Below are 45,625 nucleotides of genomic sequence, written 5' to 3'. Positions count from 1 at the left end.
GGCTGAAAATGAGCAACGCTCAACAAGGGCGGCTCATACAGAGCTTTTGTTCAGGGTATGGCCTTCCCGCAGGAAGCGCATTCACAGTAAGGGTAAAGCTATGGTGCTGCTGGGGAGGATTGAACTCCCGACCTCGTCATTACCAATGACGCGCTCTACCACTGAGCTACAGCAGCAATACCGAAGGTGCGGCCCTATGCGAAGGCTGCGGCTTAATGTCAAGCGGCTTGCGTCGTTGCCGGCTATTTGGCATCTGCCTCCGCAGGGGTGCCGCATGCATCGGGAGAGCAGCTTTGGCAAAAGACGCAAACGACAAGGAGCGGATCAAAGCAGAGCGGCTGCGCGAGGCGCTGCGCGCGAATTTGCGGCGGCGTAAGTCACAACCTCAAGCAAGGGACAACGGCAAGTCTTTAGGTACGCCAGTCGAAGACGAATTACCTGCCGACAGTTAAGCCGTAAGGGCTGTTATGGAAGCGGCGTCAGGACAAAAAAAGACCCGCCATCGAGGCGGGTCTTTAAAGGAAAAGAACTTTTGTCTTTCGACAGCAAAGTCCTCGGGTCGCGAGAGTCATATGTAAACAATTGCCCATATAGGATTGCACAGAATCGTCATTGGCCCCCTATTGTTTTGACAATTTCGGCCAAAGTACCATCAAGCGACTGTGGCAGCGCATGAACAGAGCGTTGCGCACGGGTCGGGATTCGTGAATAGGTCCTGAATGCTTTACCATGTTGCCCGTCCGTTTTTGTTTAAGGCCGACGCCGAAACCGCGCATAATCTATCGCTTGCAGCGCTAAAGCTTGCGCCAATTCCTTCACTAGGGTGGCAGAGCGAGCTTCTTGCGCAGACATTTGCCGGGCTGCGGTTTCCTAACCCAGTTGGGCTTGCACCGGGCTACGACAAAAATGCTGACGTTCCCTTTGAGATCCTGCAGCTTGGTTTTGGTTTTACAGAGGTGGGGACACTGACGCCACGCGCGCAAGAGGGCAATCCAAAGCCACGTCTTTTCCGGTTGGTCGAAGATGAAGCGGTGATCAACCGGATGGGATTCAACAATGCGGGGCAAGCTGCAGCAATTGAACGACTGCGCAATATTCCGGCAGGCGCGTTGAAGGGGCCACTTGGTATCAACATCGGCGCAAATAAAGACAGCGCGGACCGCGTTGCGGATTATGTCACTGGCGTGCAAAATATGGAGCCGCTGGCCGATTATCTGACGGTCAATATCAGCTCGCCCAATACGCCTGGGCTTCGCGCGCTGCAGGATAAAGCTGCGCTTGATGATCTGTTGTTACAAGTCATGGCGGCGCGGAAACGGGACACGCCTGTGTTCCTGAAAGTCGCACCTGACCTTCAGCCTAGTGACATCGACGACATTGTGGCGGTCGCCATGTCGCGCGGGGTAGCGGCGCTCATTGTATCCAACACGACCGTTTCGCGCCCGGCCCTCCAATCGCGCTATGCGCGCGAACAGGGCGGCCTTTCGGGTGCGCCCTTGCGCGCATTGGCGCAACAACGGCTATCAGATTTCCGCAAGGCTAGCGACGGGAAACTGGCATTGATCGGCGTCGGCGGCATTGCGTCGGCGCAAGACGCTTACGCCCGGATTCGCGCAGGGGCATCGCTGGTGCAAATTTACAGCGCGCTTGTATATCATGGGCCAGGGCTCGCACGCAGGATTAACAAGGATCTTCAGCGCCTTTTGAAATCCGATGGTTTTTCCAATATTTCTGACGCGGTCGGCACCGACGGCTAAATCCGCGCTTGGCTTTGCCCTGCATTGGCGGCTAGGTTGTGGCATGATTAAAACTTTGCTCGCCATCACGGCATCAGCCACCATTTTTGTTCAACCTGTTTCAGCCGAAAATGTCGGCGTGACATCATCTGCCGACCCGCGCGTGACGGCGGCAGGGATGGAAATGTTGCGTCAAGGTGGCTCGGCGGCAGATGCTGCGATGGCAATGATGCTCGCGCTGACCGTTGTCGAACCGCAGTCAAGCGGCATCGGGGGCGGTGGGTTCCTTTTGTATCAGGACACTGCGAAGGGTATTTTGTCGACAATTAACGGTCGGGAGACGGCTCCAGCGGCAGCGAGCGCCGACAGGTTCGTGGGGCCTGATGGCAAGCCGCTGGGCTTTCTTCAGGCATTTCAGGGTGGCCGGTCTGTTGGCGTTCCAGGTAATATCCAGCTAATGGCGCAAACCCATCGCAAATGGGGTAAGCTCCCATGGGCAACGATCTTCAAACCCGCCATCCGTCTATCGGGACAAGGCTTTGTTGTTAACAAAACGCTCGAATCCCGGTTGCAGACAATTCAGCGGCTATGGCCCAACTTTGAAGAGGCACGGGCTATTTACTGGAGAAATGGCAAGCCAGTTCAGGCAGGGATGAAGGTAAAAAATCCTCAGCTGGCGACAACATTAAAACTGTTGGCGAAAAAGGGTCCCGATGCATTTTACACCGGCAACATTGCAGCGCAGATTGTTAAGGCGGTCACCACCAGCAAGCTTAGTCCCGGTGACATCACAATGACCGATTTGGCGCAATATCGGGCCAAGGAACAACAGGCGGTCTGTGCGCCTTATCGTATCTATGTCGTTTGCGGCATGGCCCCGCCGTCATCGGGCGCGACTACTGTACTTCAGATTTTGGGCACGCTGCAACGCTTTGACTTGAGCGCGACAGGTAAGGACAATCCCAAAAGCTGGTATCTGATTGGGCAGGCAATGCAGCTTGCCTATGCGGACCGCGAAAAATATCTCGCCGATGACGCTTTTGTGAATGTGCCCGTTGCCGGACTATTGAACACGGAATATATCAAGGAACGCTCTGCGCTTATAGACCCGGAAAAGGCGCGCGTTGATTACCCCGCCGGAAACCCGCCCGGCGCGGCGTCGCGTACGGCCGCAATATCAAGTGAAGTTGCAGGCACAACGCATTTTACGGCGGTCGACCGAAACGGAAATGTTGCCAATATGACCTCCACCATTGAAGGTCCCTTCGGTAGCCAGCTGGTGGCTGGGGGTTTCTTTTTGAACAATGAGTTGACTGATTTCACTTTCGCCCCAGAAAAGAATGGAGCGCCTGTTGCCAACCGGGTCGTAGGCGGAAAGCGGCCGTTGTCATCAATGGCCCCCACCATAGTGTTTGACCGCGACGGACGTGCGGTGCTGGCTTTAGGCTCGGCAGGTGGCAAACGGATTATCATGCATGTGACCAAAACGCTGATAGGTGTCATTGACTTCGGCTTGCCGCTGGATCAGGCGATTGCATTGCCTAATATCTATTTTGACGATGGCCAGTTGGAAGTAGAACAGGACACCCCGCTTGCAGCATTGGCGCCACAACTTTCTGCCTTTGGGCAGAAGGTCGAAATATCTGATCTGGGGTCGAAGGTAAATGGAGCGCAATATCTGAACGGCGCATGGACCGGTGCGGCAGACCCACGCAGTGAAGGGACATCGGCTACGATTGACGCCAAAGGCAAAGTCGTCACCAACCGGCCCGCCAAGTCAGCTGAAGTGCCATTACCGAGCGTCGGTTAAAAGCGCCGGGTTATTTGATAATATCCATAGCGTTGACGTAAAAAGAATAATAAAAACAGGTATTAACCTGATCGAAAAATCGTAGGAGAGCAGAATGGCTGCCGAACAATTTGACGACTTTGACAGCTTCCCCAATCTTGTGACGATGTTTTTTGCGCGTGCGCGGTATCGGGGCGATGACCCATTTTTATGGGCAAAGGATGAAGGCGCATGGCAATCAATAAGCTGGTCAGATGTTGCCAAGCAAGTCGCCGGTTTCGCTAAAGCACTCCGTCAACTTGGTCTTGAACAGGGCGACCGTGTGATGCTGGTGTCGGAAAACCGGCCTGAATGGTGCATTGCGGATCTTGGAATTATGGCTGCGGGATGTGTGACTGTTCCCACCTATGTGACCAATACCGAACGCGACCACCAGCATATTTTGGACAACAGTGAAGCGCGTGCCGTGGTGGTGTCGACGGCCAAGCTTGCCAAGACATTGATGCCTGCCGCTCTTCGTTCGTCGCAGGCAGAGTTTATCATTACCATGGAGTCGCAGCCCGCGATGCAACATGGACAGCTTTCGTTGCACCAGTGGGCTGATATGGCCAAAGGTACCGAAGCAGATGTCCGCGCCAGCGAAGCCGCCATGGCCTCGGTTACACGCGATGATCTGGCGTGTATTATCTATACGAGCGGGACTGGTGGCGCACCGCGCGGCGTGATGCAGCAGCATGGCGCTATATTGCACAATGCCGATGGCGCAGCCGCAGTTTTACGCGAAGATTTCGGACTCGACGAAGAAGAGGTGTTTCTGTCGTTCCTGCCCCTGTCGCATGCCTATGAGCATAGTGGTGGGCAATTCCTGCCCATCGGTGTCGGCGCGCAAATCTATTACGCTGAAGGTCTGGAAAAGCTTGCGGCCAATATAGAAGAGACGAGGCCGACTCTCATGGTGGTTGTACCGCGTTTGTTTGAAGTTCTGCGCCAACGCATGATAAAGGCAGTGGAAAAACAAGGTAAGCTTCCAAACTATTTGCTGGATAAGGCGCTTATTATTGGCGAGCGGGACTATTCCGGCCGCAAGCGCCTGATCGATGCACCGATGCGGTTGATTTTATCCCGGACGATCAAACCCAAAATTCAGGCACGCTTTGGCGGCAGGATGAAGGCCATGGTATCAGGCGGTGCGCCGTTGAACCCGGATATCGGTGTGTTTTTCCAATCCTTGGGTATCACTTTGTTGCAAGGCTACGGCCAGACCGAGTCTGGCCCGGTCATCAGTTGCAACCGGCCAAAGGCGGGCATCAAAATGGATACTGTTGGACCGCCATTGAAAAACACTGAGGTCAAAATCGCTGAAGACGGCGAAATATTGGTTCGCGGTCCGTTGGTGATGAAGGGATATTGGCGCAACAAAGCCGAAACCGATCGCGTCCTAAAAAATGGCTGGCTCCACACCGGTGATATCGGACATATTGATGACCGGGGGCGTATTGCGATTACCGACCGCAAGAAAGACCTTATAGTCAATGACAAAGGCGACAATATTGCGCCGCAGAAAATTGAAGGGATGCTCACGCTTCAACCGGAAATTTTGCAGGCGATGGTCTCAGGCGACAAACGCCCGTATATCGTTGGTCTGATCGTTCCCGACCCTGAATGGGCGCTGGAATGGGCGCGCACGCAAGATATGAAATATGATTTTGCTGCGCTTCAGGCTAACCCACAATTCCGCTCTGCGGTGCGCGCCGGCGTTGACCGCGTGAATGCGGATGTGTCAGTGACTGAAAAAGTGCGACAGTTCGAATTTGCCGACGAACCATTCTCGATTGAAAATGGCGAAATGACCCCGAGCATGAAAATTCGTCGTCACATAATACGCGAACGTTACGCGGCGCGCGTAAACGGGATGTATAAGGATTGACGCTTGGCCGCCGTTGCCTAATCAGAGTTTTCGGCTTTTTGCGCCCATATTAGAAACTCGACATTGCCTTGGGGCCCCGTAATCGGGCTGGTGGTCAGACCATGCACCGTCCATTTTTTCGCGAGCAGCCATGATCTGATTTCGTCGCAAACGCGTGCATGCACGTCCGGGTCCCGCACGACTCCGCCTTTGCCTACCTCTTCACGTCCAGCTTCAAACTGCGGTTTGATGAGCGCAATTAACTGCGCACCCTTTTTGGCGAAGGACATGGGCCGCTCGAGCACTTTGGCAAGGCCAATGAAGCTGGCGTCGCATACAATGAGATCGACGGCTTCGGGAATATGCGCCTCTGTCAAAATACGCGCGCTTGTCTGTTCATGGACGACAACACGCGAGTCTTGCCGCAACTTCCACGCAAGCTGGTTTGTGCCGCTATCGACTGCATAGACGCGCGCGGCATGGTTGGAGAGCAGAACATCGGTGAAGCCACCGGTCGACGAACCAACATCGATCGCGACATAATCGGTCAAGTCAATCGAAAATACTTCCAGCGCATGCGCAAGCTTGACGCCGCCGCGTGACACCCATGGGTGATCGCTGCCGCGCAGGCTGATCTCTGTGTCCTCCGCGATTTGCTGCCCGGGCTTTTGCGCTTTCGCTTCGCCGATATAGACATGGCCTGCCATCACGAGCGCCTGTGCGCGGGTCTTGCTTTCGGCAAGGCCCCGATCAACGATCATCTGATCTAGTCGTGTTTTTTTGGTCGCCATGTCGCATCGCGCTAGCCGAGCGAAGCGGATTTGGCCATAAGACAAAACTATGCAGACCCGTCATTTAACTCTCATTGCTTTGCTGGCGCTCGCCGCGTGCGTTGCGCCACCCCCGCCGCCTGCGCCAAAGACGGTGTCCGCGCCGCCGCCCGTAGCGGCGCCCGCGCCAAAGCTGGTAGGCGACTGGAACGACTGGCCCTTTACGCAGGGGGATTGGAGCTATCGTCGCGATAATCAGGGTTCGGTCGGGTCATTTGGCACCCCCGGCCAAAATGCAAAGGTCAGCTTGCGTTGCGACGCGCAAAACCGGCGTGTTTATTTAGCGCGAGAGGCATCTGCCGGGCAGCGGATGGTTATTCGCACCTCGTCATCCTCAAAGGAGTTTGCGACACGACCAAGGGGTGCAAACCCCATGTATGTCGCGGCTGAAATTCTACCTAATGATGCAATCCTGGACGCTATGGCTTTTAGCCGCGGTCGAATACTGGTTGACGCCGAGGGCCAGCAGCCTGTCATTCTACCGACATGGGCCGAAATAACGCGTATTGTGGAAGATTGCCGCGGTTAAACAAAAGTCGCTGCGTCGCGGCGCAGAACGACAATGTTTGACGGAAAAAAAATTAATTACAAGACTTGTTTACAAACGCAGATTGATTCACCTTCAGTATTGCGGAGGGCAGATAAATGTTTGAAGCAAGCAATTTCCATTCAACGAAAGGAGGTGATCCGATGTCTCATGGTTCAGTTAAGAGGTCGGACAATTCCGTTCGGGAGATCGGCCGCTGATGTAATCGGCGATGCCGGTCACGGCATGAAAGCAACTTCCGGCAGCGGGCGTCCGACCGCTGACCCATGTTTAAGGGCCGCTGGATAACTCTAGCGGCCCTTTTTCACCATAACGACACGCTTTTACTTAATTAGCTTGGCGTGCTTGTTGGAGAAGTTGTTCCGCCATTGGTGCCAGGGGTGCCCGATCCTGTCGTACCAGATCCGTTCGATCCGGTATCGGTTGGTCCAGTTCCAGTTGCGGGCATTCCGGTTCCGGCTTCATTGTATTGGCTCCGAATGGGGCACTGAGCACATTAGCGCCTATTTAATGTTCCAGTTTGATGACGCAATTGCGTTCGATCGGGGTTTTGATCGTTCCAGTGTGAATGCTTTTTATCGAACAACGGTGGCAAATATTATTGGAATGCCTACATTGGAACCTTCGCCTTGTGGGATATCCAAGAAATGAAGTTTGTGCGCGTCAGTTGGAAACTATTGGTTGGTTTAAAAGATCTGCTAGTTCTCGTGTTCATGCTGCTATTTTTTGCCGCAGTTTTTTTGCTACTGAATTCAGGCCCAAATCCCGCTTTAGTGCGTGACGGCGCATTGCTGCTGAAGCTGAACGGTGTGGTGTCCGAGCAGCCGGCAGATATGGACCCGCTAACAGCTTTGACCTCATCCGCCACACCTGTTGGTGAGATTCGCCAACGGGACATTATTCGTGCGTTGCAACTCGCAGAAAAAGACAATCGGATAAAAGCAGTCGTTGTCGATATGGACAGGTTCATGGGCGGCGGGCAAGCCAGCCTTGCAGCAATCGGCAGAAGCCTCGACGCTGTGAAGAAGGCGGGCAAGCCCGTCTACGCGTTTGCCACAGCCTATACGGACGACAGCTATCAACTTGCTGCGCATGCGAACGAAATCTGGATGGATCCCCTTGGCGGCGCGATGTTAGCCGGCCCGGGCGGATCACAACTTTATTTTAAAGGCTTGCTCGACCAATTGGGCGTGAAGGCCAATATATACCGTGTCGGCACATATAAGAGCGCGGTTGAGCCATTTTTGCGGACAGACCAGTCTGCTGAATCCAAAACTGCGATTAAAGGTGTCTACGACGAGGTCTGGAGCCAGTGGAAAGCTGATGTCGCCAAAGCCCGTCCACAAGCGCAATTGGAGCAGATGCTGAATGATCCTGCTGGTGCTGTTGAGGGTGCTAGAGGCAATCTCGGGCAGTTGGCATTGTCGACCAAACTTGTCGATAAGTTGGGCGACCGAGTCGCCTTTGGTAAATTTGTTGCCAGCAAATATGGTGCCGACGAAAAAAAGACCACTGGCGGATTTGCTTCAGTGCCGATGGAAGCGCTGATTGCGCATTATGGTCCCGAGTCGGCAGGCAAGCAGATTGGCGTTGTGACCGTTGCCGGCACCATAGTTGACGGTGAGGGTGGTCCCGGATCTGCAGCTGGTGACACCGTTAGCGCGCTGATTTATGATGCGCTCGACAACAAGGATTTGAAGGCGCTGGTCGTTCGGGTGGATTCTCCCGGCGGATCGGTGATGGCATCGGAAAAAATCCGCCTCGCCATTGCGGCTGCCAAAGAAAAGAAAATACCAGTCATTGTCTCGATGGCGAATTTGGCCGCAAGCGGCGGTTACTGGATATCGCTTCCCGCCGATGTGATTTTTGCGGACCCCGCTACAATTACAGGTTCCATCGGCATATTCGGCGTGATCCCGAGCGTCGAATCCGGTCTCGCAAAAATCGGCGTAAATGCCGACGGTGTCAAAACAACACCCTTGTCCGGCGAACCGGATTTCCTGAGCGGGTTTAGTCCACAGTTTGACCGCGTCGCGCAAAGTGCAATTGAAAATGGCTATCGCCAGTTTTTGACTCGTGTTGCAACTGCGCGACAGAAAACGCCAGAGCAGGTTGATGCCGTGGCTCAGGGCCGCGTGTGGGCCGGTGGCACCGCGCGCCAGCTAGGATTGGTGGACCGCACCGGGGGCATGGATGCAGCGCTTGCAGAAGCGGCGAAACGTGCTGGCCTTAAATCAGATGACTGGCACCCTGTGTATATCGAACCTCCCGTTAGCTTTGCTGCAAGTCTGTTAAGCGGACTAATGCCGAAACGGGCACAGGCAAGCGCGCCTATGGACATATTCGGTCATGCTGCATGGCAGCAGACCTTGTTTGTTCAACGCATGGCTACTGATCTTGAGATGCTGACCGGAGTTAAAGGCGTTCAGGCCAAATGTCTGGAATGCGGTGATTTCGCGTCGCCCGCTCCTGCGGTACCGGACAAAGGCTGGCTCGCGATTTTGGCGAAGGCGATCAGCTGAAGGACCGCTGTGCGGTGAAGCCTAGGCCTTGACCGCACAAATTAGCCCAGACGAAGTCGCAACACCCAATATTTCAGGGTCTTGCAACGAACGTGTGCGCCGCAAAAATTCTTCAACGGTCACCTTGCGCATATCCTGTCCGCGCAGCTTTTTCAGACCATTTAACTTATTAAGCTGAACGAGCGAAAGCCGGTCGACCATCCGGTCCGCCATGCACGCTGCGATCGGTTGTGATAGCCCTGCGTCCATCAACGCGGTGCGGATGCGGGTTTCAGGGGTGGCACAAGCCGAAAGCGCCAATGCCGTTAAGCTGACCAGCGCAATCCGTTTCATATGCCGTGTTCCTTCGCTCGTTCGACGCATTCCAGAATAATGCGCTTGGCGTCTTTTTCATCACCCCAGCCATTCAGCTTGGCCCATTTTCCGGGCTCCAGGTCTTTATAATGGGTGAAGAAGTGTTCAATCTGTTGGAGAACGATCTCCGGCATGTCCTTATAGGTCACAACGTCGGAGTAATACGGAAACGTGGCATTGACTGGAACGCACAGCAGCTTTTCATCGCCGCCCTTGTCGTCTTCCATCATCAGAACGCCAACCGGGCGGCATTTGACCACAGCACCAGCGATAATAGGTGAGCGCGCCACGACAAGCGCGTCCAGCGGGTCGCCATCTTCGCCTAACGTATGCGGAACAAATCCATAATTGGCGGGATAGCGCATTGGCGTGTGCAGGAAGCGGTCAACGAACAGGGCGCCAGACGCCTTGTCGAATTCATATTTTACCGGCTCACCGCCAATGGGTACTTCAATCAGGACGTTGAGGCTGTCGGGCACATCGTCGCCCGCCGGAATCAAATCAATACGCATGGGAGAATGCTTTCACTTTGTTATTGCGTGGGTCGCCGCGGGCTAAACAGACGGTCGATGGCCGTCTCGCCTTGACCCACGGGTTCGAGGTGCGGATAGCGCAAACCGCCTGAATAGGCGATGTCTATTTGTTCATAACGCTTATTGCGCTCGATAAGCAGCCTGACGGGCGTCTTCTTATCCTTGGCGGTCTTGATGGCGCTGGTCAGGCCGTCCTTGGAGTATGCATAGCCATCTACAGCAATGATCTTTGCGCCATTCACGATATTTGCCTTGAATGCGGGGCTATTCCACATGACCGATGTCATGCGGGGCTATTCCACATGACCGATGTGACTTTCGCTTCCTTGTCGAGAGTCAGCCCAAGCGAATGCGTCAGGTTGAAGCTGCCGCCTTCTTTCATGAGCTCCTTGTCGAATATATTGGGCTCTTCCTTCCAGACCAGCCTGTACCCGCCTTTTTCCAAGCCCGCTAACGGCGCTGGTTGGCCCGGCTGACGCAATTTGCTGTCAAGGAACTTCGCCCAGTCATAGGGCTGTAAGGCATTCAGCGTGCGGACCACTTCGTCGAAATGATAGGTCAGCACGCCCCAATCCTTGTCACGGACGCCGAAAAACGCCTTGGCAAAATCATCCAGTGATTTGGCGCCCTTGGACAAAGCGCGAATGGTCATGTCGGCGTCAAGCCATATCAGCGAGCTTTCATTGTAATAATCCTCGCCACGCGCCTGGCTTGCGAACGGTTTCGCTTTGCGTGCCCCAAAGATTGGGTCATGCGTGGTGTCCTCGACCGAGCGCCAGGCACGGCCGGGCTGTTCTGCATAAAATCCGGCATATTTCGCCCATTCGGCAAGAACCATTTCCTTGGACTGCAGACCGGATCGTGCTCCGAGTACCAGGTCCCAATAGCTGGTCTGACCTTCATACACCCACAACAGATTGTCGCGCATCGGTGTCGAATAATCGGGTGTCCACATCGTGGCTGGCCGGCGGAATTTGCCGTTCCAGCTATGGGTAAATTCATGCGGCAACAACCCGCGTTCCGACATATTGTCATCCCATTCGATGAAATAATCGGTTTCGCGGGTATTTTCCGAACTGCGGTGATGTTCAAGACCAATCCCGCCAAGTTCTTCGGTCAGGCCAAGCAGAAATTCGTAACGGTCAAAATGCTTCGAACCAAAAAGCAGTAGCGATTCGTCCACTAACGCTTTGTGTGCAGCGATCTGCTCCGGCTTAGCCGCAAGATATTTGGCGTCATCGGCCCAGACATTCAGCGTGACATTGTTGCCCAGATCCCATTTCTTATAATGCGGTCCAGCGAACATCGGGCTGTCGACCAAGGTTTCAAAGCTGGTGACGCCGTAATCGATACGGTTGCCCGTAATCTTTGCGCCATCAAGTGCGGCAACGCCGGTCCAGCCTTCTGGCAAGGTGATGGACGGCTTTATCTGGATAGCACGGGTAAAATGTCCTGCAGGATATAGCGCGACCTGTTCCCACTGCACATTCATCATATTTGTGGTGACATTGATTCGCCCTTCACTCTCGCGCACGGGGGCAGTGAACTGGAATTCGACATCGACGGACCTTGTGCCTTCGGGCACGTCAACATGAAAGGCATAAACCTCGACCGGATCGCGGGTCCAACGCAGCGTCTTGCCGCCAGCGCGAATGATGAGGCCAGTCATCTCGGCCAATGCGCCGCGCGGCCCATGCTTGCCCGGAAGCCATTGCGGATAAAGCAAAATGAGCGGCTTGCCTTGCTCGACAGGGATGACTTGCTGCACCTGAAAAATGGCGCGATCAATGTCGGTCGCATCCACCTGCAATATCATTGGCGCCGACAGCGGCCGGTCCTCCGGCTCCGGAATTGTGGACATAATGGGCACCGGTTGCGGTGTACTGTTCTGGGCGGATGCTGCTGAGATGAGGCTGGCGGAAAGGGCGAGGGCGGCAATGAGCCGCGACAATGTAACAGAAGTCATGGTTGGGGTTTCTGCCGAAAGTGCCGTGCGGCGTCCAGCCCTATTCCACTTCCAACAATTAGCCGCTAGGGCGCTTGTCGATGGTAAAGATACAAACACCCCAAGCCGTGCGCGGCACACAGGACATGTTCGGCGAGACCGAGGAGCGCTTTGCGCATGTCGTGGCGACCTTCGAGCGTGTGCGCCGCTTATATGGTTTCAAGGGCCTTCAATTGCCGGTCATTGAGCCGACATCAGTATTTGCGCGCAGCCTTGGCGAGGCAACCGATGTTGTCTCAAAGGAGATGTACACGTTTGACGACCGCGGCGGAGATTCCATCACGCTGCGGCCCGAATTTACCGCGGGAATAGCGCGCGCCTATCTAACCAACGGCTGGCAGCAATTTTCACCAATGAAGCTGTCGGTGCACGGTCCATTATTCCGCTATGAACGCCCGCAAAAGGGCCGCTATCGCCAGTTCCACCAGATTGACGCAGAAATTATCGGCGTGGCTGAGCCAGCGGCAGATGTTGAATTGCTGGTAATGGCAGATCAATTGCTGAAAGAATTAGGCATCAATGACGGTGTGACGTTGCAGCTTAACACGCTTGGTGACACACAAAGCCGTGATGCATGGCGCGCGGCGTTGATAGGGTATTTTAATGATCATAAGGCCGCGTTGTCCGAAGACAGCCTCGCACGGTTGGAAAAAAACCCGCTGCGTATCTTGGACAGTAAAGACCCCAAGGACCGTCCAGTAGCCGATGCTGCGCCTGTCATCGACGCTTATCTGTCGGACGAAGCACAGGACTTTTTCGGCGCCGTGACGGCTGGCCTTGATGCCGCAGGGGTCGCCTGGACACGCAACGCCGCTCTTGTGCGCGGTCTCGATTATTACCGCCACACGGCATTTGAATTTGTAACCGACCGGTTGGGCGCACAAGGCACCGTGCTTGGCGGTGGGCGCTATGACGGCTTAATCGAGAATTTGGGCGGACCCGCAACGCCCGCGGTCGGCTGGGCTGCGGGGATTGAGCGCCTGGCGATGTTGATTGAAGGCAAACCCGAAAACGTATCGGTTTTAGTCATTTCGGACGATGTTGAATTTGAGGAGGATGCAAAGAGGGTTGCGAATGCTCTTCGCCGGAGTGGTATCTCCGTATACGATCCTCTGAAAGGTAATTCCAAGCGTAGGTTCGAAATTGCCAAGAAGCTAAACGCGCGGGTGGTTGTTCGCTTTCAAGCGGAGCGCCCAGAAAGTGCTAAAGGTCGGACCGGATTTCTGCTGAGAATAAATGCTCAGGACTCGAGCGATCCTGTCAGTTTCGCGATTACAGAGTCTATTTTGACTGCGCTGCAATCTTCATTCGACGTAACGCGTCATGAGCGGACGGAATTCGGCTTTTCCGTTGATGGGGTGTTGGCTCCGTTAGCATCATAATGACTAAAATCTCCCCGCACCGTATCGCGCAAATTGAATCGCGTTTTTCCGAACTTGAGGCTCGGATGGCTTCGGGACAGTTGGAAGGTGACAGCTTTGTTGCTGCGTCCAAGGAATATTCCGAGCTGGAGCCTGTGGCGAAAGCTGCTGCGCAAGTGCGCCGCCTCCGCAAGGAAATCGAGACGCTTGAGCATATGGCGAACGATTCTTCCGATCCGGATTTGCACGACATGGCGGTCGAGGAGTTGGACGATGTCACACACCAGCTTTCGGACGCGGAAACCTCGCTTGCCATTTCGCTACTCCCACGGGATTCCGCCGATGATCGTCCAGCGATGCTGGAAATCAGGGCTGGCACGGGCGGCGATGAAGCGGCGTTGTTCGCCGGCGACTTGTACCGAATGTACGAACGCTATGCCGCAGGGCAGGGGTGGAAGATCGAGCCAATTTCGGTCAGCGCCTCGGACGTTGGTGGATTCAAGGAAGTCGTGGTTGCGATCAAGGGCACTGGTGTGTTTGCGAAGCTGAAATATGAAAGCGGCGTGCACCGCGTGCAGCGCGTGCCGGTGACCGAAAGTGGTGGACGCATTCATACCAGCGCAGCGACCGTCGCGGTGCTACCTGAACCAACTGAAGTGGATATCCAGATCGAGGCCCGCGATCTGAAAATCGACGTCTATCGCGCATCGGGCGCTGGCGGGCAGCACGTGAACACGACGGATTCTGCTGTGCGCATCACCCATTTGCCGACGGGCATCGTTGTCACCTGTCAGGACGGCCGTAGCCAGCATAAGAACAAGGAACAGGCGATGCAGGTCCTGCGCGCCAGAATGTATGAAAAAGAACGTGAGGAAGCTCAGGGCGCCGAAGCAGAGGCCCGTAAAGCAATGGTTGGCTCGGGCGACCGGTCCGAGCGTATTCGCACTTATAACTTCCCGCAAGGCCGCGTCACCGACCACCGGATTAATCTGACGCTGCACAAGCTGCCCGAGATATTGGAAGGCAGCGGACTGGGCGAGCTGGTTGCCGCCCTGATTGCCGAAGATCAGGCCGAGCGTATGGCCGGGCTAGGGGATTGATTCCATGATTAAATGTTTGTTATCCTGAACTTGTTTGAGGATAACGCCTAGGCGTCGCCTGTTGTCCTGAAACAACTTCAGGATGACGATATGTTTTGAATGGCTTTACCTTTCCAGCTGGCCCTGCTCTGCGCGTTGCGTTTACCCCATTCGTCACTCTGAACTTGTTTCAGGGTCCATTTGGTCTCTTCAACCCTGATTTTTGCTGCGTGATGGATGCTGAAACGAGTTCGGCATGACGGTACTATTTAAGCGGTTTCACACTTCCAGCCGGCCATGCTCCAATTTGGGCAGCACATAGCGCGCGAACATGTCGCATTCGTTGATATGCGGATAGCCTGACAGAATGAACGCATCGATACCTACCGCGCGATAAGCGTTGATTTTGGCGAGCACTTGGTCAGGATCACCAACGATAGCTGCGCCGCAGCCTGATCGGGCACGGCCGATGCCCGTCCACAAATTGTCCTCGAGATAGCCGTCATTTGCTGCCGCCTGTTCGCGCAGCTCAGCCTGATGCGCGACACCAAAGGTTTGCGTGTCGAGCGATTTGTTGCGGATTGCCTCGCCCTGCTCAGCATCGAGTTTTGATAGCAACCGGTTGGCGTAAGCGCGCGCCTCTTCCTCGGTCTCGCGCACAATGACATGCGCGCGGAAACCATATTTCAGCGTCCGTCCAAACTTCGCCGCGCGGGCTGTCATGTCGTCGACCAAGTCCTTCGCGCCTTGCACGGTTTCCGGCCACATCAGATAGACATCGCAGCCTTCTGCCGCGGCATCTTTGGCGGCGGGTGACAGGCCACCAAAATAAAGCGGCGGGCATTTGCCGCTCACGGTTTTCATGCGCGGCGGGTCAAGGTCAATCTTGTAATGCTCGCCATCGATGGAAAGATGCTCGCCATTAAGCAGCGTATTCAGGATATGCATCGCCTCAACCGTGCGGCGGTAGCGCGGCTCGGAATCTATCTTGTCGCCGGGCAGATCAGAGGAGATGATGTTGATGTTCAACCGACCCCCCGAAATCTGGTCAAGCGTAGCTATCTGGCGCGCGAGCTGTGGCGGCCAGCTTTCGCCGATGCGCACCGCCATGAGCAATTTGATCCGCGTGGTGAGCGCTGCAATCGCACTGGCAAAGGCGGTGGTATCAAGCCCAAGCGCATAGCCCGAGGGGAGTAATATATTGTCGAAGCCGCCTTTTTCGGCGGCAAGCACGATATTGCGGCAATGCTCCCAGCTGGATGCCAACATTGGATCCGGAACACCCAGAAATTCATAATCGTCATCGCAAAGGGCGGAAAACCAGCTGACTTCGACAGGCTTGCTCATGGCAGGGGCACTCCTCTGGCAGCGACCAGCACATTATACCAATCCGCACGGGTCCATTGGATTTTGAAGGCATCGGCGGCCTCAATTATGCGCACCGGATTTTGCGATCCGACTATCGGGATTGGCCGGGCAGGGTGCGCCATGATCCAGCTATAGGCAGCGGCCGTGCGTGATACGCCATGCGCCTCGGCGACGCCCGAAAGCGCCGCAGCGACCTTTTGTTCACGCGCATTGCTTGGCACGCCGATACGACCGCCCCCAAGCGGTGACCAAGCCAGCACCGCAAGGTCCATCGATATAGCTTGATCCAGCTCACCATTTTCGATGGTGTCGATGCGTAATGGTGACAGTTCCGGCTGTGTGGACACGATGGGCACTGCGCTAAACTGAGCCAGTGCCGTGATCTGCGCTTGCGTGAAATTGGATACCCCAAACGCGCGGATTTTGCCGGCCTTGTGCGCGTGTTCAACCGCCCGCGCAATTTCCTGCGGATGCGTGAGTATGTCGGGCCGGTGGATTTGCCAAAGATCAATGCAGTCTGTGCCCAAGCGGCTCAGGCTGTCGTCGATGGCTTTGGTCAAATATTCGGCGCTGCTGTTGTAAGGGGTCGGCGGTGTAATGCCGCCCTTGGTCGCGAGAACCATGCGGTCGCGATAATCGGGGGCGTCAGCAAATACCTGGCCCAAAAGCTCTTCGGCCTTGCCAAAGCCCTGTTCGCCGAAGCCGTAAATGTCTGCGGTGTCGAACAAGGTAATGCCTGCCTCAAACGCTGCATCGATGGCAGCGCGCGCGGCGGACAGTTCAAGCCCGGCAAAGCGCCACATGCCCCAGGCAAGCGACGAAATTTCTATGCCGCTTTTGCCTAAAGGGCGCGTGCGGGGCGGAGTGGGAAGCGTCATGGGTTTTTGCTCTTCTTTAGTGAGGGGAAATAAGGCGGGGCCACGGACTCGCGGCTGATAAGTTCATGCGGCAGGCGGCGATGTTCAATGCCGCCCTCCCCGAACAACAGGTCGGCTGCGGTCGAAGCGAGATCGCGAACCGGCTGGCGCACGGTGGTTAATGGCGGCCACACAACGCGGGCAAGTGTGGTGTCGTCGAATCCAGCGACTGATAGTTGCTCAGGAACTTGGATACCGCGCCGGTGCGCTACCGCAAGCACGCCAGAGGCCATGTCGTCATTGGATGCAAAAATGGCCGTTGGCGGGTGCTTGAGCGACAGGAACTGCTCGGTTGCCGCAACGCCGCTTTCGAAATCGAACAGCCCTTCAGCAATCAGGTCTGGATCAACCGAAATACCTACGCGTCCTAATGCGCGTTCGTAGCCAGCCTGACGTTCTGTGCTTGCCATATGATTGGGATGGCCCTTGATAAAGCCAATACGCCGGTGTCCGATGTTAATCAGCTTTGTCGTCATATCATCGGCGGCTTGCATATCGTCCATGAACACTGAACTGGTCAGGGCGTGGTTGGTGCCGGGCGAAATGCGGACAAAGGGAATGTTCAGCGCCTCAAGCGCGTTCAACACGGCTACACAATCGGTAACAGGGGAGGACAATATGGCACCATCGACATGCGTCTGGCGCACCATACCGCGCACTTGTTCACCGACATCGGGGTCAGCAACGTCAACCGGCTGAGCGATCAGGCGCATGCCTTCTTCATGGCACCTGTCCCAGCAGCCTTGCATGATCTGGTGCATATAATACGGGCTATGATTATCGTAGATCAGCGCGACTTGGCCTGACTTTGTGCCGGCGAGAATCCGTGCTGCGATGCTTGGGCTGAACCCTAGCTCCGCCATCGCCGCATCCACCTTCGCCTTAGTTGCCGCGCTTACATAGGGATGGTCATTCAGCACGCGGCTCACGGTTTTCACCGCAACACCGGCAAGCTTTGCGACGTCGCGGATGTTGGCGCGGGGGTTCATGAGCCGAATGCCTTTCCGATCGACGCAAACAGGTTGGCGTGTGGGCTGTCCTTGCGGGTGAAGACGGGTGGCTTGCCATGCGGCGCGGCAATCGCATGCGTGCCTTTGGTGTAAGCAGCGCCAGTCCACAGGTGCAACCATTCCCCTTCTGGTAAAATCACAGCGCGGCTCTCCTGGCCCTGCACAACTACCGGCGCTACAAGCATATCCGCACCATAAAGATATTGGTCCTGAATGTCATAATAAGCGGGATCATCATAATGCAGGAACAAGGGGCGCTGTAACGGTAAGCCAGTGGCGACTGCTTCCTCTGACAGCGCGCGGACATAAGGTGCAAATTGCGCATGCACTTGGCTCATTCGCGCGAAATGGGTAAGGATTTCCGGACTGCTGTCGAGTTGCAAATTATCCGCTGGGCGGTTGCCCTCATGGCTACGCATGACCGGCGCAAATGCGGCAAGGTCAATCCACCGGTGCATCAACTCTGCAGTGCGTACGACGCCATGCAGGCTCGTGTAACCGCCAAGGTCACTGTGGTGGTAAGCGTTGCCGAGCAAGCCAGATGATAAGGCTGCGGTGATCACCGTGTTGATCCCGTCGTGCCGGGTAAAATCAACGCATTGGTCACCTGCCCACAGCAACGGACAATGCGCCTGCACGCCTGAGAACCCCGCGCGCATGAAGAAAGTGGCGTCGTCGGTTTTCCCACGCGAAGCAATGGCGTCGGCGTTGACCTTTGCCCACAACACCGGCCAGCGATTATGCGCTTCCATCGGATCAGAGCCATCGAACAGGCGCACATCGGTTGGCAGATATTCGCCAAAGTCGGCCATCCACCCCGAAAGGCCAAAATCGAGCATCTCCTGCCCTATGATGCGTTCTGAAAACCAATGGGCCGCGTCAGGATTGGTGAAGTCGACCACCCCTGCGTCAAATTCGCCGAAGTCGACCGCATAAGCTACGTCGCAGTCCTGCCGAAACGCCAGATATTTGTTTGCCAGTGCCTCTTGATACAAAGCGCCATCGACCGCCAAATAAGGATTCACATAACCGAGGAAACGAATGCCCCGCTCGGCGAGGGAAGCGATTGTTGCAGGCAAGTCCGGGTAACGGGCAGCATTCCATTGCCAGTCCCAGAACAAGCGCTTTCCGAAGCTTGTTTGCCTGATCCCTACCCAATCCTCACACCACAGACCCGTAATCGCGGCACCCGACGCGGCTATTTTTTCGAATCGCGCGAACGTGTCTTCGCCATCCTTAAGGCCGACAATTGCGCCCGATATAGCCCAGTCGGGCAAAGGCGGCTGCCGTCCGAAACGATCGGACAGCCGCGTCACCAGTTCAGATATAGAGGGTGCGTCGAACAGTTCCAGATCCACATTGGCCGACCAGCACTCGATGCCAACCCGACCTTCTCCACTTAAATCGAGCACCGCATATGCCGATGTTTCGAGATGGACAGCATATCGTTCGGAACTCAGCCAAGTCGGCTGCGGATAATTGGTTGTCCAATAATCACCGCCCGCCAAGCCCTCGGCATCCATGGTCTGTGTAAGCTTCGTCGTTTTATCGCGGCCGACACCCGGTTCGGACGTCCAGAATGGAAAGCGACGCCCATTCAGCTTGAGATAGGACATTTGCTCCCCGCCGCCCCAAAAGGCTTCCGACGGTGCACACTGCAACTTTAACCAAAGCCGGTTTGCGGTTGGATTGTTGCAGCGAAGCTTCAGGACGGATCCTTGCGCGCTCTGCGCAAGTTCAAGGGTGACCACAAGTTCCGGCCGGGCCATGTTCCAAAGACGGATTACACCATTGATCTCGCTAATGCAGTCGAGCGGCAAGCGGCTCTCCACGACGTCGCCGATGCGGAAATTACCGCGCACCATTTCCAAATCCGGTGTGCCAGAGCCAACCTCAATCGCTGGCTTGTCGGATCGATGCGACAGTATGCAGACGTCATCGCGCAGCAGGTCAAAACCGCCAATTTGCATGATGATCGAAAATGGCAAAGCTGTCCCTTTCGCCCGTTTGAGACGGCAACTATGGCATCATTGCAACAGTTCCGGCCTAAATAATGTCGCTATATGACACCGCTAGACATATCAAGACAGTTTGGTTACATCAACCCTGTTATCAACGAAGTAAGGCCGACCTGCAAAGTTCAACGGGATGTTCATTCCTGTCGAAACTGCCAAATACGGGCGGCGATTTAGGGAGGCACAACATGCAGATTTCCACACACGCAAAATCGAAACTACTCCGCGCGGCATATCTCGGCAGCAGCGCGATCGCGCTCGGCATCTCGGCCCCTGCGTTGGCGCAGGTCGAAGAAATCGTCGTTACCGCGCAAAAGGTAGAAGAAAATGTTCAGGATGTGCCGATCGCCATCACAGCCGTTTCCGGCGACACGCTTGCAGCATCGGGCACAAATAGTCTTGAAAATCTGAGCCAGCTTGTTCCGTCGGTGACATTCCGCAAGGGCACGACCAACGCCAACTCGGCAGTCGTTTTGCGCGGCGTTGGCACCATTTCATTTTCGATTGCAGCTGAACCAAGCGTGTCGACCGTCGTTGACGGTGTTGTCCTTAGCCGGTCGGGTCAGGCATTCGCCGACCTTGTGGAAATCGAGCGCCTCGAAGTTTTGCGTGGGCCACAAGGTACCTTGTTCGGAAAGAACGCGTCGGCTGGCCTTATCAATGTCGTATCCAAAGGTGGCACCGACACGCTTGAAGGCGAATTCACGGCAGAATATTATGAAGGCAACGAAGTCCGCACCCGCGCGACGATATCTGGTCCAATCGCTCAGGACCTGACATTTCGTACAAATGCCTTTTACGGCAAATATAAGGGTAACATCACCAATGTGGTTCCATTCGGTACCCGCGATGAAAAGATCAATGGCTACGAGCATATTGGTTTCCGCGGGTTGCTCGATTTCGATAACGGCCCGGCCCGTATCAAGTTGATTGCGGATTATTATGAAGCTGATGATGATTGCTGCGGCGAAGTTACCGGCGTCTCGCGCGGTTCTGTTCTTAATGCCGAGCTCAATCTGCCACTTGGCGTTGCCCAAGGTGAAAACCAGCGCTTCGTTAATCACAACCTCGTGACGCAATCGCTCGATCGCCAATATGGTATCACCGTGAACGCCGATTTCGACGTGTTTACGTCGCATACTTTCAGCGCCATCTACGGCTATCGCAACTGGAACAACGAAGAACTGCGCGAAGGCGACTTTCTGCCACGCGCAATTGTTGGGACACCGCAACTGCATGACCGCGGTTTCGTTGAAACCGATCAAAGCTCGCTCGAGCTTCGCTTGGCTTCTGATCAAAGCAAGGCTTTCAAATATCAGGTTGGAACATTCTACTGGAAATCGGAAAACTCGCAGGACTTCACACGGAATGTAATCACGTGCACGACGTCAACACTGCCCGTTGATCCGCGCACCGGTGCTCGTCCCTGCAACCTTGCCGACAATGTAAACACTCTGTTCCCAACCGCGACATCACGCAGCGTAGTCGATATCGAAAATTATGCAGTGTTTGGTCAGGCGACTTATGACTTCACTGATCGGATCGGCCTGACTGTGGGGATGCGCTGGACTCACGACTCCATTGATTACGCACACCGTCGCGCGCCTGGCGTAAACCGCACAACAGGCCTTCCTGCAACGGGTGCCGGTATTTCCGGCTCGCCTGCAGGAGGCACGATTACAAGCGGCGGCAATGGCACGGTGTTGTCCACCGGATCTTCAAGCAACAGCAACTTTTCAGGCAAGGCCGTGCTGACCGTTAAGCCAACGGACGATATCATGCTCTACGGCAGCTACACGCGCGGGTATAAGGGACCGGCGTTCAACGTCTTCTTCAACCATACTGCGCCGGTTAACGCGGTGCCGATTGACGAAGAAACCTCGGATTCGTTCGAAGTGGGCTTCAAGAGCCAGTTTGCCGACAACCGTATTCAGGTGAATGCGTCGGCGTTCCAAGTGACATATGACGGGTTTCAGGCGAATAACTTCGTTCTGTTGAATGGCGCTGTCGTCACCAACCTGACCAATGCAGGTCAAGTCCGCAGCACTGGTTTTGAACTCGACGTTCTGGCCAACCCTGTCGAAGGCCTCGATTTGTTCGGCAGCGTTGCCTATGCCGACGCCAAGGTGCGACGGTTCAACCCAAATCCGTTGACCAATGCCCCCGATGCCCGTGATGGCACCAAATTGCCTTTGGCTCCAGAGTGGAGCTGGAACATCGGTGCAGCTTATGAAACACCGTTCAGTTTCTTCGGCGGAGATGCCAAGGTTTATCTGCGGACAAGCTTCAACCATGTTGGAAAGCAATTTTCCGATCTGGGCCAAAGCGGCCCCATCGACAGCTATGGTCTTTGGAACGCGAGCGTTGGCTATTCCGACGCCGAAGATAACTGGCGCCTGACTTTCATCATGCGCAACATCACAGACGACAGCTATGTCTTGCTGAACACCAGCGCTGGTCAGCGTTTACACATACCGCGTGATGCGGACCGCTACATGGGGGCAAGCTTGCGCTTCCGCCTCTGATTGCGTTTATCTCGTCACGTGAAAATAGGCTGGATCCCACACCGGGCTCCAGCCTTTTTTGTTAAAGATTACTGAGGAGAAAGCGAGGACGGGTTATGCGAGACCAATAGCAATTGACCCGTCCTGGCTGAGTGGGTGTTGAACGAGATAAACAATGCACCGTTCGTGCCAGTCTGTAAAAAGTACATATTATGAGATACATAATTATCTACGCAATTTCCGATCGACTACTGACTGTAAAATTGTTCGACGAAAAACCGACACGCAAAGACGAGTGACGTTTACAACTGTAATCGAATCGATTACATCTGTAGTCGGAGAAAATAAAAATGTCCTCAGAACGTATCAGCGACGCCGAATTTGCGATTATGGAAATCTTGTGGGAGCGGGCCCCGCTAACAGCGACAGAGGTTGCTGCAAACCTGCCCGACAACCGCGAATGGTCACTGCCTACCGTGAAGACCTTATTATCTCGATTGCTGGCAAAAGCTGCGGTCGAGAACCGCGCCGATGGACGCCGGTTTCTCTATTCGCCGCTTATCGAACGCGAGGATTATGTCACGCATGAATCAAAGCGGCTCGTGGATCGCCTTTTTGGTGGCAAATTCATGCCGCTGGTGGCGCATCTGGCTGAGCAGGAAAAGCTGAGTGACGCCGACATATCCGAAATCGAGAGACTGTTGCAGGAGATGAAATCATGAGCATTGATTTTATGGGTGCGTGGTTGCTGGATACCATATTGATAACCACGTTGCTGATGGTCGCCGTCCTGCTTGTGCGGCGTCAGGTGGCGAAGAATTTCGGGCCCGGCGTCGCTTATGCGCTCTGGCTCATTCCGGCCGCCCGGCTATTCATGCCCACGCTTGAGGGTCCTGCAACTGCCACAGCCACTGGCGGTCTTAGTGTTCAAGACACGGTCCGCGAATCAATTCTTGCGGGCATGTCTGCTCCGGAGAGTAATGCTGCGGTTGTCAGTCATGTGGCCGCTATTCCCACCATAGATTATGCCGTGCTCGGGCTGACGTTGTGGCTTGGCGGCGCAGTGCTGTTGTTCATCACGCAAATGATCCGCTATGCCGCGATGCGTGACGATCTGTTGGCTGAAGCAGCCGACATCGCCACCATTGACGGGATTAGGATAATATCGTCAGACCAGGTGGTAGGACCGCTTGCTTTCGGTCTATTCAGGCGGGTCATTGCGGTGCCGGATAATTTCACGAAAACTTTTTCGGTTGCCGAGCGTGAACTCGCGCTTGCCCATGAAATGGCGCACCATAAATCGGGTGATCTGTTTGCGAACCTCGCGGCTTACACGGTGCTGTGTCTGCTGTGGTTTAACCCTGTTGCATGGATGAGCTGGAGTGCGTTTCGTTTTGACCAAGAAGCCGCATGTGACGCCCGTGTCCTCGACGGCAAGGATTCTACCCAGCGTGAAATCTATGGGCGTGCGCTTGCCAGGACCGCTTTTGATGGCGTGCCGACATTTGCAACAGCGCTCAATTCCCCCAAAACCGTTATCGAAAGATTGAGGAGACTGACAATGAATGACACCAGCAAACGACGCCGGTCCGTCGGCAAATTCGGCATAGTGGCCGCGGCTGCTATCATCCTGCCACTCACTGCCACGATTGTGCCGGCGATTAATGCCCAAGACGCGGGCGTCCCAAACATTGCGGCACCTCTTGCACCCGCCGAGCCTGAACGCCCTGCCGAGCCCGCAGCACCAGCCCCCCCGGCAGTGCCTCCTAAGCCCGTCAAGATTATAAACATCTCGCTTGGCACCACGACCGATGGCAAGCCCGACGGTAAAGTTGTTCAAAAGATTATGCGCGACGGCACGACCTATATATTCAGAAGCGAGAAACCGCTTTCCGACGCGGAGGTCGACAAGGTGATCGCGGACTCGAACGAATCGCGTGCTGAAGCAGGCATTGCGATGATCGAAGCGGAAAAGGCAGGCCGTGAAGCTGCGAAGGCATTGGCTGAAGCAAATGGCGCGCAGGCGGAAGCCAATACGGCACGGGCGTCAGCTGAAATCGCCCGTGGCATGGCTGAAGCGCAGCGCGTTTATGCCATACGCATGGCATCGGCTTATGTGCCCGAGATTGATATCAAGGAAATCACCAAGAATTGCGCCGCTGGACAACCAGTCACCACGAACGTCGAAGGATTTGACGGTACGAACAAATCGCGCGTCAAAATCGTGATGTGCGGTAAAGGCCAGGCGCGCATCGCGCAGGTTGAAGCCATTAAAGGCCTGCGCGAAGCCCGGCGCGAAATTGGGAATGATAAGGACATGCCCAATGACATCCGCAAGGATGTGGTGAAGCAGCTCGACGTGCAAATCCGCAAACTTGAGGCACAAAGCGCTCAAGTAGATTAACAGGGAAACTGGCACTCGGGCGAAGCATGCTCCCCTTTTGACTGCTTGGTCGGGGCGGTTTCCGAGAGCCGCCCCTTTTTCTTTTGTAAGATATGCGCCATATCAGGCCAATGAACTGGCCAGACACAATAATAGCAGGTGAAACCGAACAGCATGAGCCGTTGGTGCGCAGAGTGCTTGCGCCCAATGCGTCGCCTTATACCTACACGGGCACGCAAACATGGATTGTCGGCAATGGCAGCGATGTCGCCGTCATTGACCCCGGCCCGGTTGGCAGCGGCCAAAGCATCGGTGATCCTGCTGACATCAATGGGCAAGGGCATGTTGAGGCCATATTGCGCGCCGTGGGCGATGCCAAAGTCACCGCGATCATGTGCACCCATACCCACCGCGACCATTCCCCAGCCGCTGCACCGTTGAAGGCGGCAACGGGCGCGCCAATCATCGGCTGTGCCCCGCTGATGCTGCGGGATGACGGCCCTCGTGCCGATAGTGCATTCGACCCTGATTATGCCCCAGACCGCATTCTGGGCGACGGTGAAGCTGTTTCAGGCGATGGATGGACCATAGAGACTGTTGCTACACCAGGGCACACCAGCAACCATCTGTGCTTCGCCCTGCGCGAAAGCGGCGCGCTTTTTACCGGTGATCATGTGATGAAATGGTCAACCAGTGTCGTCAGCCCCCCCGATGGAGACATGAGTGCCTATATGGCGAGCTTGCAAAAGCTTTATGACCGTAAGGACCGCATATATTATCCAGCGCATGGCCCGGCAGTGGAAAACCCAAGACAGCTTGTACGTGGAATGATTGGCCATCGCCGACAACGCGAGCGGCAGATTTTGACCTTGCTTGAGGGCGGCGAGGGTCATGTGCCCAATATGGTTGCGGCCATGTATAAAGGTTTGGACCCACGCCTAATCGGCGCGGCAGGCCGTTCAGTCCTTGCGCATTTGATTGATTTGCAAAATCAGGGCCGCGTGAGCGCGCAGGGCGAAGGTTGGCATTACATCGCCTAAGCTTGATGCCCAACTGAAGTCGTGATATTCCTGACGGCGGTCGCGATGTCTCAACAGGGGGGAACGGCGCATGGCTTCATTGGCTCCGGCACGATCGCAAACAGGCGAGGCCGACAATTTTTTCCGCACATTGGCCATTTTGATGGCGTTGATCATCGTTGCGGGCTTCTCATTTCAATATCTCGCCGGACGCTCCAGCTTTGCTGCGCGGCCGCTTGTCCATATGCACGGAATTGCATTCATGGCATGGGTTGGCCTGTTTGTGGCGCAGGCGTGGCTTGCCACACATGGGCCAATTGCGTTGCATCGAAGGTTAGGCTGGATTGGTGCGGGCTGGATCGCGGTACTTCTTATTATGGGCAGCCTGATCAGTATCGATGTGACTCAGCGCGGCACGGCTCCGTTCTTTTTTAAGCCGCAACACTTCCTGATTGCCAATCCGTTGTCGGCCATTGTCTTTGCCGCGCTGGCATGGACAGCTATCCGACTTCGGCGACAAACCGACTGGCATATGCGATTGCACATTTGCGCGATGACGGCGATTATCGGCCCGGGCTTTGGCCGTTTGCTGCCGATGCCCTTGCTCATGCCGTACGCGTTTGAACTTGCCGGGATCGCAGGACTGGTGTTCCCGGTCGCTGGCATCATCTATGACCGCAGGAAATATGGCAAAGCACACCCAGCATGGTTTTGGGGGATTGCTGCAATCCTTTCTGTAATTCCGGTATCGCATCTCATCGCCAATTCTGCCGTGGGTGACGCAATCTATGCGGCGGTGACGGCAGGGCACCCTGGCGCGAAAGTGCCCGGACTTGAATTTGCACCTGCACCAATGCCGAAATAATACCTGACGCATTGGCCGCAGGCTGTTTTGCACTTATGTAGGCGGCATGATAGCTCAGCCTCAGCAAGTTTGGACGAAGCGCTTATTCGCGCTTGGTCTTTTGATATTCATCGCTGTTCTCATCTGGTGGGCCATGGCCAGCGTGCGTTCTTGGCGCGAGGGGCCAACGCCTGAAACAATTGCCAGTGCCAGCCTCACCGGAATTCGGGAGCAAAACAGGCTGTCTGCCTTTGCCGCCAATTATGCAGCGGTCGTGACGAGCGAACAGAAGCGTTTTGGGCTGAGCGCGAAGAAAACTTTAATCATGCAAGGTCTTGTGCGTTACGAGGTTGACCTTGCAAAGCTGACAGAGGATGATGTGCGCTGGGATGCGGCCTCGCAAACGCTTCGCGTGAAAATCCCTCCGATCGAAGTCGCTCCACCCCAAATCGACCTGAACTCCATTCAGGAATATGGCGAGAATGGTATATTGCGGGCCTTTACCGATGTGGACGACACATTAGACGATGCAAACAGGTCAAAGGGGCAGGCTGAGCTCGTGCGACAGGCCAAGGGGCCCGTGCCGATGAAATTGGCGAGAGACGCCTTCAAGCGCGCGGTTGCCCAGAATTTTCAGGCGCCGTTGCGCGCAGCAGGGCTGAACGCGAAGGTCGAGACCTATTTCGCAGATGAAATCGGCGGTGATGTCTCGACCCGCTGGGATGAGTCGACGCCGCTGGAGGAAATCGTAAAAGGCCGACAAAAAACCCGATAAAGGTGTTGCGCTGGCCTTGTCTCATGGCAGTATTTCGCCCACATAGTCATTCAATGAACGCTGCCGGCGCGCGTCCGGCACTGCAAAGGTGACATGTAATGAATGCCCCGACCCCCCGTGAAAACCTGCAAGGGCTTGATTTGCTCGCAGAGATCAATCGGCTAAAAAAAGAGCGCAATGCCGTCATCCTCGCGCATTATTATCAAAAGCCGGAGATTCAGGACCTTGCCGATTTTGTCGGTGATAGTCTGGAGCTCAGCAAGCGCGCCGCCGAAACCGACGCTGATGTAATCGCCTTTTGCGGTGTCAGGTTCATGGCCGAAACCGCTAAAATCCTGAGTCCCGAAAAAACCGTCATTTTGCCGGATATGGCGGCGGGATGTTCGCTGGAAGATGCGTGTCCTCCAGGCAAATTCAAGGCGTTTCGCGAAGCCCACCCTGACCATATCGCACTGACGTACATTAATTGCTCTGCTGAAGTGAAGGCATTGTCCGATATCATTGTCACGAGCAGCAGCGCAGAGACGATCCTTAGCCAAATACCGCTGGATCAAAAAATCATCTTTGGTCCTGACCGGCATTTGGGCGGCTATCTCAGCCGTAAATTTAACCGCGAGATGCTGCTTTGGCCAGGCGTATGTATTGTGCATGAGGCGTTTTCTGAAACCGAGCTCTTGAAACTAAAGGCCCAATATCCCGGTGTGCCGGTTGCTGCTCATCCAGAATGCCCTCCGCATATCATTGATCATTCGGACTATGTCGGCAGCACAAGCGGCATATTGCAATTTGCGCAAACGATGGAAGGCGACACGCTGATCGTCGCAACCGAGCCGCACATCATTCATCAGATGGAAAAAGCTGAGCCCGGCAAGACTTTCATTGGCGCGCCCGGCGCAGACGGCAACTGCGCATGCAACATCTGTCCCTATATGGCGCTCAACACGATGGAGAAATTATATCTCGCATTGCGCGATCTTACACCGCAGATTCATCTGGACGAAAATGTAAGGCTCGCCGCCAAGAAAAGCCTCGACCGGATGTTGGAGATGGCAAGTGGAACCGTGGGCAAGGGTGATCTGGGCCGAGCTTAAGTCCTTTTCGCCTTCCTCAGGCTAGTGCTTGTTGTCAATTTGTACACGTCGTTCGCGAAATTCGAAGCTCAGGCATGACTTGGTGGTCTAAGCCTGCTCGTCCATGCGACAGCGCCGACGCGGCAACATCTGCTAAACATTAAATAGAGCATGACCGATCGTAATCTTGCAAAATCTTCCACGAACGGCACGCAAATTTGGCCTATCCGGAAACCATTTGATGTGACGACCGTTACTGTATGATGTTTCAATCAGTCTCAGTCATTAACCACCCGCTCATTGCGGCATTCCAGGAATTTGTGCGTGATCCGTTGTTCCCCTGCGTGGGTGCTAAGGCTGCGTTGTCAAAAGAACAGATGACGTTCGTGGTGGCCCGCGACGTAAAATCCGCGTGGGATGACCTTGAAATCCACGCGCAACTTCGTGGCTTAGTCGATTTGTATCGACAGAACCGTGCGCCTTTCCGTTCGCTTGCCGTTATATTCGAGCACAATTCTGACCTCGACGAACTGCAATTCGAACAGTTTTTGTGGGAAAGGCTTCAGTCCTTAAGTGACAAGGATGATTGGTTAGGTCAGGAAAAAGATGCCCGCGTCGCGCACGATCCTAATCACCCGGAATTTTCACTGAGTTTTGGCGGAGAAGCGTTTTTCATTGTCGGCCTTCATCCGCATGCAAGCCGGCCAGCGCGCAGATTCTTGCGGCCGACCATGATATTCAACCTGCATGACCAATTCGAAATGTTGCGGGAAGCCAACCAATACGAAAAACTGCGCGCTTCCATTCTTGACCGCGACGTCAAAATTGCCGGCAGCATCAACCCCATGCTAGCAAAACATGGGGAAGTCTCTGCGGCACGCCAATATAGCGGTCGGGCGGTTGAAAGTGGCTGGAAATGTCCATATCAGCGTTCCGGTGCCCATCCCGATCTGGAGTTGTTAGATGCCATCACGGATTGAACCCCGGACAGGTGTGGCTTTCACGCTAAACCGCGGCGATATTTTGACTGTCACTGATCCAAATGGCGAGCAGGTGGCTGATTTGCTTGCCTTTCATCAAGGCGATATCAGTGAGGTGATTTCGTCGGGTCGAACGCTCGATTATGCAAGTCGGTTATTTCTGACAACAGGCGACCTTTTATATTCCAATCGAAGCAACGTCATGCTGGAGATCATAGCGGACGATGTCGGGCGCCATGACTTTTTGCTGACGCCATGCAGCAAGGATACGTTCCGAATTATCTACGGCGATTCTGACCCGCATCAAGGTTGTTTCGGTAATCTGGCTGGCGCGCTATCGCCATTTGGGATTAAAGAGGACATGATCCCGGTGGCCTTCAACTGTTTCATGAATGTTGCGGTTGATGGCATTTCCGGGGAGCTACGGGTTGACCCGCCGTTGAGCAAGGCTGGGGACAGTATCCGTTTTCTTGCGCATGCCGATCTGATTATCGGCTTAACGGCGTGTTCGGCGCTTCAGTCTAATAATGGATCATTCAAGCCCATAACCTATGATATTGAGCCTGTGGCTTGATTGGTGCCAAGTTAGCGTCAGGCAATATTGGCCTGCGGCTTGGCTGGCGCGCTGCAGCAATGGCTCGGTTAAGGGTGAGACTGTGTTATTTGTTCAGGCACCAAAAACACGTTAATCTGGATTCACCCACGTTATTTAACGAACTTGTTCAAAGGCGGAAGTTGCAAAACAGGGACGGGCGCATGGTAACGCTGGCCGACAAGGTCGCCGTTAAGGCGCATGTTGCCGACGCACTCGGGAGCGACTGGGTCATTCCAACGATCTGGCACGGCACAAAATTGCCTGAACAGCCGGACTGGCCGGGGCCCTTCGTCATAAAATCCCGGCACGGCAGTAACCAAAATATCTACGTACGCGACCATGATCCCGACTGGCGCCTATTGCACAAACGCATAACAAAATGGGGCCGCCAACCATATGGTAAATGGCTGGATGAGTGGCTCTATGCGCATATTCCCCGCGGAATATTGGTCGAGCCCTTTATTGGGCAGGAAGGACTGTTGCCCGTTGACTATAAAATCTTCGTGTTTGGCGGATCTGCCAAGTACGTCCAGGTGCATCTTGAACGGGAGAACGCGCATCGCTGGATCGTGTTTGATCGCGACTGGAACAGGGTATCTGCACCAACGTCCGACATAGACCCAGAGCCACCCAAAGCACTGGCCCGTATATTGGATGCCGCCGAGACGCTGGGACGCGGGTTTGATTTTGTCCGCGCCGATTTTTATGAAGTGATGGGCAAGCCACTTTTTGGAGAATTGACGTTCTATCCCGGATCAGGGCTGGACAAGTTCAACCCGATCTCATTGGACGCCGAATTTGGACGGCACTGGCTTGATGCGGGCGGGTTGTAAGCATTTTTCGACGAGTTCTTCTGGCGCTTCATCTGCCGTTCACGCAAATTTCCAAATATACGCTCGCCTTCACCGTTATATCGATATAATACAGCCACGCGATGCTCTTCCGGCGCCCTTCCTCTGACATCCCTGGCGATATCGACAGTCGGCTAGCCGCGTTCGATGAAAGCTACGCGCAGCGTTTTCCAGATGATCCGCAGCCGTGGAATGAAGCGGCAGCAGCATCGCGCAAGCGACTGCTTCTGGGCAAGACGCGGTGGTGGTGGGTGGTGCGCGGCAGCGCTGCTTTGCTGGCTTTGTTCATTCTTATTTTGCTTTGGCTTGCGGTGACTGCGCCCCTGTCAAAATCGCTTCAACCAATTGCTCCCCCGCGCATTACCTTGCTCGCGTCCGACGGCACGCCTATCGCGCGTAACGGCGCAATCGTCGACAAACCCGTTAATGTCAGAAAATTGCCGCCCCATGTCGTTCAGGCTTTTCTCTCCATTGAGGACCGTCGTTTTTATTCGCATTGGGGCATTGATCCGCGCGGGCTTGCCCGTGCCGCTTGGTCGAACGCTTTTGGCAGTGGCATGACGCAGGGCGGGAGCACGATTACGCAACAGCTCGCAAAATTCACTTTTCTCACGCCGGAGCGAAGCCTTACGCGCAAAGGGCGCGAAATGCTCATCGCATTCTGGCTCGAAGGACGGCTGACTAAGGACGAAATTTTGGGGCGTTATCTGTCCAACGTATATTTCGGTGATAATGTCTATGGCCTGCGCGCGGCGTCATTGCATTATTTCTACCGCCAGCCAGAACGCTTGACCCTAAGCCAGTCCGTTATGCTGGCAGGCCTTGTGCAAGCGCCGTCACGATTGGCCCCGACCAAGAACCCTGCACGCGCCGCAAAGCGCGCTCAGCTGGTTTTGAAGGCCATGGTAGCTAATGAGGCCATCACGCAGGCAAAGGCCAACGCCACCCCTGTGGCGCGGTTGGACGTCCGGGTGCGCGAGACTTTGCCAACTGGCACATATTTTGCGGATTGGGCCCTGCCGCAGGCCCGGCTACTCACCGAAAGCGGCTATTCGGACGTTCGGATGACGACAACATTGGATGCGCGGCTGCAGAATATTGCCCGCAAAGTAGTCGGACGATCCGGCGTCGGTGACGCGCAAATCGCTTTGGTTGCAATGCGGCCTAATGGCGAAGTCGTCGCCATGGTCGGCGGCAAAAGCTATAAGGACTCCGCGTTTAACCGCGCCACGCAGGCAAAAAGGCAGCCGGGGTCGACTTTCAAGCTGTTTGTTTATCTGGCCGCACTTCGCTCGGGTATGACGCCCAAGTCGTTGGTTGCGGACACCCCAATCAATGAAGGCAGCTATCGTCCGAAAAATTCGGGCCAGCGTTATCGTGGCGATATCACGCTTGAGCAGGCATTTGCCCAATCGAGCAACGTGGCTGCCGTGCGGCTTTACCAGAAAGTGGGCGGGAAAGAAGTCGAGCAAGCAGCAAAGGACCTTGGCATCCGCAGTGGATTGACGCTTGATCAAAGCCTTGCGCTCGGGAGCTCCGGCGTGACCCTGATCGAGCTTACATCCGCATATGCAGGGGTCGCAGGCAACCAATGGCCAGTCGAACCTCACGCATTTAAGCAGGATGAGCAAGGTTGGCTAGAATGGCTTTTTTCTGGCCCACGCGCCTTTAGCGGTCGCATGCACAAAATGTTGCTCGATTTACTGGGCGCATCGGTAAAGCAAGGCACTGGACGAGCGGCGCGCTTGTCTATTCCGGCCTATGGCAAAACCGGGACCAGCCAGGACAATCGTGACGCGCTGTTTGTCGGTTTCGCCGGCGATTTGGTCGTTGGCGTTTGGATTGGAAATGATGACAATAGCCCGCTGCGCGGGGTAAATGGCGGTGGGCTACCTGCGCGCATCTGGCGGGACTTTATGGTACAGTCCATCCGCAATGCAGCGCCAGCCGCTATGCCCAAAGTCCGTCAGACACCCGATCCCGAAGGTCCAATTGAACCATTGGATTTGCCCGAATTGCCCGAGCCTCCCATCGATATCGGCAATGCGCAATTACGCATCGACCAGAATGAGGGCGTGACCGTGAATACAGAAGTTGGCGGCGTGCCGGTCGAAATCAAACTTGACCGCGACGGAGCAAATATTCAGGCAGCACCGCCCACAGAGCGACCCGCGCCGGAACCACGCTAATGCGGGCCCAATTCAACTTGGATAAAATGATGCGATATTTTTTGGCGCTTCTCCTGTCTATTTCCGCAATGTGGGGCGCGCCGGCGCTTGCAGATGCCAGCGACATTAGCGCTGCAGCGCGCAGTGTTGTGCGCGTGATTGTCTACAGTTCTGCCGAGGGCCAGCAGACAATTGTGAGCATCGGCTCCGGGGTTGCGGTGGCGCGCGATAAAATCGTCACCAATGCCCATGTTGTTGAAATGGTGAGTGTGGATGACAGTGCGCAGGTCATCATCGTGCCTTCTGATGGTACCGCAAGTTACCGCGCGACGGTTATTGCGGCTTTGCCCAGCAAGGATCTCGCATTGCTGCAATTGACGACGGGTTCGCTTGTTCCTGCAAGTGTCTTTGCCGGGTCCATCGCCGATGGCGCGGATGTATTTGCCATCGGCTATCCCGCCAGCGTCGATATTGCGCTTGAACAAAGCGAAGCGGATGTCCTTCGTCCGCAGCAGCCAGTTAAAACGCGTGGGACAGTGTCTTCCGGGCGCACGTCCAAGACTGTGGAATCGCTTTTGCATACGGCCCCTATTGCGCCGGGTAATAGCGGCGGGCCCATTGTCGACGCATGCGGCCGGGTTTTGGGAATCAACAGTTTTGGGTCGGTGCCAACAGACGGGGGGGCCGAGTTTTACTTCGCTATCTCGGCGCGCGAATTGTCGTCGTTTCTTACAAGCCGGGGAGTCGAATTCCGGCCCGTCAGGGGCGATTGTCGATCAGTGGCCGAACTGACTCGTGCAGAGGCCGAACTTGAGGCGTCTGTCCGGGCGAAGACGGAAAACGAGGCGCGCGTGGCCGCTGAACTGCAACGCAGTCGTGAGGGCAAGGTGCGTAGTGACGCGGAACATGCGATCATTGGTGCGCGTGAGAACCATTTGGCGCTCGCAACCTTGTTGTTGGTGTTGAGCGCGGTTGCTGGTGGCGCAGCCTGGCAGTTTTCCGAACGCAGCCAGCGCGACCGTTTTAAAGCAGCCACCGCGGCGGGTGTGCTGTTGTTTGCATCGGCGTTGGGTATCTTTGCCGCCCGCCCTTCGTTCAATGAGGTGGATGACAGGGTGCGGGCTGCATTGACAGCAGACGCACCGCTGGATGACCTGTCCAAGCAGGGTGCAAATACCGCTGTCAAACCGAGTGCAAAAAATTGTGTCTTGCAACCCCAGCGCAGCCGCGTGACCATGTCTGATACGGCCGACGTCGATTTTACATGGCAGCCCAACGGTTGCGTCAACGGCCGCACCCAATATATTGAGAGTGGTGGTCGATGGGTTCGAAGCTTTGTGCCCAATAATGACGCGCAAGTCTCAGTGGTCAGCTATGCGCCCGATACGAAAATTTACCGCATCGAACGATTTTTGCTTGGCAATGACGCTATGCAGGCCGCGCGTGAGGCCCGTCAATTGTACGATGTTAAAACATGTACAGCTGACCCCGGCCAACTGACCAACATCGATAATATGAACAAGGCGATTGCGGCACAATTGCCACCGGCGCCGAACGAGATATTGCTGTTCACCTGTTCTGGACGCTGAATCGTGCATTGTGCAAGGGGACATTCGGCTTATGGTAAAACCATGATCCGGTCTTTGTCGTTCTTACTTTTGTTGTTGTCGGCAACGCTTGCCGGATGTTCCGAAGGCGTCGACAATGAACGTGTTCGTGTCGACGTCATTGAAGACAGGCCCCGGCCGTTCAATGTGTCGGCAACACCCTTGCCAATCGCTTCTGCCTATTTGCGTGCTGCCACTGCCCAAGGGCTTGTCACGTTCGACGAGAAGGGACGGGTGGCTCCGGGACTTGCGAACCGCTGGATCGTTACCGAAGACGGACTTAGCTATATTTTCCGGTTAAACAAAACGCGGTGGAACGACGGCCGCACCCTTGAGGCAAAAGAAGTAGCGCGGCTTTTGACAACGCGCATTCGCGAATTGGGCAAGGGGCGGTTTGGTTCCGAACTTGGCGTCATTGACCGCGTCGTCCCAATGACAGGCAAGGTTGTGGAAATCCGGCTGAAGGCGCCCATGCCCTATTTGCTTGAATTGCTTGCTTTGCCTGAATTTGGTTTGCTGAGTAAGGGCGCCGGGTCAGGGCCAATGCAAGCGCGAAAATTTGGTCAAGCGATGCAGTTGCGCCGTAACGAAACCAATGCCGAGGGTGTCCAAAGCTTAAGCAAATCCATGGTTACTATGCGGCGCGGCGAAGCATCGCTTGTTGTTGCACGTTATATGCTTGGGGAAAGCGACTTAATCGAAGGCGGTCGGTTTGAGAGTTTTCCTTTGTTGGAGGCGGCAAAAATCAGGGCTGCTGAAATACAGTTTGATGCGGTTCCCGGGTTGTTCGGCTTGCAAGTCGTGCAAGGCGGTCCATTTTTGTCAGACAAGGCCAACCGCGCGGCGATCGCCATGGCCATTGACCGTCCGAAATTGTTGACGGCCTTTGACATTGTGGCGTGGCGCGAAACCGTTACCTTGGTTCCCGAAAGCTTGCCAAACCGAGATGAAATCGCCCGCCCCGACTGGGCCGCCCCGTCCATGGACCAACGTCAGTCGATGGCGGCGGCCACGGTCGCACAATGGAAATCCGCAAATGGAGAACTCCGGCCCCTGCGCGTCGCGCTGCCCCGGGGCTATGGCAGCCGGATATTCTTTGCACGACTGCGATCCGACCTTGCTTCCATCGGTATCAACCTCGAACGCGTAACCGCCGACCGGCCGCACGACCTGATGCTTATCGATCGCACTGCAGAACAATCCAGTCCCGCATGGTATCTTGATCAGCTTTCATGCAAGTTTGCGACGATTTGCAGCACGCGCGCAGACGAAATCGTGGCTGAAGCGCGCTTAACCAATGATATCGCGATGCGGGCAAAATTACTGGGCGAAGCCGAGGCCGAATTGCAGGATATTGTGGCCTTTATCCCGATTGCCAATCCGTTGCGTTGGTCGGTCGTTCGGCCGGGTCTTTTGGGTCATTTCGCCAATGGCCGTGGGTGGCACCTGTTGCAATATCTTGGGCGAGACCCGACATAAGCGTAAAGGAGTAACGCCAGTGCCGCTTTCGCAGGAACAATTTGCGCAGATTGCCAAAGATTTGCCCGGAATGGGAAATGACCCCCATTCGGTGCGCGCCCGCGTGGAAGCGCTGGAAAAGCTGCTTGAGCGTGCGTTCCATATTCCCGGGACCAAAATCCCCTTTGGTCTAGATAGCGTCATTGGTCTTGTGCCCGTAGTGGGTGATCTCGTGACGGCGGCCATGGGCGCTTATATGGTGTGGGAAGCACGTAATCTTGGCATGTCGAAATGGCAACTGATCCGGATGACAGCCAATGTCGGTGTAGATACTGCTATTGGCGCGGTGCCGTTTGTCGGAGACGTGTTTGACCTTGTGTGGCGGTCCAACAGCAAGAATTTGCGGATTATCAAGAAACATCTCGATAAGCATCACCCCGCCACACGGGTAATCGAGGGTTAACGGCCCCGCCAGATTTTTAAAGGTGCCTTGGCAGATGGCATACGGGCGTAAGATGGACATGTCCTGGGCTTAAAATCACGGCCAAGGCAAATGCGTACTTCCTCAAGCCAGCCCTTTGCGTTGGTCTTCACTGTGATAGCGTCGGTTGGCAGACCTTCGTTCACATCGGCAATGCGCGCTGCCAGTATTTCGCCGGTAAGCGATGTCCCGCGTTCGGGCTCACGTGAAAGCCGCGCCATGTCCGGAAACTCTATGGCGCCGAACAAAATCCCTGCGGCCTTAAAATAGGCATCGGGTGTTGTGGCCATGCATATGCCGTGCTTGGCCCATTGATGTTGAAGCAACTGCGGAGAAGGGCTGAGGCAAATATTTTTGGTAACAACTGATCGCGGCAAAACGCCGACCGCGCGGCAATATTGCGGGTAATTCGGCCCCTTGGCCTCAGGCCACAGGCCATGCAGGATGAAGCCGAAGTCTCCGATATCGCCCGAACATTGAAAGCGCATAGCCGGGTCACTGGTGCGCCCCCTGCAATATTCGGGGCTCCAGCTCAGTGCCAGAACATATCCATCAACGGCTGTTCGGCGCACCTGATTTGTTGGCGGCATTTCCAAAGCAGGACGAGGCAAATATTTCGGTGGCTGGCACTGCCACGCTTGCGCCATCAGCGGGGCAGGTTGGGAAAGCGCGGCTGAACCAAATATGACAAGAAGCTTAAACCTGCGCAAAGTCCAGTCCGATATCGGCAGCAGGCGCGCTTTGCGTGAGGCGGCCGACCGAAATATACGTCACCCCCGTTTCGGCCTTGACGCGAATGCTGTCCAATGTAACCCCGCCCGATGCCTCGGTTGGCACACGCCCTGCAATCAATGCTACAGCAGCGCGCAGAGTATTGGCATCCATATTATCAAGGAGCAAATGGCTGGCCCCGGCAGCAAGACCCGGTTCGATCTGTTCAAGGCTATCGACCTCTAATATGATGCGCTGCACCCCTGCATTTTTGGCACGCGAAACAGCTTGAGCAACCCCGCCTGCGACGGCCACATGATTGTCCTTAATCATCGCTGCGTCCCATAGACCCATGCGGTGGTTTGTCGCCCCGCCCATCCGCGTGGCATATTTTTCAAGCAGGCGAAGGCCTGGAATGGTCTTGCGGGTATCGAGAAGGATGCAACCGGTGCCCGCAATCGCGTCGACATATTGGCGCGTCATCGTGGCAATGCCCGACAAATGCTGGACGGTGTTCAGCGCAGACCGCTCCGCCGTCAGCATCGCCCGCGCATTACCCCTCAGACGCATCAGGTCGGTGCCAGCAGCCACCTGTTGGCCTTCATCGACCAAAGTCTCGATCTCCATAGTCGGATCAAGCGCGCGGAAGAATGCGACTGCAATCGGGAGACCAGCAACGACGATGGCATCGCGGCTGTCCATCACCCCAGCGAAGCGGACATCCGCGGGAATAACGCTTTCGGAGGTTACATCCCGGCCAGACGGCCCCAGATCTTCGGCTAGCGTCGCGCGGACAAAAGCGTCCAGATCGAATTGTGGAATGTGAAAGGTCATCAAATAGTTGTCCGGTGTGACGCAAGGATAGCGTCTATGCCGCAACCATAGGTGCGTTCGCGCGCCGCATCAATTACCGATGCCCTGTCTTCGCTGTAAATTTAAACCTGACGAAAATCAGTAGCCCATCAGGCTCATGACTTCCTTGCGGCTGGATTGATCGTCCAAGAAGCAACCAATGAGCTTCGATGTCACCATGCCAACCCCATGCACCTTCACGCCGCGTCCGGTCATACAACCATGCTGTGCCTCAATAACGACAGCAACACCTTCGGGTTTCAGGTTTTCCCAGATACAGTTCGCTACTTCTGCCGTCAGCCGCTCCTGAACCTGAAGCCGCTGCGCAAATCCATGCAACACACGCGCAAGCTTTGAAATTCCTACCACCTTGTCAGTCGGCATATATGCGATGGATGCCTTGCCAATGATCGGTGCCATGTGATGTTCGCAATGCGACTGGAACGGTATATCCTTCAACAGCACCAGTTCGTGATATCCGCCGACCTCTTGGAACGTGCGCGACAGATGCGTTGCCGGATTTTCTGCATAGCCAGAACAATATTCACGCCAGGCCCGTCCCACCCGCGCGGGTGTATCGAGCAGGCCTTCGCGCTCAGGATTATCACCGGACCAGCGGATAAGCGTACGAATTGCATTCTGGACTTCATCAGGGACGACTATTTTGCCATTCTCGCCGATCTCGTCCTCATAATGGATATGCGCGATGGGAAACACCTTCTCGGGTTTGTTCATCTTTAGGCTCCAGCGGACGCCATGCCCGCAATTTCATACCAAAAGATAGGTCTACCCGCCTCAAAAAACTATACGGACAATAGCCCATAGATGCCAAGCCGCAACACTTGATGACATTTACGCAACAAAAACGGCGTCAAAAAACTGTTGGAACATGGACCGTATGTCCAATCTGGGACTACCAAATTCAGCCAATCGCCTGACCGGTTTTGGCCCAGTCCGCCATAAAGCCCTCGATACCCTTATCCGTGAGGATGTGCTTAAACAGACCCTTGATGACGGATGGTGGGGCGGTCATTACATCCGCACCGATTTTCGCGGCTTCAAGCACATGAATGCCGTGGCGGACACTGGCGACCAAGATCTCGGTTCCAAAGGCGTAATTGTCATAGATCAGCCGAATGTCGCTGATGAGCGCCATCCCGTCAAAGCCATTGTCGTCGTGGCGGCCAACGAATGGCGACACAAATGTTGCGCCGGCCTTTGCCGCCAACAGTGCCTGATTGGCCGAAAAGCAAAGCGTGACATTTACAAGAGTGCCTTCGGACGTCAGTGCCTTGCATGTCTTCAGCCCGTCAATGGTCAAAGGAACTTTGATGCAGACATTGTCTGCAATCTTGCGGAGGATTTCCGCTTCCTTCATCATCGTCGCATGATCAAGCGCGACGACTTCGGCCGAAACCGGGCCATCGGTCAGCGCGCAAATCTCGCGTGTCACCTCAATGAAATCCCGGCCCGATTTCGCAATCAACGACGGATTGGTGGTCACGCCATCAAGCAAACCGGTCGCCGCCAGATCCTTGATGTCGGCAATGTCAGCGGTATCGGCAAAAAATTTCATGGGATGTTTTCCTGACTTGAGATTCGGTTCACCGTCTCTTGGCAAAAATAGCACATAATTGACAGGGCATATAGGGGCAGGGTTCGGCAGGCCGCCGCCATCACATTCATTGGCAGAAGTTCGATGCAGATGGTGACGTTGCCTGTGCGATTGCCTATAGGCTTTCCATGAACCATCCCACCAACCGCGTCCGTGTCGTTCTGTTGACACAAGCGATTGGGCCGCTTGATTACCGTTTACCTGCAGGCATGCATGCTGGTCCCGGCTGCGTAGTGATGGTGCCGCTTGGCCCGCGAAAACTGCCCGGCGTCATTTGGGACGATGACGTCTTCGGCGAAGAGGCCGTCGATGCCAGCAAGCTTCGGGCGGTACTGGAAATCGTCGAGTGCCCGCCTTTGGGAGAAGGGTTGCGCCGCCTCGTTAATTGGGTCGCGGATTATTATCTCACCAGCCATGCTGCTGTTTTGCGGATGGTGCTGGCGTCTTCAGCGGCTTTTACGGCATCAGGGACCATTACTGAATATCGTCGCACTGGGTTCGAGCCCGCACGGCTAACCGCGCAGCGTGCCGCAGCACTGGATGCGTTGGAAGGTGCGCAAGGTCTTGTCCGCGAACTTGCGGCTGAGGCCGGGGTAAGCGACGCCGTCATTCGCGGGCTGATCAAGGCAGGCGCGTTTGAAGCTGTTACGATTAGTGTCGATTCGCCTTTGCCCGAACCGCTGGCAGATTTTGCCGCACCCGAGCTAAACGCAGCGCAACAACTCGCGGCAAATGCGATGGTTGACGCCGTCCGCACTGGTGGTTTTGACACTTTCGTCCTTGATGGCGTGACAGGGTCGGGCAAAACCGAAACCTATTTCGAAGCGGTTGCCGAAGCGATCCGGCTCGGCAAGCAAGTGCTGGTCTTGCTGCCTGAAATTGCGCTGACTGCTCCTTTTCTTGCGCGATTTGAGGACAGGTTCGGCGTTGAGCCAGCCGTCTGGCACAGCAATCTGCGCTCGACCCAGCGTCGCCGTGTGTGGCGTGCCGTTGCCGATGGCAGCGCGAAGGTGCTGGTGGGAGCGCGTTCTGCTCTCTTCTTGCCCTTCGCCAATCTGCGCCTGATCATCGTCGACGAGGCGCATGAGACAAGCTTCAAGCAAGAAGACGGCGTGCGTTACCATGCCCGCGATGTTGCGGTAATGCGCGGCCGGTTTGAAGGGTTTCCTGTGGTGTTGGCATCGGCCACACCAGCGCTTGAGTCGCGCCACATGGTGGCCATGGGTCGTTACAAAGGGCTTGAGATACCCTCGCGTTTTGGGGCGGCCAAGATGCCCGAGATCAAGGCGATCGACCTCACCCTTGACGCCCCCGACCGGCAACACTGGATAGCGCCGACGCTATTGAAGGCGTTGGAGGAACGCGTTGAACGCGGCGAACAAAGCCTTCTATTTCTTAATCGGCGGGGATACGCACCGCTTACCTTGTGCCGCACTTGCGGCCACCGCTTTCAGTGTCCGAACTGCACCAGCTGGATGGTTGAGCACCGGCTCGTGCGACGGCTTGCCTGCCATCATTGCGGCCATGTCATGCCACCGCCGGAACAATGCCCCGAATGCGGCGAAAGCGACACTTTGGTTGCCTGTGGTCCAGGAGTTGAGCGCATCTGTGACGAGGTCAACCGTTTGCTGCCCAATGCGCGCACCATCGTTGCAACGTCGGACACTTTGTGGTCGCCCGAAAAGGCGGCAGACTTTGTCTCGCGCGTGGAGAACAAGGCGGTCGATATCATCATCGGCACTCAGCTGGTGACCAAAGGCTATCACTTCCCCGAATTGACTTTGGTCGGCGTTATCGACGCTGATCTGGGGCTTGAGGGCGGGGACTTGCGCGCCGCAGAACGCACCTTCCAGCAAATCGCGCAAGCCGCAGGACGGGCAGGGCGCGGGGAAAAGCCGGGCGAGGTGTTTATCCAGACACGCAATCCCAACCATCCGGTCATTGCTGCCTTGGTTGCCGGCGACCGGGATGCGTTTTACGATGCAGAAACCGAGCAGCGGAAATCGGCGGGGGCACCGCCCTTTGGACGCTTCGCCGCGATCATTATTTCGTCGGAGGACGAACGTGAGGCGATTGAGGCCGCGCGCGCGGTCGGCGGCGCTGCGCCGCAGGTCGAAGGGATGCATGTCTATGGCCCTGCGCCAGCGCCGCTTGCGATGCTGCGCGGTCGATACCGCCAGCGTTTGCTTGTCCACGCCCAACGATCAGTCGAGGTCCAGACCATCATTCGCGAATGGCTAGGCGGCCTGCAATTTCCGCGCGGAGTCCGGGTGGGTGTCGACGTCGATCCTTATAGCTTCCTATAAGCGGTTGCCTGCCGCGCGTCGGCTTGGCCAAATAGCGGATTTACCTGCCGCTTCTTATGTTGCATCCTGCCTGCAAAATAACGGGGGGATGCATCATGACTAAGTTGATTTGGGCCGTCTTGCTAAGCACGGCATCGGCGACCAGCGCCTTCGGGCAAGAGGCAAAGCCTGCCTCGGACGCCACGATCGCCGCACAACGCAGCGTCGCTGCGCAGCTTCCTGCCGAAGACGGCCGCGACCGCGACTTTGCCGACCGCGGCTTTATCGGAACGCTGTCTGACCCCGTCATAAACAATAAGGATGGCAAGCCGGTCTGGAACCTCGGCGCCTATGACTGGATGGCGGACGGCATGTCACCCGACACCGTCAACCCAAGCCTGTGGCGGCATATGGGGCTGTTGCGCAAGCATGGCCTCTTTGCGGTGACGGACAATATCTGGCAGGTGCGCGGCTTTGATGTGTCGAACATGACAATCATCAAAGGCCAGACAGGGTGGATCATTATTGATCCCCTGACGAGCCGCGATACTGCAGCGGCGGCACTGAAGCTGGTCAATGACAAGCTTGGCACGCGGCCTGTGACGGCGGTCATCTACAGCCACAGCCATGGTGACCATTTCGGTGGCGTTCGCGGCATCGTCAACGAGGCTGATGTGAAAGCCGGCAAGGTCGCCGTCATTGCGCCCGAACATTTTCTGGCGGAGACGGCTTCGGAAAATGTGATGGCGGGTCCAGCGATGGGCAGGCGCGCGACGTTCCAGTTTGGCAGCAATCTTGCGCCAGGGCCGCAGGGACAAATGGGCAGCGGCATCGGCAAAGGTATTGGCGGCGGCGACATCACGCTCATTTCGCCCACCATCGACATTCACAAAACGGGAGAATTGCGCGAGGTCGACGGCGTGACGCTTGAGTTCCAGATGGTTCCGCAGTCCGAGGCACCTGCCGAAATGAACGTCTATATGCCAGCATCGCGGACATTTCTGGCTGCGGAAATAGCGACCTGTTCGCTCCACAATATTCTGACGCCGCGCGGCGCGAAGGTGCGCGATGCACTGGGCTGGTCCGGATTTCTGAACGAAGCGCTCAACCTGTATGGTGACCGCAGCGATATTATTATTTCCAGCCATTGCTGGCCGCGCTTCGGGCAGTCGGAGGTCAAGGGCACTCTGTCGGGACAGCGCGACAATTACCGTTATCTGCATGATCAGACCGTTCGCATGATGAACAAGGGCATGACTCAGGCGGAAATTGCCGAAGTGTTAAAAGCGCCACCCGCCATTGGCGATCAATGGTTCAACAAAGGCTATTACGGCACATACAGCCACAATTCGAAGGCCATCTATCAATATTATCTCGGCTGGTATGATGCCGTTCCAGCCAATCTTAACCCGCACCCGCCCGAGGTCCGCGCGGCCAAACTGGTGGCGGCCATGGGCGGCGCGAAGAAGGTCTTGGCTGAGGCGAAAAAGGCGATGAAAGCGGGCGATTACCGCTGGTCGTCGGACCTGCTCAATCAACTGGTATTTGCTGACCCCAAAAATCTTGAAGGCCGCGCATTGCTCGCCGACAGCTATGAACAGCAAGGCTATCAGGCCGAATCTGCCATCTGGCGCAACATGTTCCTGTCCGGAGCGCGAGATTTGCGCGAAGGGATGAAGGCAGGGATTAGCGCGCAAAGCATCGACATGATTTCGGCGATTCCGACTGGCTTGCTGCTCGATTCTGTGGCGACCCGGTTGGACCCTAAGATCATCGGCGATGCGGCATTGACGCTGAATTTCGTATTTTCTGACCGGAAAGAAATGGCGAAAATCACCGTCGGCAATTCCGTGATGATCAGTGAAATGGGCAAGGCGCACGCGGCACCTGCGGTTACTGTGACTGGGCCTCGTCAGTTGTTTCTGGGACTGCTGTTCCTGAAGATGCCAGCGGCACAGTTGCAGATGGCAGGGTTGAAGATTGAAGGCGATGGCACCGTTCTAAACAGGCTTCAGGCCGCACTTGACCCGATGCCGGGTCCGTTCAACATCGTCGAGCCTTAGGCCACTGAAACCATCCTGCGGCCTTTCATGGCGGTACGTTAAATCTGAAAGGTCACACTAAGGTCTCACCTAAAACGAAAGCGAACCCTGCGCATCATTCCCCGCTACCGTCACCCTGAACTCGTTTGTGGTGCCGAAGGCGTGCAGGGCACAAACAAGTTCAGGATGACGATATGAGAGGACAGCGTAATATTGCCCATGTTTTTGTGACAAGGCAAAATTCGAAAGGTCACACTAAGGTCTCACCTAAATCAACAGTGTCGGCCTGAAATAGATACAAGGCAAAGTCGCACGGTAGCTAAAACGGAATGGTCGATTCATGATGATGAAAATATCTCGTGGCTGGTTGCATGCCCTTACAGCCTTTGGGCGAATATCGATGTCGTGTGCAGAATCTGACAGGTCAAATCCTACATTGCAAGCGTTACATCCTTGATATAACATCATTCTCCACGTCAATGTTCAGTGCGGGCTGAGCTGTTGCGGGCTGGGCTGTCTTACATTTCCCCGCGCTGGCGGCGCAGAGCATACCATTTTTTGACGTTGGCATTATGCCCTTCCAACGTCTCGGCGAAGACGTGTCCGCCCTTGCCATCGGCGACGAAGTAATAATATCTGGTTTTTTCGGGATTTAACACAGCTTCGATCGCCGCGCGTGACGGGTTGGCGATTGGTCCCTTTGGCAAGCCAGTCATAGCATATGTGTTATAGTCGTTAACGTCCCTGATTTCGGACTGACGAATGCGCCGCCCAAGCGGCTTGCCTTGCGTGATGGGGTAAATGATCGTCGGGTCCGCCTGAAGCATCATGCCGGTGCGCAAACGGTTTGAATATACCCCGGCCACCATGCGCAGTTCCGATTTCAGCGCCGTTTCCTTTTCGACAATCGACGCCAGCGTCAGCGCCTCCAGCGGCGTTTTGACCACTGAGTCCGGACTGCGTTTTGGCCACAACTCGGACATCGTTTTTGTCATAGCATCCTGCATGCGTTTCAGCACAGCGGCGCGCGGCTCGCTCTTTTCAAATGCATAGCTGTCGGGCAACACCGATCCCTCAACAGGCATGTCAATGCGTCCAGTCAGGCGATCATTCGCCATGAGCCGTTCGTAGACCATGATGGATGGCATGCCTTCGGGAATGGTCACCATTCGCCGGATGGTTTTGCCGCCTGTCAGGATCGACAGGATTTCCGAATTGGAGGCGTCTGCCGGAATGACAAATTCGCCAGCCTTGATCGTGCTCGTTGCGCCAAACAGTTTTGCGCGGCTTACAAAGGCGTCGGCGGATTTGACTATACCGCCTTTTTCGAGCTGTTGCGCGGCGGAAGTAATACTTGATCCTGGCTTGATGACCACCGTGGTTTCCCGCTCCAACGGTCCGGGCGCAGTCCAG

39 protein-coding genes and 1 tRNA gene are annotated in these 45,625 nt (G+C 55.5%); 25 read left to right on the top strand and 15 right to left on the bottom strand.

Annotated features, from left to right (window positions below):
* Positions 1–101 precede the first annotated feature (101 nt).
* Positions 102–176: transfer RNA gene (locus tag ACLL9E_RS04360), tRNA-Thr, on the bottom strand.
* 117 nt (positions 177–293) lie between these two features.
* Here ACLL9E_RS04360 and ACLL9E_RS04355 point away from each other — a divergent pair.
* The 4 genes from ACLL9E_RS04355 to ACLL9E_RS04340 all read left to right on the top strand — a co-directional run bounded on the left by ACLL9E_RS04355 (position 294) and on the right by ACLL9E_RS04340 (position 5,452).
* The gene (locus ACLL9E_RS04355; RefSeq protein WP_411290519.1) at positions 294–452 is read left to right on the top strand and encodes a hypothetical protein; all 159 of its coding nucleotides are present in this window, start codon (positions 294–296) and stop codon (positions 450–452) included.
* 267 nt (positions 453–719) lie between these two features.
* Positions 720–1,757 (top strand): quinone-dependent dihydroorotate dehydrogenase, encoded by a 1,038-nt coding sequence (locus ACLL9E_RS04350; protein WP_411290518.1) that lies wholly within the window; start codon positions 720–722, stop codon positions 1,755–1,757.
* A 43-nt stretch (positions 1,758–1,800) separates the two neighbouring features.
* On the top strand, positions 1,801–3,546 hold the full coding sequence (gene ggt / locus ACLL9E_RS04345) for a gamma-glutamyltransferase (RefSeq protein WP_411290517.1): 1,746 nt from the start codon (positions 1,801–1,803) through the stop codon (positions 3,544–3,546).
* A gap of 94 nt (positions 3,547–3,640) precedes the next feature.
* Positions 3,641–5,452 carry an AMP-dependent synthetase/ligase gene (locus ACLL9E_RS04340; RefSeq protein WP_411290516.1) on the top strand — a complete coding sequence of 604 codons (1,812 nt, stop codon included), beginning with the start codon at positions 3,641–3,643 and terminating at the stop codon, positions 5,450–5,452.
* A 17-nt stretch (positions 5,453–5,469) separates the two neighbouring features.
* On the opposite strand, the gene ACLL9E_RS04335 is transcribed toward ACLL9E_RS04340, so the two are convergent.
* Entirely contained in the window at positions 5,470–6,222 is a 753-nt protein-coding gene (locus tag ACLL9E_RS04335; protein WP_411290515.1) for a TlyA family RNA methyltransferase, read from the bottom strand.
* Between the two features lie 49 nt (positions 6,223–6,271).
* On the opposite strand from ACLL9E_RS04335, the gene ACLL9E_RS04330 reads away from it, so the two are divergent.
* Complete coding sequence (locus tag ACLL9E_RS04330) at positions 6,272–6,790, top strand: hypothetical protein (protein WP_411290514.1); 519 nt, start codon at positions 6,272–6,274, stop codon at positions 6,788–6,790.
* Positions 6,791–7,455: 665 nt separating this feature from the next.
* Positions 7,456–9,330, top strand: coding sequence for a signal peptide peptidase SppA (gene sppA / locus ACLL9E_RS04325; RefSeq protein ID WP_411290513.1), 1,875 nt, complete (start codon positions 7,456–7,458; stop codon positions 9,328–9,330).
* A gap of 21 nt (positions 9,331–9,351) precedes the next feature.
* Here the strand turns inward: sppA and ACLL9E_RS04320 are convergent, their stop codons facing one another.
* Genes ACLL9E_RS04320 through ACLL9E_RS04305 form a run of 4 tightly spaced genes read right to left on the bottom strand, consistent with a single transcriptional unit; the run spans position 9,352 to position 12,183 of the window.
* Complete coding sequence (locus ACLL9E_RS04320; protein WP_411290512.1) at positions 9,352–9,663, bottom strand: hypothetical protein; 312 nt, start codon at positions 9,661–9,663, stop codon at positions 9,352–9,354.
* The gene (gene ppa / locus ACLL9E_RS04315) at positions 9,660–10,196 is read right to left on the bottom strand and encodes an inorganic diphosphatase (RefSeq protein ID WP_411290511.1); all 537 of its coding nucleotides are present in this window, start codon (positions 10,194–10,196) and stop codon (positions 9,660–9,662) included. Before ppa ends, ACLL9E_RS04320 begins: the two co-directional genes overlap by 4 nt.
* Positions 10,197–10,216: 20 nt before the next feature.
* Positions 10,217–10,504 (bottom strand): hypothetical protein, encoded by a 288-nt coding sequence (locus ACLL9E_RS04310; protein WP_411290510.1) that lies wholly within the window; start codon positions 10,502–10,504, stop codon positions 10,217–10,219.
* On the bottom strand, positions 10,501–12,183 hold the full coding sequence (locus ACLL9E_RS04305) for a M61 family metallopeptidase (protein WP_411290509.1): 1,683 nt from the start codon (positions 12,181–12,183) through the stop codon (positions 10,501–10,503). The genes ACLL9E_RS04310 and ACLL9E_RS04305 overlap by 4 nt, the downstream gene beginning before the upstream one ends.
* 80 nt (positions 12,184–12,263) lie before the next feature.
* On the opposite strand from ACLL9E_RS04305, the gene hisS reads away from it, so the two are divergent.
* Both hisS and prfA read left to right on the top strand, forming a co-directional pair.
* A complete protein-coding gene (hisS, locus tag ACLL9E_RS04300; RefSeq protein ID WP_411290508.1) occupies positions 12,264–13,604 on the top strand; it encodes a histidine--tRNA ligase in 1,341 nt (446 codons plus the stop codon).
* Positions 13,604–14,683 carry a peptide chain release factor 1 gene (prfA, locus tag ACLL9E_RS04295; RefSeq protein ID WP_411290507.1) on the top strand — a complete coding sequence of 360 codons (1,080 nt, stop codon included), beginning with the start codon at positions 13,604–13,606 and terminating at the stop codon, positions 14,681–14,683. The genes hisS and prfA overlap by 1 nt, the downstream gene beginning before the upstream one ends.
* Before the next feature lie 258 nt (positions 14,684–14,941).
* On the opposite strand, the gene ACLL9E_RS04290 is transcribed toward prfA, so the two are convergent.
* The 4 genes from ACLL9E_RS04290 to ACLL9E_RS04275 are packed head-to-tail and all read right to left on the bottom strand — an operon-like array spanning position 14,942 to position 19,927.
* Positions 14,942–16,009, bottom strand: coding sequence for an LLM class flavin-dependent oxidoreductase (locus ACLL9E_RS04290; protein ID WP_411290506.1), 1,068 nt, complete (start codon positions 16,007–16,009; stop codon positions 14,942–14,944).
* Positions 16,006–16,908: an aldo/keto reductase family oxidoreductase gene (locus ACLL9E_RS04285; RefSeq protein ID WP_411290505.1), complete on the bottom strand. Its 903-nt coding sequence runs from the start codon at positions 16,906–16,908 to the stop codon at positions 16,006–16,008. The genes ACLL9E_RS04290 and ACLL9E_RS04285 overlap by 4 nt, the downstream gene beginning before the upstream one ends.
* Positions 16,905–17,936 carry a LacI family DNA-binding transcriptional regulator gene (locus ACLL9E_RS04280; RefSeq protein WP_411290504.1) on the bottom strand — a complete coding sequence of 344 codons (1,032 nt, stop codon included), beginning with the start codon at positions 17,934–17,936 and terminating at the stop codon, positions 16,905–16,907. The genes ACLL9E_RS04285 and ACLL9E_RS04280 overlap by 4 nt, the downstream gene beginning before the upstream one ends.
* Positions 17,933–19,927 (bottom strand): alpha-glucosidase, encoded by a 1,995-nt coding sequence (locus tag ACLL9E_RS04275; RefSeq protein ID WP_411290521.1) that lies wholly within the window; start codon positions 19,925–19,927, stop codon positions 17,933–17,935. The genes ACLL9E_RS04280 and ACLL9E_RS04275 overlap by 4 nt, the downstream gene beginning before the upstream one ends.
* Before the next feature lie 233 nt (positions 19,928–20,160).
* Here ACLL9E_RS04275 and ACLL9E_RS04270 point away from each other — a divergent pair, with 233 nt between their 5' ends.
* The 14 genes from ACLL9E_RS04270 (at position 20,161) to ACLL9E_RS04205 (ending at position 36,689) form a co-directional block, all read left to right on the top strand.
* A complete protein-coding gene (locus ACLL9E_RS04270; protein WP_411290503.1) occupies positions 20,161–22,497 on the top strand; it encodes a TonB-dependent receptor in 2,337 nt (778 codons plus the stop codon).
* Between the two features lie 329 nt (positions 22,498–22,826).
* Positions 22,827–23,198: a BlaI/MecI/CopY family transcriptional regulator gene (locus ACLL9E_RS04265; protein WP_411290502.1), complete on the top strand. Its 372-nt coding sequence runs from the start codon at positions 22,827–22,829 to the stop codon at positions 23,196–23,198.
* Positions 23,195–24,880 carry a M56 family metallopeptidase gene (locus ACLL9E_RS04260; RefSeq protein ID WP_411290501.1) on the top strand — a complete coding sequence of 562 codons (1,686 nt, stop codon included), beginning with the start codon at positions 23,195–23,197 and terminating at the stop codon, positions 24,878–24,880. The genes ACLL9E_RS04265 and ACLL9E_RS04260 overlap by 4 nt, the downstream gene beginning before the upstream one ends.
* A 110-nt stretch (positions 24,881–24,990) precedes the next feature.
* Positions 24,991–25,899: an MBL fold metallo-hydrolase gene (locus tag ACLL9E_RS04255; protein WP_411290500.1), complete on the top strand. Its 909-nt coding sequence runs from the start codon at positions 24,991–24,993 to the stop codon at positions 25,897–25,899.
* Positions 25,900–25,969: 70 nt separating this feature from the next.
* A complete protein-coding gene (locus tag ACLL9E_RS04250) occupies positions 25,970–26,743 on the top strand; it encodes a hypothetical protein (protein ID WP_411290499.1) in 774 nt (257 codons plus the stop codon).
* Positions 26,744–26,789: 46 nt separating this feature from the next.
* The gene (locus ACLL9E_RS04245; RefSeq protein ID WP_411290498.1) at positions 26,790–27,497 is read left to right on the top strand and encodes a DUF4230 domain-containing protein; all 708 of its coding nucleotides are present in this window, start codon (positions 26,790–26,792) and stop codon (positions 27,495–27,497) included.
* Positions 27,498–27,595: 98 nt separating this feature from the next.
* Positions 27,596–28,588, top strand: coding sequence for a quinolinate synthase NadA (gene nadA / locus ACLL9E_RS04240; RefSeq protein WP_411290497.1), 993 nt, complete (start codon positions 27,596–27,598; stop codon positions 28,586–28,588).
* Between the two features lie 242 nt (positions 28,589–28,830).
* Positions 28,831–29,547 (top strand): guanitoxin biosynthesis heme-dependent pre-guanitoxin N-hydroxylase GntA, encoded by a 717-nt coding sequence (gene gntA, locus ACLL9E_RS04235; protein ID WP_411290520.1) that lies wholly within the window; start codon positions 28,831–28,833, stop codon positions 29,545–29,547.
* The gene (locus tag ACLL9E_RS04230) at positions 29,531–30,121 is read left to right on the top strand and encodes a DUF1989 domain-containing protein (protein ID WP_411290496.1); all 591 of its coding nucleotides are present in this window, start codon (positions 29,531–29,533) and stop codon (positions 30,119–30,121) included. The genes gntA and ACLL9E_RS04230 overlap by 17 nt, the downstream gene beginning before the upstream one ends.
* A gap of 59 nt (positions 30,122–30,180) precedes the next feature.
* The gene (locus tag ACLL9E_RS04225) at positions 30,181–30,975 is read left to right on the top strand and encodes an ATP-grasp fold amidoligase family protein (protein ID WP_411290495.1); all 795 of its coding nucleotides are present in this window, start codon (positions 30,181–30,183) and stop codon (positions 30,973–30,975) included.
* Between the two features lie 101 nt (positions 30,976–31,076).
* Positions 31,077–33,182 carry a transglycosylase domain-containing protein gene (locus ACLL9E_RS04220; RefSeq protein ID WP_411290494.1) on the top strand — a complete coding sequence of 702 codons (2,106 nt, stop codon included), beginning with the start codon at positions 31,077–31,079 and terminating at the stop codon, positions 33,180–33,182.
* A gap of 26 nt (positions 33,183–33,208) precedes the next feature.
* The gene (locus ACLL9E_RS04215) at positions 33,209–34,750 is read left to right on the top strand and encodes a S1C family serine protease (RefSeq protein ID WP_411290493.1); all 1,542 of its coding nucleotides are present in this window, start codon (positions 33,209–33,211) and stop codon (positions 34,748–34,750) included.
* 42 nt (positions 34,751–34,792) lie between these two features.
* Positions 34,793–36,247 carry an ABC transporter substrate-binding protein gene (locus ACLL9E_RS04210; protein ID WP_411290492.1) on the top strand — a complete coding sequence of 485 codons (1,455 nt, stop codon included), beginning with the start codon at positions 34,793–34,795 and terminating at the stop codon, positions 36,245–36,247.
* 19 nt (positions 36,248–36,266) lie between these two features.
* Positions 36,267–36,689, top strand: coding sequence for a DUF4112 domain-containing protein (locus ACLL9E_RS04205; protein WP_411290491.1), 423 nt, complete (start codon positions 36,267–36,269; stop codon positions 36,687–36,689).
* Here ACLL9E_RS04205 and ACLL9E_RS04200 read toward each other — a convergent pair.
* Entirely contained in the window at positions 36,686–37,195 is a 510-nt protein-coding gene (locus tag ACLL9E_RS04200; protein WP_411290490.1) for a ribonuclease T2 family protein, read from the bottom strand. The two genes, ACLL9E_RS04205 and ACLL9E_RS04200, sit on opposite strands and share 4 nt — an antisense overlap.
* Before the next feature lie 47 nt (positions 37,196–37,242).
* Between ACLL9E_RS04200 and ACLL9E_RS04195 the strand changes: the two genes are divergently transcribed.
* Positions 37,243–37,395 carry a hypothetical protein gene (locus ACLL9E_RS04195; RefSeq protein ID WP_411290489.1) on the top strand — a complete coding sequence of 51 codons (153 nt, stop codon included), beginning with the start codon at positions 37,243–37,245 and terminating at the stop codon, positions 37,393–37,395.
* Between the two features lie 8 nt (positions 37,396–37,403).
* Here ACLL9E_RS04195 and nadC read toward each other — a convergent pair whose 3' ends face one another.
* From nadC to fsa, 3 genes are all read right to left on the bottom strand, one after another.
* A complete protein-coding gene (nadC, locus tag ACLL9E_RS04190) occupies positions 37,404–38,252 on the bottom strand; it encodes a carboxylating nicotinate-nucleotide diphosphorylase (protein WP_411290488.1) in 849 nt (282 codons plus the stop codon).
* A 117-nt stretch (positions 38,253–38,369) separates the two neighbouring features.
* Positions 38,370–39,005, bottom strand: a complete 636-nt coding sequence (folE, locus tag ACLL9E_RS04185; protein ID WP_411290487.1) for a GTP cyclohydrolase I FolE — start codon at positions 39,003–39,005, stop codon at positions 38,370–38,372.
* 187 nt (positions 39,006–39,192) lie between these two features.
* Complete coding sequence (gene fsa / locus ACLL9E_RS04180) at positions 39,193–39,846, bottom strand: fructose-6-phosphate aldolase (protein WP_411290486.1); 654 nt, start codon at positions 39,844–39,846, stop codon at positions 39,193–39,195.
* A 167-nt stretch (positions 39,847–40,013) separates the two neighbouring features.
* Between fsa and ACLL9E_RS04175 the strand changes: the two genes are divergently transcribed.
* Together ACLL9E_RS04175 and ACLL9E_RS04170 are read left to right on the top strand one after the other, a co-directional pair.
* The gene (locus ACLL9E_RS04175; protein ID WP_411290485.1) at positions 40,014–42,191 is read left to right on the top strand and encodes a primosomal protein N'; all 2,178 of its coding nucleotides are present in this window, start codon (positions 40,014–40,016) and stop codon (positions 42,189–42,191) included.
* 95 nt (positions 42,192–42,286) lie between these two features.
* Entirely contained in the window at positions 42,287–44,233 is a 1,947-nt protein-coding gene (locus ACLL9E_RS04170) for an alkyl/aryl-sulfatase (RefSeq protein WP_411290484.1), read from the top strand.
* 497 nt (positions 44,234–44,730) lie between these two features.
* On the opposite strand, the gene mltG is transcribed toward ACLL9E_RS04170, so the two are convergent.
* Positions 44,731–45,625: endolytic transglycosylase MltG (gene mltG, locus ACLL9E_RS04165; RefSeq protein WP_411290483.1), on the bottom strand; the 895-nt coding region annotated here is incomplete at its 5' end.

The organism is Sphingorhabdus sp. (assembly GCF_046596595.1).
Classification (GTDB): domain Bacteria; phylum Pseudomonadota; class Alphaproteobacteria; order Sphingomonadales; family Sphingomonadaceae; genus Sphingorhabdus_B.
The sequence above is the reverse complement of the archived record's forward strand: the minus strand, read 5'-3'. Positions and strand labels throughout refer to the sequence as shown.

Excerpts from the sequence above, each read along its gene's own strand:
- ACLL9E_RS04215 (WP_411290493.1), top strand. The coding sequence starts at position 33,209 with ATGATGCGATATTTTTTGGCGCTTCTCCTGTCTATTTCCGCAATGTGG.
- ACLL9E_RS04350 (WP_411290518.1), top strand. The coding sequence starts at position 720 with ATGCTTTACCATGTTGCCCGTCCGTTTTTGTTTAAGGCCGACGCCGAA.
- ACLL9E_RS04320 (WP_411290512.1), bottom strand. The coding sequence starts at position 9,663 with ATGAAACGGATTGCGCTGGTCAGCTTAACGGCATTGGCGCTTTCGGCT.
- ACLL9E_RS04225 (WP_411290495.1), top strand. The coding sequence starts at position 30,181 with ATGGCTCGGTTAAGGGTGAGACTGTGTTATTTGTTCAGGCACCAAAAA.
- hisS (WP_411290508.1), top strand. The coding sequence starts at position 12,264 with ATGGTAAAGATACAAACACCCCAAGCCGTGCGCGGCACACAGGACATG.
- ACLL9E_RS04310 (WP_411290510.1), bottom strand. The coding sequence starts at position 10,504 with ATGACATCGGTCATGTGGAATAGCCCCGCATTCAAGGCAAATATCGTG.
- prfA (WP_411290507.1), top strand. The coding sequence starts at position 13,604 with ATGACTAAAATCTCCCCGCACCGTATCGCGCAAATTGAATCGCGTTTT.
- ggt (WP_411290517.1), top strand. The coding sequence starts at position 1,801 with ATGATTAAAACTTTGCTCGCCATCACGGCATCAGCCACCATTTTTGTT.
- ACLL9E_RS04250 (WP_411290499.1), top strand. The coding sequence starts at position 25,970 with ATGGCTTCATTGGCTCCGGCACGATCGCAAACAGGCGAGGCCGACAAT.
- nadC (WP_411290488.1), bottom strand. The coding sequence starts at position 38,252 with ATGACCTTTCACATTCCACAATTCGATCTGGACGCTTTTGTCCGCGCG.
- nadA (WP_411290497.1), top strand. The coding sequence starts at position 27,596 with ATGAATGCCCCGACCCCCCGTGAAAACCTGCAAGGGCTTGATTTGCTC.
- ACLL9E_RS04290 (WP_411290506.1), bottom strand. The coding sequence starts at position 16,009 with ATGAGCAAGCCTGTCGAAGTCAGCTGGTTTTCCGCCCTTTGCGATGAC.
- ACLL9E_RS04255 (WP_411290500.1), top strand. The coding sequence starts at position 24,991 with ATGAACTGGCCAGACACAATAATAGCAGGTGAAACCGAACAGCATGAG.
- ACLL9E_RS04335 (WP_411290515.1), bottom strand. The coding sequence starts at position 6,222 with ATGGCGACCAAAAAAACACGACTAGATCAGATGATCGTTGATCGGGGC.
- ACLL9E_RS04280 (WP_411290504.1), bottom strand. The coding sequence starts at position 17,936 with ATGAACCCCCGCGCCAACATCCGCGACGTCGCAAAGCTTGCCGGTGTT.
- sppA (WP_411290513.1), top strand. The coding sequence starts at position 7,456 with ATGAAGTTTGTGCGCGTCAGTTGGAAACTATTGGTTGGTTTAAAAGAT.
- ACLL9E_RS04330 (WP_411290514.1), top strand. The coding sequence starts at position 6,272 with ATGCAGACCCGTCATTTAACTCTCATTGCTTTGCTGGCGCTCGCCGCG.
- ACLL9E_RS04265 (WP_411290502.1), top strand. The coding sequence starts at position 22,827 with ATGTCCTCAGAACGTATCAGCGACGCCGAATTTGCGATTATGGAAATC.
- ACLL9E_RS04200 (WP_411290490.1), bottom strand. The coding sequence starts at position 37,195 with ATGCGCTTTCAATGTTCGGGCGATATCGGAGACTTCGGCTTCATCCTG.
- gntA (WP_411290520.1), top strand. The coding sequence starts at position 28,831 with ATGTTTCAATCAGTCTCAGTCATTAACCACCCGCTCATTGCGGCATTC.
- ACLL9E_RS04260 (WP_411290501.1), top strand. The coding sequence starts at position 23,195 with ATGAGCATTGATTTTATGGGTGCGTGGTTGCTGGATACCATATTGATA.
- ACLL9E_RS04285 (WP_411290505.1), bottom strand. The coding sequence starts at position 16,908 with ATGACGCTTCCCACTCCGCCCCGCACGCGCCCTTTAGGCAAAAGCGGC.
- ppa (WP_411290511.1), bottom strand. The coding sequence starts at position 10,196 with ATGCGTATTGATTTGATTCCGGCGGGCGACGATGTGCCCGACAGCCTC.
- ACLL9E_RS04275 (WP_411290521.1), bottom strand. The coding sequence starts at position 19,927 with ATGCAAATTGGCGGTTTTGACCTGCTGCGCGATGACGTCTGCATACTG.
- ACLL9E_RS04220 (WP_411290494.1), top strand. The coding sequence starts at position 31,077 with ATGCTCTTCCGGCGCCCTTCCTCTGACATCCCTGGCGATATCGACAGT.
- folE (WP_411290487.1), bottom strand. The coding sequence starts at position 39,005 with ATGAACAAACCCGAGAAGGTGTTTCCCATCGCGCATATCCATTATGAG.
- ACLL9E_RS04230 (WP_411290496.1), top strand. The coding sequence starts at position 29,531 with ATGCCATCACGGATTGAACCCCGGACAGGTGTGGCTTTCACGCTAAAC.
- ACLL9E_RS04305 (WP_411290509.1), bottom strand. The coding sequence starts at position 12,183 with ATGACTTCTGTTACATTGTCGCGGCTCATTGCCGCCCTCGCCCTTTCC.
- ACLL9E_RS04175 (WP_411290485.1), top strand. The coding sequence starts at position 40,014 with ATGAACCATCCCACCAACCGCGTCCGTGTCGTTCTGTTGACACAAGCG.
- ACLL9E_RS04245 (WP_411290498.1), top strand. The coding sequence starts at position 26,790 with ATGATAGCTCAGCCTCAGCAAGTTTGGACGAAGCGCTTATTCGCGCTT.
- ACLL9E_RS04340 (WP_411290516.1), top strand. The coding sequence starts at position 3,641 with ATGGCTGCCGAACAATTTGACGACTTTGACAGCTTCCCCAATCTTGTG.
- ACLL9E_RS04170 (WP_411290484.1), top strand. The coding sequence starts at position 42,287 with ATGACTAAGTTGATTTGGGCCGTCTTGCTAAGCACGGCATCGGCGACC.
- ACLL9E_RS04270 (WP_411290503.1), top strand. The coding sequence starts at position 20,161 with ATGCAGATTTCCACACACGCAAAATCGAAACTACTCCGCGCGGCATAT.
- fsa (WP_411290486.1), bottom strand. The coding sequence starts at position 39,846 with ATGAAATTTTTTGCCGATACCGCTGACATTGCCGACATCAAGGATCTG.
- ACLL9E_RS04210 (WP_411290492.1), top strand. The coding sequence starts at position 34,793 with ATGATCCGGTCTTTGTCGTTCTTACTTTTGTTGTTGTCGGCAACGCTT.